The sequence below is a fragment of the Pectobacterium jejuense genome, assembly GCF_026800125.1.
Taxonomy (GTDB): Bacteria; Pseudomonadota; Gammaproteobacteria; order Enterobacterales; family Enterobacteriaceae; genus Pectobacterium; species Pectobacterium jejuense.
On sequence record NZ_JAPQKX010000002.1, the window covers coordinates 1 to 57,671 of the forward strand.

Sequence of the window (57,671 nt, forward strand, 5' to 3'; positions counted from 1 at the left end):
ACTCTGACAATCCGGCCATTCAGGGGCAACTGGCGATGGCCTACCGCAGCATGGGTATAACCTACGGAGAACTGAATAAACCGAAAGAGGAAATCACGATCTACCGGAAACTGATTGAGCGGTTTGGTGACTCTGACAATCCGGCCATTCAGGGGCAACTGGCGATGGCCTACCGCAGCATGGGTATAACCTACGGAGAACTGAATCAGCCGGAGGACGAAGTTGCGACCTACCGGAAACTGATTGAGCGGTTTGGTAACTCCGACAATCCGGCCATTCAGGGGCAACTGGCGATGGCCTACCGCAGCATGGGTATAACCTATGGACAATTGAATCAGCCGGAGGACGAAGTTGCGACCTACCGGAAACTGATTGAGCGGTTTGGTGACTCCGACAATCCGATCATTCAGGAAGAGCTGGCGATGGCCTACCGCAACATGGGTATAACCTACGGAGAACTGAATAAACCGAAAGAAAAAATCACGGCCTACCGGAAACTGATTGAGCGGTTTGGTGATTCAGAATTCGAAGCCGTACAGGCTCAGGTAGCGATGGCCATGCGGGGCACGGGGGTCACCTATGGACAGTTGAATCAGCCGGAAGAAAAAATCGCGACCTACCGGAAACTGATTGAGCGGTTTGGTGATTCAGAATTCGAGGCCGTACAGGCTCAGGTAGCGATGGCTATGCGGGGCACAGGGGTCACCTACGGAGAACTGAATAAACCGAAAGAGGAAATCACGGCCTACGAGAAACTGATTGAGCGGTTTGGTGACTCCGACAATCCGGCCATTCAGGGGCAACTGGCGATGGCCTACCGCAGCATGGGTATAGCCTATGGAAAGCTGAATCAGCCGGAGGACGAAGTTGCGGCCTACCGGAAACTGATTGAGCGGTTTGGTGACTCCGACAATCCGACCATTCAGGAAGAGCTGGCAATGGCCTACCGCAATATGGGTATAACCTATGGACAATTGAACCAGCCGGAGGAAGAAGTTGCGGCCTACCGGAACCTGATTGACCGTTTTGGTGTTTCGGGACTACCGACAGTACAAGTCCAGATCGCTATGGCCTATCGTAATATTGGTATAGTTTATTGGAAGTTGAAAAAATTTGACCAATGTATCTCAGCCTACCGAAACCTGATTGGGCAATTTAGTGATTCTGATAACTCTTCCGTACAGGAACAAGTTGCTTTGGCTTACCACAGCATAGGGAATGTATACGCTCAACAGAATAAATTTGATACCGCAATTGAAAAATATCAAGATTTCATTAAAAAATTCAAAAACCATAATTCAACCGTAGTTCAACGACAGGTGGCTAAAGCTTATTATAATATGGCGATAGTTTATGGGAAATGGGATAAATCTGAGGAGCAGTTCGCAGCGTATCAAATGATTGTTGAACGATTTAAAACTTCTAAAGACTCGGAAATTAAGGCTGAGCTAGCGAAGGCGTACTATAGCATAGGAAATTTTTATGAAAATGCAGGCAGAAAAAATGAAGCGATGAATGCATATGAAACTGTGATTGAAAAATTTGAGGAAATAGATGATCAGGAAACTCAGTCCATCGTATTTAATGCGGCTTTATCATTAGGTGGTTTACTTTACGATTCGGGAAATAATTTAGGAATGGTAGAATTATTCCTAAAATTTACAAATAAAAACCAATATGAATCTAGTGATAAGATAAGGTCGACTATTATCAAAATGAAGGCAAGAATGGAATTATTGAATAACAAGTAACTTACAGTGAGGGCTAATCCGATCTCAATGCATTTTCTCGTATGCTGACGAAGCTGATCTCCTCCCAATATCGGTGCCCGGTTAAAGCAGAGATCCGGACCTTTTTCAGACTTCGAGCAAATTCCGCCGGAGTCTGGTTATTTAATGGGGAATGCGGTCTTAAGCGTGAGCTCGTCAGTTATCTGACCGCACAGTTTGCGATGAGTATCCGCCAGGCATACAGGACGTTATCGTTGAGCAGGGCGGTCTATTTTTATCAGCCTGACACCCGGCGTGATGAACCGGTCATTCAGGCTCTGACTGAAATGGCGGAACGTTATCCGCGATACGGCTTCAAGAAGTTGTTCCAGAAGCTACGCAGGCAGGGGTATGCATGGAACCATAAACGTGTTCATCGTATTTACTGCCTGTTAAAACTGAATTTTCGTCGTAAAGGAAAGCAACGTTTGCCGATGAGTTATCCAGCTCCACTGGCGACGCCGGAACACCTGAATCAGAGCTGGTCAGTGGATTTTATGCATGATGCACTGTTGTGTGGCAGGCGTTTTCGCACGTTCAACGTGGTGGATGATTTTAATCGAGAAGTGCTGGCGATAGAAATTGACCTGAATATCCCGGCTCAACGCGTTGTTCGTGTGTTGGACAGGATAGTGGCAAACCGAGGGTATCCGCTAAAGATGCGGATGGATAACGGTCCAGAGCTGGTGTCGCTGATGCTGGCACAATGGGCGGAAGAGCATGGTGTAGCTCTGGAATTTATTAAACCGGGCAAGCCAACACAGAATGCCTTTATGGAGCGTTTTAACCGGGCGTATAGAACAGAAGTACTGGGTTTTTACCTGTTCAGAACACCGAATGAGGTCAGGGGAAATTACGGAGCACTGGCTGCATGAATATAACAGCGAGCGTCCTCATGAATCGCTGAATAATCTGACGCCGGAGGAATATCGGCTGATGGCTGAAAAACCGAAAATCTCAAAAAGTGTGTGGAACTAAAAAGGGTGCGCTTACAATATGAAGTTGTGAACCACTAAAGGTCATTTAACATAATATACATTATGCGAACCAATAGATAAACAGGCAGGAACTGGTCGTTCCGTTGAGCAAATCCCCGCATCCAAAAAACACTTCCAGCATGCCTCTCATATCATCAATCGTTAGCTGTTGCTTCAGAACTTGCTGTTGGTGTTCCCTGATGAAACCGCATTTTCCAATCATCGGGATTTGGGCTGTCAACATTTCTAACCCATAGCGATGTCCGCCATGTTTTACTGACGATGTTATTCTCGCCAGCCTTGTAACTCAGGTATGTCAGCAGCACACTTTTTTCATCTACCACTGATAACTCGAAGTTATCGGCCTGAATCTGTTGTTCGGCCGTTTCAGAAATCAATGCATCGATAACCTGCTGTTTGTCGTACCGCATTCCAGAACGACCAATTTCAAAAAAGTCGCGGTGCAGCAGATTATCAATGACGTCTTTCTGGCAGCGCGTTACTTGGCAATGAAGTTGTCTTTCATAATGCACAATCAGCGACTGTAACTTTTGTGTCTCTGAAATCATTAGTTCCGCGCTCGTGAATTATTGACTACGAAAAGAAAAACCAAGCTGTATTATGCTGAAAAGCTCACTCTCCAACATATCTATCTGTTCTGCGTGTCGAAGTAACGCTTGCCCCGTCAGCGTTGCTCGACAGGGATTGCCCCTTACGATCAGTACCTGACCAAGTTGATCTTCTAACTGCTTGATACGCTGACTGATGGCAGACGGCGTGACGTGGAGTTTACGAGCCGCAATTTCAAAGCTGCCGCTGCGGACAATCTCCATGAACGCTCTCAGACAGGGGTAATTCAAGTGCATGGTTATTTTTTCTTAGGAATATCGGGATGATTTAATTTGCCTTAATTAAAGGCTCGGGACAACTGTCACGAAGTAGTGAATACCATATGCGATATTGAAGAAAATTCAGGGGGGCGTGGAGCAAAAATCAAGGAAGGATTAAAGATATCACCCGGCAACCGTTAAGCAGCCGGGTGACAGCGTCACTTTTTACTTTAAGAGCGCACGAGGTGACACGTGCTGCTGTTCCAAGCGAAAATGCTCTATCGCCTGCGCTAACGACATGGACTGATCTTCCAGCGAACTGGCTGCAGCAGACATCTGCTGTACCAGTGCGGAGTTTTGCTGCGTGACGCCATCCATTTCATTGACGGCAATCGTGACCTGGCTAATGCCTTTCGCCTGTTCATCCGATGCCGTGACAATCTCACCGATGATACTTTGCACCGAGCTGACGGCGTGTGTCATATCCTGCATGGTTTTACCAGCATCGTTCACCAGTTTAACGCCGCTTTCAACGCGCTGGCTGGATTCCTCAATCAGTGCGGCAATCTCTTTCACCGCGCTGGCACTGCGCTGTGCCAGGCTGCGAACTTCCGATGCCACAACGGCGAATCCTCTTCCCTGCTCGCCAGCTCGTGCCGCTTCTACTGCGGCATTCAGCGCCAGAATGTTGGTCTGAAAAGCAATGCTGTTAATCATGGCGGTAATATCGCCAATCTTCTTCGCACTCTCATCAATCTGCGACATCGTCTGAACCACCTGACTGACCAGCGATTCGCCGCGCTGAGCAATCTTCGTGGCATTCTCTGTCAGCGTCGTGGCCTGATGAGCATTGTTGGCATTGTGTTTCACCGTTGCGGTGATCTCTTCCATACTCGCCGCGGTTTGTTCCAGCGCAGCAGCCTGCTGCTCCGTACGCGATGCAAGGTTGAGGTTACCACTGGCAATTTCCGCCGCGCCTTGCCGCACGGAATCACTGGCGTCTTTGATCTGTCCAACCACCTGACGCAGCTGTGACTGCATCGTATTCAGCGCGAAGAACAGACTGTTACGATCATTGGGTTGTACGTCAATCACATTACTCAGTCGACCTTCCGCAACAGCCAGCGCAATGGTGGCCGCTTCGCGTGGTTCGCCACCCAGTGGTTTAAGCACTTTACGGCTGAATACCCAGCCCAGCAGCGCGCTCACCAGCAGGATACTGATCACCATCATGATGACGGCATTCATTAACTGGCGTTCAGAAGCGGCCATCACCTGACTCACCGGGACAACAATGGCCAAATGCCATTTATCTGTGCTGTTGCCGATAGTAATGGGTTGCCAGGTAATCAGTGCTTCTTCGCCAAGAATGGCATCGTCGTGCTGTACCACTGAGGACGTGAAGTTGTCCGTCGGCCCTTGCCAGGCTTTGCTCGTCTGGGATTTATCAGGATAAGAGATGACTTTACTCTCACTGGATAGCAGCATCGCGTAGCCGCCGCCTTCCCAAGGCTTAATCTGGTTAACTTTTTGCTGTAATGATGCAAGGGAGATGTCTGAAGTCACGACGCCCCACAGTTTGCCCTGGCTAACTATCGGTGCGGCGACTGACGTCAGCAGCGTAGGAACGCCGTTGTAAGCATAGGAATAGGGTTCGATGAGCGTATCTTTCTGGCTCTTTTGCGGCAACAGGTAGTAATCGCCCTGACCAGGAGTCAGGTAGGAAAGCAGAGGATGCATCTTGTAATTGCCAGCCTGATCGCGGTCGACAAACCAGGCGTAGCGGCCTTTAGGTGCCTGACCCGGCTGATCGGCAAACTCAGCGTCGCGACCGTCAAACACATTCTCTTCAAAAATGACTGAAACCGAGAGGTATTCTGGGTTATCCCGCAGAGCATATTCCGCCATTTTATCGACCACTGCGCGGTCTTTAATGCCTGCGGCAGGCAACGCAGCCAGCCCTTGTCCGAGGTTATGTGCCACATCCCGGGCGTAGTTGAGTTCCTGTTGAATTCTTAATGCTTCGCTTTGGGCTATCTGCTGCAAATAGCGTTCGGCCAGAGATTTTTGTTCCTTACTAGACTGCCAGCTGAGCACCCCAATGGTGACAGCGAAACCGAGTGCGATAGTTAATGCGCCAGTTAGCAGCACTTGAGCGCGGGTACTCATTGATTTTTTTTGTATTAATTGTTTGGCCATTATGGCTCCCCTAGAGTTGATACTTATCGTAATCAACATTCCGTTGCAATGAGCTCCTACTATTTGTTTATCGGCGTCTTTTTTTTGAACTTTAGTTACACAGATGTGAACAAAATAGTGGCATTGGGGGGCCAGTGGTCGTTGAGGTGTACTTGCTCTATTTCATCGGGTTAATGGCGGTCTGATGGAGGGTTCTGCTCCAGATTTTTGTGCATGTTAAAACCGGTGATTTGGAAGCCATTCTTCTCATATAACGCCTTGGCAACTGGATTATGTGCGGCTACTCTCAGTCCGATTTCGCCAATACCTAATACCGTGAGCGCTACGTCCATCGCAGCAAGTGAGGCTTTACCGAAACCACGGCCCCGCCACGCGGGCAGAAGGCAAAAATCAGAGACCCAGGCTGCGTTTTCTTTCAGAACTACCCACAAGTAACCAATAAGGACGCCTGCATTATCTGAGGAATGAATGCACCATAACTTATTGGCTCTCGTGTGAACGCCCTGCGGTAGCGCAATATCGATCGATTGCGTGGCGATCGCCCTCGCCTTTTCCGCGTCATATCCCCGGGATTCTTGTAGATCCTGAGCATATTCAAGAATAAAAAACTGGCGATATTCGGGGTAATCCCCTTCAGCCATATCCGTTAAATTTACCATTGTGTTCACTTTCCCCGTTCGGAGTAACAGCCAGTCTCGCAACCGTGACTTATCACATCATTGATGATCAACGGAATCAATAGCGTGGAACAGATTGCGCGGTTCCGGTAACACGAAACGGAACCACGCAGAAACGTCAGGATGGGGTGTCAGATACCGTTCTGGTCGCACGTTCACGGGCGGAAGACGAACAGATAAAGGCCAAAATCACCATGACAAGTACCGGTAGCATGGCAATGCGTAACCCCGCAACCTCGCCAAGGAAGCCCAGTGCAGGCGGACCGACGAGGAAAGCAAAGTAACCCAATGTTGCGGCAATCGTGACGCGAACGGCGCTGTTTTCTCCGCTTCCTGCGGCAGAAATGGTGAGCGGGAAGCCCAGCGATGCGCCGATACCCCAGAAAATAACGGCAGCAGCGGCCAGCAGTGGTGCATTAGAGAAAATGACCAGTGTCAGCCCAAGCGCGGCGGAAGCGGCGCTGAAACGGAGCACATTGACCTTACCAAAGCGATCGACAAAATATCCTCCGGCAAAGCGGCCCAGCGTCATACCGGCAGTGAATCCGACATAAACCAGCGTCCCTGACGTGTGACCAAAGTTGTGACCATCGATCATTAATAGTGGCAACCAGTCGTTGGCAGAACCTTCGGCAAGCGCCATCGCAAGAATCACCACACCGAGAATCAGCAAACGACTGTCTTTAAGCTCATTGAAAACTTGCGTCTTGTAGTCGCCCTTTTCCTCTTGCTCAGAACGGGCCAAATCGCTCAGCCACGGCATTTGGCGCATCAGCACAATCGCGGTGAGTATCGACAGTGCTACGGCCACCACAAAATGCAGGGTAGTATTGATGCCGAACGCCGTCATCGCCATCCCTGTCAGCGCGCCGACCAGCGTTCCCAGGCTAAAAAAACCGTGCAGCGTGGTCATCAGGCTTTTATTCAGATGCTGTTCAAACGCCGCCCCTTCAATGTTGATGGCGATATCAACCAGGCCGACACCTGCGCCGAAAATCAACAATCCCATAAAGGCGCTGGGCGTGCTTTGAATCGAAAGCGATGCAGCAAGTATAAGTAGCCCAAGAAGCAGCAGCAGAAATCCTCCGGCCATAGTTTTACGGATGCCGAGGACATTAATGACTTTACCTGCCCCCAATACGCCGAGCATGGAACCACATGAAAAACCAAACAGAATCATGCCCATCGTTTCCGTTGAGGCATTCAGAACGTCACGCATAACGGGGGTTCGGGTCACCCAGGTTGCCCACGTAAAACCGGGAATGAACATCAGCCCGAACAGTGCAAATTTATTAATCGCAGGTTTTGTGGTCATAGCTCTCGTCGTCTTTATTTAAACCAATTCGTACATACGTACGAACAACTATCGCACGAATATACACCGTTTTGCACCTGTTTCATTAGGTTCTTTTTTAATGGAAAAATGCCTGACAGGATCGAGCCAGGCAGAATCAGGAGGTCAGTTTGATTACCGTATTGAGGATGTCTTCACGGCTGACGGCTTCATTATTGAGATAGTTATGGATCGTATATCCTTCAATCATCGCATCCAGTGAACATGCGGTTGCAATGCTAAAATGGAGGTGAAGCGATTTTCTGCTGCGCGTCATCCACTCCTGCAATATCAGCCGATACTCTTCTTTCCGCGATGCCAGCGCGTACAGTTCAAAACTTAACGTCAGGTGACGCGGCGTTGCCCAGATGTCGCCACAGATCAGGTCAACTACGGCTTCACGCGCGCTGTCGATATCCTTTGCCTGCTTGAGGCGGACACGGAATGCCTGTGAGATACCATCGACCATATAGATGAACGCGCTGCTCAATAGCAAGTCAATACTGCTGTAGCGGTAGGTTAATGTCCCCGGTGACAACCCGGCCTGCTGCGCGATTTTTCGGTAAGTTGCCCCTCTCACGCCGTGATCCAGTATGACTTCCAACGCGGCTTCAAGAATTCTGCTTTGTGTATCTTTGCCATCATGCGTTGCATCGTGTGATGGTGACGTCATCCCGTTTCCCCTTAGCTGGCAATCCTGACTGTCGTAACGTTTATAATAAAAAAAACCGCCAGTGAGTGCGATCCCACTGGCGGCTTTATGGTAAACGAAAAGCGGCTTAGCCTCTCAATTTACTGTGGTATTCGCCTTTCAACGCGTTGATTTCAGCTAACACCGCTTTGGCTTCGTTCAGTTTACCGGAATCCGCCAGAGCCTGTGCGCTGTCCACTTTTTGCAAAATCTTATCCAGACCTTCCACATAGGCTTTTCTGTCTGGGCCATCGGCAGGCTGTTTGGCAAAATCAGGCGGAACCTGTGTTTTCGCGTGCTCGACGTGCTCACGGAATTCGCTCAGCGCGGTTTTCAGCGCGGCAGCATCGTCCGCTTTCGTCGCGGCGGTATAGCTTTTCTGCATACCGCGCATGTCTTCCGACGTGCTAGCGTTTGCCAAAACAGGGGTCAGCAAACTACCGGCCAACAGCACAGAAAAACAGATCTTGGTCATTTTATTCATCTTGAACTCTCGCTTGTGTTCCACAGCACGACATACTCAGAGAATCTGGCCACCACAAACCGGCCAGCCCAATATTGCTCTTGTTATATTGCGTCCTACGCCATAGCCCGTATCACGCAGCGATGACAATGCTAATTTTATGGTTATTATCGTAAAGATGTTAAATTATTTTTAATCGTTTCGTTGCTTTTAATTGTATAAATGTAAAAAAACTTACCGGTACGATACCGGTAAGCCTTTTTATCAGCACAATTTTATCGGAACAGCCTGGATCAGCAGCGTGTTCTCAGTTCAACTGCCCGCACTTAATTCAACTGATAGGCCAGCGTAATCTCGGCCTTGAGCACTTTGGACACCGGGCAGCCCGCTTTCGCTTTTTGGATGATGCTATCAAACGTAGCTTCATCAATACCCGGCAGTTTCACCGTACTGTGCAGCGCGATTTTGGTGATGGCGAACCCGCCATCGACTTTATCCAGCGACACATCCGCAGTGGTATCGATCGACTCAGGTTTATGCCCTTCTTCGCCTAACATCAGCGAGAGCGCCATAGAGAAACAGGCCGCGTGCGCCGCGCCAATCAGTTCTTCCGGGTTCGTGCCGGGTTTGCCCTCAAAACGGGTATTGAAGCCGTAAGGTTGCTGTTGCAGTGCACCGCTTTCCGTTGAGACAGTGCCTTTTCCCTGCTTGATATCCCCTTCCCAATGCGCTTGCCCTTTCTTATGAATGGTCATGTTGTTTCCTCTTCATCGTTCTAGATTAGCTATTGGTCGTTATCCGCGCTGGCGCGAAATAATATTGTCGTCCTACCTTTTAAACCGTAGAACACATTCCGAATAAATCCAAATCGATTATTTACCCACATAATCATTTCACTCTATAGAAATAAACCCAGTGATATATTCACTGCTTTACTCTTTTAAGATAAAACCGATTTACCTTTTTATACAAAAGACCGACTATTCAGACGCCAAAAAATGGATTTCCGTTTTGGTGTTTTTATTTTTACCACTCACCTATGTTATTAATCTTGAATCATATTGGATGTGAAACATGAATAAAATAACCTCATTAGCTTTGTCTGCATTATGCGTTATTCCCCTCATTAATACCGCCCACGCCCAGTGGGAACTGGACGACATCTGTTACGGCTACGCCACCGCAACAGGCTCTGGCTATCAGGGCGGTGCCCTTTTGCTGGATCCGATCCCACAAAACATGGAGATCACGGCGTTAAACCGGAACCAGTTGGATTATCGTGGCGTGAAGGCGTCGCTGGCTGGAGCCTACCTGAAAGTAAATGGTCCAAAAGGCAGTACGGTGGTTTATGTCACCGACCTCTATCCTGAAGGCGGCGATTGTGCACTGGATTTATCGTTTAACGCTTTTGAGAAAATAGGCGATCTGCGAGATGGGAAAATTAATATCGACTGGACGCTGATCGAAGCACCAGTAAATGGCAACGTTATTTATCGTATAAAGGAAGGTTCAAATCCTTATTGGGCAGCGGTGCAATTCAGGAACGTAAAATATCCCGTTATTGAAATGAAATATATGCGCAATAACCAATGGATTGCTGCACAGAAAACCGATTATAACCACTTTATTGTTGAGCACGTTGGAATGAACGACCTTCCAATTGAATTTACCGACGTAAAAGGTAATGTCCTCAGCGATACGTTGCCGCCGATGTCACAAAGCACCTCATCCGCTTACCTGATCACGGGTAACGTCCAGCTTTAATTCTCACGGCCTTGAGGGAGGCTGACGTCGCGCAGCGTCCCTCGTTTCCACAAATCACAACTGAAAGAGAATGCATCGTTTTTATCAGCGTTTTCATCATATTATCTGGACGTCGTCGGCTGCACGTGCGTACACTTCCCGTTTCCCACTTTTTCTATTGCTCAAATATTTGTTAGTTTTATCACTTCTTTAAGCGTTTGATTCGCCATCATTCGCACTACAGTATACCCTGTCGCAGATTACACTTTATTTTCTGCTTTAGGCATCATTACAAAAGGTCTCTTTTGCGTGGCAAAATTATTTTTACGTAGTGGAAGTTTGGATGATTTTCTGGCGCTGGGCGAGAACGGGCAGCCAGTTTACGCATCAGCACTTCAATTGCGGGAAACGTTACGTCTCAGAAAACAGCAGCAGATTGCCGATTGCCTGGCGATTCCCCAACCCAACGAGCATGGCGACCGAATTGACTGGTATTCGCCGGTTGACGGTAAAGTCACTTCCTGGATTGCCGCGAGCGAAGAAGAACGAGAAAAGGCGCTGGCGTTACTGGAAACCTATCAAGCTGCGGTTGCCGACATCAGCCAGCGTGCGCAAAATGCCGAAAAAGCTGGGCAGAAACTTTTCGGTGTCCTGCTGGCAAAAGCGATACAGTTCCCTGGAGCGAACCACGTCTATCTGGTTGATGGCAAACCCGTTTTAACGTTCTGGGGCTTCGTCAATCTCGATAAAAAATCTCGTCTTGATGCGTTAGACTGCCTGCGACCTGTCATCAAAGAAGCGGAACCGCTTTTTGTTGCACCCGCTCCCGCAGCAAGCGCACCAACACCGCCGCTGGTCGAACCCGTTTCCGAGCCTGAACCTGAGCCACAGCCAGTCAGCCCACCGGAAGCCGTCGAGCCAACGCCAGCGCCTGCTACCGCCACAGCAGTACCCGCACGCCCGCCGTTCTTCCGCCTGTGGTGGCTGTTACCTGCCGCTGCACTGTTAGCGATTTTGTCATTGCAGATACGTGGCTGCGTATCAGGACAAGACGACAAGCCGACATCCGATGTCGCCGCGACGGTCAAGCCAGAAAAACGCGCCCTGCCTTCTTCTACTCCGGCTGAACCTGCGCCACAGCAAGAAAGCACGCCTGTTCCACCTGTCGCAGAAAAAGAGGTCGTAAAAGCCGCTGAGCCACCAGTTGCTACAGCACCGGTTGCTGCTGCGCCTGTAGCAGAAGCGGTCAAACCGGAAGCGCCTGCGGTCACGGAACCCAAAGAGCCTGTTGCCCCGCCAGCTGAACCCGCTGTTGAGCTAGTCCCCGCGATACCTGCAGGCAAAGACGATCTCGTCATGCCAGCCGACGCGGTGAAAATCGGCTCCATCAAATTCCTGAACGGCAACTGGCGTGTCATTGTTGATGGCAAAGCGCCGATTACCGGCAGGCCGCCTAGCCTGCGCTACCAGATTCAAAATGGAAAAGGCACGGCACGTATCACTCATGGTGACGGTGTCACGTGTCGCGCTAACGTTGAGGCAGGATTAATGAGCTCAGGCAATCTGATCATCAACAGCCGTTCCGGTGCCCGCTGTTCCGATAATTCTCGTTTCCAAATGCCAGAACTGGTCTGTAAACAAGGCGCTTCCGGCGCTGCTGCGGAGTGTATCGGCCGTTACGACGCAGACACCGTTTTCCCGATGACGATAAAGCGCGAGAGTAAATAATCATGCTGGCGACGATTACCGATTATAAACAACGCATTACGTTGATTCAGGACAGCGGAATTCAATTTTTGGATTTTGCCTTGAAGCCGCAGTTTTCGGCTGAGCAGCCTAACCGCTATGTGCGTAAAAGTGCCAACGGCCCTCTGCTGCACCTGCTGTACGATGAACACTCGGACAAATTCCTGCTGCCTTCTGCCACCGGAATGCCGCCAGAAGTGGTGAAGCCTGAGCTGAGTATTTCGCTTGAGCAATCGCTGAAACTGCTGGAGAACATCTGGCTGCCGTTGCCCTTTTTCCGCTTTAATCCGCCGCGCACCTTCATGGGCGGGCCGGATAACTGGGCGCGGATGCAGATTCTTGCGTTGGATAAGCCCGATCAGGACGGCAATACGCACCGCATTTGTCTGGCGTTCGATACCAAAACCTATCCGGAAGGCCACGAGTACGAATCGCTGGCACCGAATGCCAATGACATCAAAACCGGCGGGAGTTTCGCGCTGGCTTATCACAGCGACGAACTGGGTGAATTCCTTGATGAAACCTGGGTCGACGGCTGGCTGCGTGAAGTCTTTACTCAGCGAGTTAAAGCGCTGGAAAACCGCGACAGTCACGATGTAAAAGTGGCGCTCAGAGGGTTTGAATATCAGGCACATTACCTGAATGTGTTGGATATGCTGGGCAACCAGCTCGAAATACCGGAAATCCGCATCAATACCAGTACGCTGCAGGAACCCGCAGTCAACGTTGACCTGATTTTGGACGTCGGTAACTCACACACCTGCGGCATTCTGGTTGAGGACCATGCAGACGAAAGCAACGGTCTGAAACAGACCTACGAACTGCAGTTACGCGATCTGAGTGAGCCACATTATCTGTACAACGAACTGTTTGAGAGCCGCGTTGAGTTCTCTCAGGCGAAATTCGGTAAAGAAAACTTCTCCGTGGAAAGCGGTCGTGATGACGCCTTTATCTGGCCGTCAATCACCCGCGTCGGACGCGAAGCCAGCCACATGGCGCTGCTGCGTCAGGGAACGGAAGGATCGAGCGGTATTTCCAGCCCGCGTCGCTACCTGTGGGATGAAGAAAGCTATGCACCAGGCTGGCGTTTCAGCCAGACGGACGCACATTCGCAGACCGAACCGTTAGCAACAGCCATGCCGCTGACCATCATGCTGAATGATGAAGGTCAGCCGCTCTACAACCAGCCGCTGGAAGAGCGCTTACCGGTGTTTTCACCGCACTACAGTCGCAGTTCGATCATGACATTCATGCTCTCCGAGCTGCTGGCACAGGCGCTGATGCAGATGAACAGCGCCGCTCAGCGCTTGAAGATGATCCACAGCAGCGCGCCGCGCCAGTTGCGAAATATCATTCTGACGCTGCCTTCCGCGATGCCGAAACCCGAACGTGAAATTTTCCGCCGCCGGATGCATGAAGCGATCGCGCTGGTCTGGAAAGCGATGGACTGGCATCCGATGGATGAGGATTTCACCACGCCAGCCGACAAGCAGCAGAGCCGGGTTCCCGTGCCTGACGTGCAAATCGAATGGGATGAAGCTACATGCGGACAGATGGTTTACCTGTATAACGAAGCACAGGTGAACTTTGGCGGCCGTGCGGAAGATTTCTTCGCCAGCATGGCGCGCCCCGATAAAGAGCTCGACGAAGGTGAACCCGCGGGCAAAACGCTGCGGATTGCCTCAATCGACATCGGTGGCGGCACCACCGACCTCGCCATTACGCAATATCTGCTCGATGACGGCGTCGGCAACAACGTTAAAATCATTCCCCGTCTGCTGTTCCGTGAAGGCTTTAAGGTCGCTGGCGACGATATTCTGCTGGATGTGATTCAGCTCTATATCCTCCCTGCGCTACAGGCCGCGCTGAAAACCGCCGGAATGGCTAGCCCAGATGCGCTGATGGCGAAGCTGTTCGGCAATGAAGGCCGTATGGACGCACAGCTCACGCTACGCCAGCAGGTAACGTTGCAGGTCTTCATCCCGATCGGCCGGGCGATTCTTGAAGCCTATGAGCGCTTTGATCCGCTGGATACCAGCGCCGAGATCGAATCCACCTTCGGCGAGTTGCTGGAACAGGCACCGACGGAAAAAGTACTGGAATACATCAATACAGAAGTACAGCGTGAGCTGCCAGTCAGCGACAAAGTCTTCGATATTTTGCAGGTGCCGCTGATTCTCAAACTGAGCAAGCTGCACGGCGAATTTCTGTCTAACAAAATGAACATCACGCAGAATCTGCGCCTGATGTCTGAAGTGGTGTCACTGTATTCGTGCGATGTGCTGCTGCTGACCGGTCGTCCTTCGCGCTTCCCAGGAATTCAGGCGCTGTTCCGCCACCTGCAGCCGCTGCCGATTAACCGGATGCTGTCGCTGGATGGCTATCACACCAACGACTGGTATCCGTTTAACAAACGTGGACGCATCGATAATCCGAAATCCACTGCCGCCGTCGGCGCGATGCTGTGCCTGCTAGCGCTCGATCTGCGCCTGCCGGGCTTTTACTTTAAGGTCGGTGATTTCCAGCCTTATTCTACGGTGCGCTACCTCGGCATGATGGACAGCAGCAACGCGCTGACGCTGGATAACGTTTACTACAGCGATATCGATCTGGATGCGCCGGATTTCGAGCTTGACCCGAAACTCAGTTTCCAGGTGCGTGGCTCACTCTGCCTCGGCTTCCGCCAGTTGGACAACGAGCGCTGGCCAGCGTCCTCGCTCTACATGCTCTCGATTGTCGATCAGGATTTAGCGCGTAAGGTCGTCGGCGACAGTAAGCTGCGCGTCCGACTGGCCGTAACGAAAAGCGACGATCAAGACAGCCCCGAACGCTTTGAGATTGCCGATGCGGTGCTGGAAGACGGCACCCGCGTTCCACCACAGCATTTACGACTCAAATTGAACACATTATCCGCTAACGGCTCAGGTGCGACCCATTATTGGATCGATAGTGGGAGTGTATTTAAAAAATGAAACGACTAACGCCCAAACAGCTTTCTACCCGCCTTCACGGCCAGCTACAGGCCGTCGCGCAAGGTGTTGAACAGGCGATCGACTGGGTTGAAAGCACACGCCAGAACGCTCCGCGTCTGGATATCGAAGCTGACCGTCTGATCGTCAAACTGCGCCGTAATCACAATAAAGCACAGCACCTGTCCGACGTGGCGCAGAAAGAGATCGCCATCGGCTTTTTTGGCCTGTCTCAGGCAGGGAAATCCTACCTGATCGCGTCGCTGGCCGGGGGCGAAAACGGCAAGCTGGAAACCGCTTTTGAAGGGCAGCAGCTGGATTTTATCGATCACATTAATCCGTCCGACCGGGCCACCGCGCTCGTTACGCGCTTTAGCCGACAGTCGGGTGTGAAGAACAAATCGTTCCCCGTTCAGCTGCAACTGCTCAGCGAACTGGATATCGGCAAGATCATGGCCAACGCATTCTTAAACGATCTCAATCAAGAGACCACGTTTGAAGAGCTGGATGAGCGCCATATTGCCGAACACATTAAAACGCTGTTGATGCACCGTCAGCCAGAATCTGTTGAAGGGATGAGCCGCGATGAAGTCGTCGAACTCTGGGACTATCTCGCACGTCACGATGTCAAACGGCAAAAACAGCTGGAAGCCCACTTCTGGCCGGTGGCGATTGAATTAGCGCCTTATCTCACCGTTGACGATCGCGCCCAGCTCTTCTCAGTCCTGTGGGGCGAGTTGAATTCACTGACCACCGCATATCGTCATTTTAGCCACACGCTGCAACACCTGTCCGGTACGCGCAAGCTGTTAGCACCGCTGCGGATACTGGTGGATGATGAGTTAAATCCGGCAGACGGTCTGATCGACGGTTCGGCGCTGGAACGCTTGCACAGTGCCGACGATCCCGGCGTACTGGTGCGGCCGGTTCAGAATGGCCGTGCAGGGAAAACGACAGAGCTTTCGCTGGCTGAGTTAACGATGCTGACGGCGGAGCTGCTTATCCCACTGCATTTGCCGCCTAAAGAAGCGCTGTTCGAGCAGGTTGATGTGCTGGACTTCCCCGGCTTTGGTGAGATCCGCGAGACGCGGAACGAGCCACCAGCAAGACAGCAAAGCACACAGCATCCACTGGCGCACACGCTATTGCGGGCGAAACGCGCCTATCTGCTGGAGCGCTATACCGACAATCAGGAAATGAACGTCCTGATGGTATGCAGCGCCGCAGGCAACCGCGCCGACGTTAAAGTCGTCGGCAAGGCGCTGGATCACTGGGTTAAACAGACGCAAGGCGAAAACGCACAGGTTCGTAGCCACCGTAAACCGGGGCTGATTTGGGCGGTCACTCGCCACGATCGCCGTATTACGCACGGGCAAAACTATGATGCCGCGGTACAACGTTATGTCGGTAATCCGGGCGACGCCTGGGGAACGATGCTGGCGATGGATAAACGCGGCGTAGCGCGGATGGCAACGTGGCTAGGCGCGGAAGTCCACCGGGATGTAAAACTGGGGCGTATCAGCGAACAGCTTAACGAACTCCAACGTGAACTCAGCGATAACCTGCTGGGTAACTGGTATCTGCCCGTTGATGTTGACGATCCGGCGGAAAAACAGCGCATCGCAGAAACCTTGCTCAAATCGCTCCAGACTCGCACCGGCGTGCACGGTGAACTGCTGGAACGGTTGTTGCCTTCGCGTGATGAGCTGCGCCGTCTGTATCTGCAACAAAAAGGGGCAAGCTATGGCGGTTTCCACACGGATGCCGAAGACCTTTCCGCCCCGTCAGCTCATAGCGATCCGTTTGGTGTCGGGATCGAAATCGATCTGTTTGCTGATGAGCCGATCGCTATCGATCAGCCTGCACCGCCGATTTTGACGATCGACCACGGCTATGAGGCAGACTACGCGCACAGCGTTTATCGTTACTGGATTAACTATCTGCGCGGCCTGCCGGAAAATGCCCCGCTTCTCGATTTGCTGAACGTGCCGAAAGCGACGATCGAAATGCTGGTTGAAGAATTGATTACCGGCAGCACCCGTTTGCGGATCGAAGAGGCACTGGTCGATATGCTGGTCGACGGCGAGCAACTGGGCATCAACCGCGAGAATAAGGCCGACCGTCAGGTTTCACGCGTGCTGACCATTCTCGGTGACTTCGTTGCCTGGCTCGGCTTCCAGCAGCTTGATGAATCTCTGCGCCCTGCCAGCCGTATTAATCGCGGTCATAAAATTTTCGCTAAACCCGAAAAACAGGCTGTCAGTTTTGGAGCTTCACAGCGCTTAACCAAGCTGTCGTTGACGCCGACCAACAATACCGCGTTTTATATCTATGACTGGCTTGTGGGTCTGAATGAGATGATCATCCAGAATGCGGGCTATTCCGCTGCGCGCGAAGTCAGCGATGAACAGCGTGAGCAGTTGGGCACGATTCTGACGTTGATTAAACCTGCTGAGAAATAACATTCGGCTTATTGCTGTCGACCGAGGAAACATGGCGTGACGTTGTCACTCGATTTTGCGTCATGTTTTCTTTTTTCTGCCATATCTTCCCTCCATCAGTGTTTATCCCCCCCTTATCGTTCTGAAAAATCTTATTGACGAACGGTGGATTCAATCTATACCTAAGTTGATATCTTTCAATTAATAAGCGTTGATGTTCCTCTATCTGTTAGCCATTTCCACCGCGTGGGAATGGGTGACCTTAACAGGAGTGGTTATGACGATAGAAAAAGCGCGCGAGGAAGACGGCATCTCGGTAGAAAATGGTGAGTATGAACCTATTCTGCTGAAAATAAGGGCATTTTATCGAGAACTGACAGCCGAGAGATTAACGGAGCTAGGTGATATCTATCATCAAGATATTCATTTTATCGACCCTGTTTCCAGCCATCATGGGTTGAATGCTTTGCATCGCTACTTTTCTCATTCACTCGACAATCTGAGTTACTGTCAGTTCGAGATCGCTGATGTCCATACCTTCCGCGGCGGTGCGACGATGTTCTGGACGATGCACTATGCACATCCGTCGTTAAAGCGTAACGCGCCGCTGACGTTAGCAGGCTGTAGCCACCTGCTCTTCGCCGACAACAAAGTGATCTATCACCGTGATTATTACGACATGGGCGCAATGCTTTATCAGCATGTTCCCCTGCTTGGCTCGCTCATCAGCCACCTGAAGTCGAGACTTCAGACATGAAACGCGTGTTGATTACTGGGGCGAGTTCTGGAATCGGTCAGCAATTAGCACTGGATTATGCCAGAGACGGCTGGGACGTCCTCGCCTGCGGGCGCGATGAACAACGACTTAATGCATTAACTGCCGCCTTCCCAACCATTCGCACGATAGCCTTTGATATGACGAATCGGGCGGATACGCAGCAGGCGTTGGACGGCGTCACGGCCGATCTGGTGATCCTCAGTGCGGGAACCTGTGAGTATCTGGATAACGGCGTCGTTGAAGCGGAAAAAGTCAGTCGGGTGCTGACAACCAACGTGATCGGCCCGGTGAATTGCCTGTCGGTGTTATTGCCACAGCTTGCCAACGGTAGCCATCTGGCGCTGGTGGGTTCAACCGCCAGCCTCGTTGCGCTGCCGAGAGCGGAAGCCTATGGCGCGTCAAAGGCCGCGCTGGCCTACTTCGCCCGCAGCCTGTCGCTGGATTTGCAGGCTCGCAATATTACCGTGTCGCTGATCCTGCCCGGTTTTGTCGAAACCCCGCTGACCGCACGTAATGATTTCCCGATGCCGATGCTGATTTCCGTATCACAAGCCTCGGAGGTTATTCGACGTGGTCTGGCAAAGAAAAAACGCGAAATCGCCTTCCCTCTGCGCTTTGCGCTGTTGCTCAAAGCGGTTTCTGTTCTCCCGCAGTCATGGCAACGTCTGCTCGCCAGCCGGTTAGTAAGGTAAAAATATGAAGATTGCCATTATTGGTAGCGGCATTTCTGGTTTAACCTGCGCACTCAGGTTATCCGATCGCTTTCAGGTGACGGTATTTGAGGCGAACGATTATCTGGGGGGCCACACGGCAACGGTCGATGTGGTTCAGGATGGCACGACCTACGCCATCGATACGGGATTTATTGTCTACAACGAGCGGACCTATCCCCATTTTATTGCGCTGCTGGATGAGCTGGGATTAACCGGTCAGCCGACAGAAATGAGCTTTTCGGTCAGTAATCCGGTTTCGGGTCTGGAATATAACGGCCATACGTTAAACACGCTGTTCGCCCAACGCGGCAATCTGCTCCGCCCCAGTTTCCATCGTTTCGTTGCGGAAATTGTGCGCTTTAACCGCGTCTGCAAGCGGTATCTTGCCAACGGCGATTATCAGGGGCTGACGCTGAGCCATTTATTGCAGCAGGAAAAATTCTCGCCGTTCTTTGCCCAACACTATCTTTTGCCGATGGGCGCGGCGATCTGGTCGTCTTCGCTTGAGGATATGCGGCATTTTCCTCTGTCGCTTTTCCTAACCTTCTTCAACCATCACGGGTTACTAGATTTGGTCAATCGCCCGCAGTGGATGGTCGTGCCCGGTGGCTCACGGGAGTATGTGCAGCGACTCGCAGAACGTATCCGCGATCGAGCAACGATCCACCTCCAGACCCCCGTCAGTCAGGTAATACGCGATGATGCGGGTGTGACGGTGCATACCGCCGATCAGACATATCGGTTCGATCAGGTGATTTTCGCCTGCCATTCCGATCAGGCGCTGGCGCTGCTGGCAACGAGTACGCCCGACGAGCAGCGAATTCTCGGCGGCATGCACTATCAGCCGAACCATGTGATCCTGCATACCGACACCCGGCTTCTGCCCCATAATCGGCGAGCGTGGGCAAGTTGGAATTACCGTCTGCCGGTCGATCAGGCATTGAGCCGCGCGCGAGCCTCTGTGACCTATAACATGAACATCCTGCAAGGTATTCGTTCATCCACCACTTTTTGTGTCTCGCTGAATCCCCAGCAGGATATCGACCCGAATAAAATACTGCACCATGCGATTTATCATCACCCGGTGTTTACTCAACAGACGACAGAGTACCAGCAGCAGCGCGAACGTATTAATGGGCACAACCGTAGCTGGTTTTGTGGCGCCTATTGGTACAACGGTTTTCATGAAGATGGCGTAAGAAGCGCGCTGGATGTCGTCAACCTCCTCCATCAGAGTGTGCAAGATGAATAGCGCCTTATATGTTGGCAAGGTTCGCCATCGACGCTTCACGCCCGTCACGCATCGTTTCGACTATGCGTTATTCATGACGTTAATTGATTTAGATGATATTCCCGCTTTGCCGCATGTCGGCATTGCGCTGGAGCGCTTTTCCCCTGCGTCATTTTGTCGCGGCGATTATCTCGGCGGTGGCGATATCAAATCCAAAGCGCAGGATCGGATTGCAGAACTGACCGGAGAACGCCTCACGGGGAAAGTGCTACTGCTGTGCCAGCTGCGCTATCTGGGCTGCTATTTCAACCCGGTCAATTTCTATTATTTGTACGATGAGCATAACGAACTACGCTGGTTATTGGCAGAAGTGCGTAATACCCCCTGGAACGAACGTCATACTTATGCCGTCGTCCCCGATGGTTCTACGCCGATTTCCAAAGCGTTTCATGTGTCGCCTTTTAACCCGATGGACATGGTGTATCACTGGCGTCTCACGCCGCCCGACGCGCGTCTAAGGATCCACATCGAGAACCACCGGCAAGGACGCGAGTTTGACGCGACGCTGGTGCTGCATCGTCAGCCGCTCACTCGTGCCGCCCTGCGCGCTCAGCTTTGGTCTCTGCCGTTAATGACGATGAAAACCGCCTGCACCATATATTGGCAGGCTTTGAAACTGTGGATTAAACGTTCGCCCGTTTATCCTCATCCGCAGTCTGAAAAGAAGGACAACTCATGAGTTCAACGGAAACACAGCTGGTACGTCACCCGAGCAATACCGCTCGCTATACGCGGGCCAGAAAAGTGGTATTTCTTCTGCTTAGTCGAATAGAAGGCGGAGGGTTGCGGCTTCGCGAACCAGAAGGCAACGAAACGTTATTCGGGGATCGGCACGCGGCTCTGCAAGGCGACATCACGATACATAACCCCCGAGTTTATCGCCGCGTCTTGTTGGGTGGCAGCATCGCTGCCGGTGAAAGCTATATCGATGGCGACTGGAGCTCAAGCAATCTCACGCTCGTCCTCCAGCTTTTGGCACAGAATCAGGCGCTAGTCGATACGCTTGAAACGCGCTTTGGCTGGCTGACGGGGCCATTTCATCGTTTCATCCACTGGTGCCGTCGGAATCGCCCGCAGCAGGCACAGAAAAATATCGCCGCCCATTACGATCTGGGCAACCATTTTTACCGCAGCTTTCTCGATAGCGAAATGCTCTACTCCAGCGCCTGGTATCAGCAACCCGAAATGACGCTGGAAGACGCTCAGCGCGCCAAGCTGCGTCGCCTCTGCGAACAGCTAGCACTCTGTGAAACGGATCATTTACTGGAAATTGGCACCGGCTGGGGAGGATTAGCCGAGCTGGCCGCACGTGAATATGGCTGTCACGTCACCACTACCACGCTGTCGCAACAGCAGTATGACTATGCGGTGGAGCGCATTCAGCACGCGGGGCTGAGCCATAAAGTCACGGTGCTGCTACAAGATTACCGCGCGTTGACCGGTCAGTATGACAAACTGGTGTCGGTCGAAATGATTGAGGCGGTCGGAAAAGCGTATTTGCCCACCTTCTTCAAGCGCTGTCAGCAACTGCTGCGTCCACAAGGCCGCATGGTGCTTCAGGCGATCACGATTGCCGACCAGCGCTACAGCCACTACAGCCGCAATGTCGATTTTATCCAACGCTATATTTTTCCCGGCGGTTTTCTGCCTTCGATTACCGCGATGACCACCACCATGACGCGTCATACCGACTTTATCACCCGCGACCTGTTCGATATCGGTCAGGACTATGCCCGTACTCTCAGCGAATGGCGGCAACGCTTTTATCAGCAGTGGCATATGCTGAGTGCTCAGGGCTTTGATGAACCGTTCCAACGTCTGTGGGTGTTTTACCTTTGCTATTGTGAGGCGGGCTTCCGCGCACGCACCATTAGCACGGTACAGCTCACCGCAGAAAGACCATGAGCACAAAGCATCGCGACTGATTTTTTACACTCAACCCCTAAGAGGCAAAAGACAATGAAACTGAAGGCACTTATCCTGACAGGCGTGTTCTTTTCCTGTTCCACCTTCGCGGCAGATACCACGGTGACGCTGAATGAAGCGCTGCCAACAGGCACGGGTGGAAGTATCGGTGAGGTATCCATTACGGAAACGCCGTACGGCCTGCTTTTCACGCCGAACCTGAAAGGACTGAAAGCGGGGATTCATGGGTTCCACGTGCATGAGAATGCCAGTTGTGAACCTGCCGAGCAAGACGGCAAACCGCTTCCCGCTCTGGCGGCGGGAGGCCATCTCGATCCGAAAAAAACCGGCAAACACCTTGGCCCTTATAACGATCAGGGACATTTGGGCGACCTGCCCGGCCTAGTCGTGAATGCAGATGGCACATCAACCTATCCGATTCTGGCTCCTCGGATAAAATCGCTGTCTGAGGTGAAGAACCACGCACTGATGGTTCACGTCGGTGGGGATAACTACGCTGACACGCCAGAAAAACTGGGCGGTGGCGGAGCCAGAATGGCGTGTGGTGTGATTAAGTAAGGCGTAACGTTCGAGACGTGCGATGCCATCTCGTTTCGACATGGCATCGCACATTAACAGCGGTGGTTAGCGGATAGCACGTTTTAAGATACGGTTAGCGCTGTTCAGGAAATCATCGGCAACCTTATTCACCTCTCCGTTACCGTAATCCAGTTTTTGCAGACTACTCGTCCACAGCTGAACCAGCTCCTGATTTTCCATAAACGGTGACACGGGCACCTTAGACGCCGGTTGCTCCGCTGCCGCCCGATAGGCATTCGCTAACAGATTACCGGGGTTGATCACGCCGATATCTTCCAGCAGTTTTTGCGCTTTCGGGTTAGCAGGCATCCCATTTTGCAAGCCTAATGCCTTCACGCCTTCCGGGTTACTCAGCATGAAACTCATCAGCATCGCCGCTTCTTTCGGATGCTTGCTGTTCTTACTGATGGCGAACAGCGAAGACGGTTTGGTGATCAGCCCCGAATCTTTGGCATTGGGCATGGTGAGGAACGGCCCCGTTTCCAGCACAGCATCCTTCGGCATATTGCTGGAATAGGTATAGATGGCCGAGTCCCATAAATACATCCCGGCTAATTCACCGTTAATCCAGGGGCGAATCTCATAGACGTTGGTGCGGCCGAACGAGGAAAAATAGCGCTGATCGGGTATCACATGGGAATCAACCAGCTTTTTATAAAAGCCGAAGAGTTCCCGTACCTGATCGCGACTATAGGCTATGCTCTGCTTTTTCTCATCGATCATATCAATGCCGTATTTCTGTGCCATGTAGCTACGGCCGAGCGTCAGAATATCCAGCAGATCGCTTGAACCTTGAGCAACGCCAAGCGGGTAATAATTGTCGCCCAGTTTTTGTTTAAACACCGGGCCAGCGGCAAACAGCTCATCCCAGGTTTGTGGATAGGCGATGCCTGCTTTATCCCAGGTGGTTTTGTTGTAAATCATACTGCGGGACGTCATCGAAATCGGGAGACCTTGCAGCTTCCCTTTTACGTCCGCCGTTTTCAGAGCGTTAGGCGAAAAATCTCCCAGCCCCAGAATATCTTTTTGCTTATTCAAATCATAAAAGCCGTCGCCATTGCGGGAAAACTGCGGCAGCCAGTTCCAGTCGATACGAATCACATCAGGCTCTTGCCCCCCGGCCATCTGGGTTGACAGGCGAGAAAGGTAGCCGTCCCAGCCAGCATATTCGGCTTTGACGGTAATCGTCGGATTGGTTTTTTGAAACGCGTTAATCGCCGCGAGTGTTGCCTCATGCCGCTGATTGCCCCCCCACCAGGAGATACGGATCTCAGCAGCGTCAGCAGATTGAGAGAATGCCGCGCCCACGGGCAGCGCAGTACAGAGCAGGAGTAGGTGAGATAATTTGTTCCGTGTTTTCGCCATAATAAAACCCTTATAATAGTATTCGGAGGTTTCCACCTGTCTGCCGGTATGCGGACAGACAGGTACTACGGATGCGGAAGCATTTGCTGCCTGAAATGGCAGGTACTCTGATTAATTCCCTCTTTTCAGGTTAACGGCCAGTTCGCTTATTTTCACTGGCAGTTCGGTGCGTAATGATCGATTGGCAGCGATGCCAGTTAAAATAGACATTGCCCCATCACGATAATCTGCTGCGCGATGTAATGGATCGGGTTCCGGTGTACCAAACAGATCGTTCAACATGACCTGATCGCCGCCGCCGTGTCCGCCCGCTTTAAATTCAACCGGTACGATATAAGGCTCGTCAAACATCGGATAGATCTTTATTTCACAGTCATTCAGCGCACCTTCATCCTCTTTTTGTCCGCCTCCGTTTACATAAGATTTTTCTACCAGTTTCATTTCTAACCGGCCCTTGCTGCCATTAAACACCACGTTCAGCCCTTCCCAGGGTAAATAGGCGTTTAATGAGTACGTCATGATAGCTTTGCTCTTATAGCGCACCATCACACCCAGTACATCTTCAATATTAATACCGTCATCGAACACGCTTTTATCGCGGTAATAGCCATCTTCATGTTCGGCGTCTAAATATAATGCGGTCAGCTGTTCGCTTTTATTCATGTGCAGCGCAAACGGGTCGTTTTCTGCCACTGCACTATTATGTGACCGGGAATAAAATTCTGTGACGCCGCGCGCTTCGGCATTCGCTTTACCGTAAAAACGTAAATCACCCTGCGCATAGACCGTTTCCGGTTCGCTATTCAGCCAGAAATTCACCAGATCAAAATGGTGCGTGGATTTGTGTACCAACAGCCCGCCGCTATTGCGTTTGTCACGGTGCCAGCGACGAAAATAATCCGCCCCGTGCTCGGTATTCAGCAGCCACTCAAAGTGAACGGAATAGACTTCGCCAATCACCCCGGCAGCAATTAATTCACGGACTTTACTGTGATGCGGGGCGTAGCGGTAATTAAAGGTCACGCGCAATTTACGGCCAGTACGGTTAATCGCATCGATAATCGCCTGGCATTTCTCTTCATCAATCGTCATCGGTTTTTCACTGATGACATCACAGCCTAATTCCATTGCCCGGATAATATAGTGATGATGCGTCCGATCCAGAGACGTCACAATAACCACATCCGGCTTGGTTTCCGCGATCATCTGCTCAAACTGTTCGGCCCGGTATGTCGGCACATTATCGTGCCCATACTTATGGACAATCTGGTTGGCGTAATTCATTCGCGTCTGGTTGGTATCGCAAAAAGCAACAAACTGTCCCTGATCCTGATAATCCCTGGCGATCGATTCCAGATAAAGGCCCGCGCGGCCTCCCGTTCCCACAACGGCATATTTTTTTTTCATTCTGCGCATTTCCTCCAAATAACGTAGGACACATGGCCTTTGCCATAAAAAAATAGAGCATCCCAACCTCGTTCACCTTCATATTATTGCCATGCGACGATGTTATCTGGCAGTAGGATGAAGATTGGCATGTTCCATCTCTCATAAATACAAATTGAGCATTTCCTATATTAGCGATTGATTTTATTGGTAATGTTGGCAGTACACCCTCGCATACTCCACGCTGGATGTGCATTGCCTCTCTTAAGTGTTCGCGCATCAACGGGATCTGCTCTCACGTGGCGCTACCCAACACGGTGGATACGATCGTGACGGTTTTCTCTTTTTTCACCTTACCGCGTGACATATCTCGCATTTTATTTTCAATCCGTCGGAGGATGCCGGATAATCGGCACGTCACTCACGAGAGAAGCAAGAAAGCGATAAGCGCGTAAGGAATCACTATGCAGATTTTTTTTCAGGACACGATGGCAACTCCGCTTGGGGAGTTATTGATTATTGCGGATGAAAATAATCATTTGCGTGCCGTCGAGTGGCGCGAGTATGAAGACGATTTATTTCGCCTGCTCAATCGCAGTTATCGAAATGATCCCTTTTCGTTACAGCCGCGTCATAATCCCGGTGGCCTGACAGAGAGCCTGCAACGCTATTTTGATGGCGAATTAGCGATTATTGATACGCTGCCCGTAGCTTCCGTAGGAACCGAATTTCAACAGCAGGTCTGGCAGGAATTACGTAAAATCCCCTGTGGAGAAATTACCACGTACGGCGAGCTTGCGACGTTACTGGGACGCACCGGCGCAGCACGTGCGGTCGGCATGGCAAACGGCTCCAACCCTGTCAGCATCGTGGTTCCGTGCCATCGCGTCATCGGTACGGGTGGTGCGCTGACAGGCTATGCGGGCGGCATTCACCGTAAACAGTGGCTGCTCGCTCACGAAGGTTATTTACCTCGACAACTATTTACCTAGACTGAATAATTTGCCGTTATAATTTACGCTTCGCGACACGCGAACATGCCCGCCGAATTGCTTATCACCGTAAGCAATTCGGATTAATCAATGTGTTAACCGTACTGTAACGTAATAGACAAAAATATGACCTCTGCACGGATCTTATATATCGGAATATTTCCCAGAAAAATCGAAAAATTATAGTTAGTTCACTATTTATTGGTCTATTCCGGTGATTACCGGTCTTATCAGAGCCGATAAAAGCTGTTAAAATTGACCAATATCAATTATTGCCTGAGCAAAGCCTATGATCCCGGAAAAGCGAATTATCCGACGCATCCAGTCTGGCGGTTGTGCAATCCACTGTCAGGATTGCAGTATCAGTCAGCTATGCATCCCTTTCACCCTGAATGAACACGAGCTCGATCAGCTCGACAATATCATCGAAAGGAAGAAGCCTATCCAGAAGGGGCAAGCGCTGTTTAAGGCTGGCGATGAGCTGAGATCGCTGTACGCGATCCGCTCCGGTACGATAAAAAGCTATACCATCACGGAGCAAGGCGACGAGCAAATCACCGGTTTTCATCTGGCGGGCGATTTGGTGGGCTTTGATGCTATTGGTACGGCTCAACACCCGAGTTTTGCTCAGGCGCTGGAAACGTCAATGGTCTGCGAAATTCCTTTCGAGACGCTGGACGATCTCTCAGGGAAAATGCCTAACCTGCGTCAGCAGATGATGCGCCTGATGAGCGGCGAAATCCGTGGCGATCAGGACATGATTCTGCTGCTGTCGAAGAAGAATGCTGAAGAGCGTCTGGCGGCGTTTGTCTACAACCTCTCCCGCCGTTTTGCCCAGCGTGGTTTCTCGCCTCGCGAATTCCGTCTGACCATGACGCGCGGTGATATCGGCAACTATCTGGGGCTGACCGTTGAAACCATCAGCCGTCTGCTGGGTCGTTTCCAGAAAAGCGGAACGCTGGCGGTAAAAGGAAAATACATCACGATCGAGAATCTTGATGCGCTTTCCGAATTAGCCGGTTCCTCGCGCAAATAATCTTTCCAGCCTAACTATTTGACGTTGCCGCTTTTTTTACTGTGGCAACGTCAATTTTATTCCCTCTTTTCCGCTCCATCCGTGATATTTCCTATTTTGTTATTCTGCGGCTTATCTCTGTTGTCCAAAACGATTCCATTGCGGTACTCTTGAATGACAGGCTGTGGAGTAACAGCTGTTTGGAGGAGCTATGGCAAAGTATCAGAACTTACTGGTAGCTATTGACCCAAATCAGGATGACCAACCAGCGCTGCGTCGGGCGGTTTACCTGGTTCAGCGACTTGGCGGCCGTATCAAGGCATTTCTGCCGATTTATGATTTCTCTTATGAAATGACCACCCTGCTTTCTCCCGATGAACGGGTGGAAATGCGTCAGGGCGTTATTCAGCAGCGGACCGAGTGGATTGCGGAACAGTGCAAATACTACCTTGAAGCGGGCGTTTCGATAGAAATCAAAGTGGTGTGGCACAACAAGCCCTTTGAAGCCATTATTCGGGAAGTGATTTCCGGTCAGCATGACTTGTTGTTGAAGATGGCGCATCAGCACGATCGGCTGGAAGCCGTTATCTTTACACCAACCGACTGGCAGCTACTGCGCAAGTGCCCTTGCCCCGTGTGGATGGTAAAAGATCAGCCCTGGCCAGTCGAAGGTCGTGCGCTGGTTGCCGTCAATCTGGCTAGCGAAGATCCGTATCACGATCCGCTCAATATCAAATTGGTATCGGAAACGCTGGAGCTGGCGCAGCATGTTGACCAGACTGAGGTTCATCTGGTCGGTGCCTACCCTGTTACCCCTATCAATATCGCCATTGAACTGCCTGATTTCGATCCCAGCGTCTACAACGATGCCATTCGAGGGCAGCACCTTATCGCCATGAAGTCGCTACGGCAGAAATTTGGCCTGGATGAACGCGTAACGCACGTGGAAAAAGGGTTGCCGGAAGAAGTGATTCCCGATCTGGCTGAGCATTTGCAGGCGGGCGTCGTGGTGTTGGGATCGCTGGGTAGAACCGGCCTTTCCGCTGCCTTTATCGGCAACACCGTCGAGCATGTTATCGATCACTTGAAGTGCGACTTACTTGCCATCAAACCCGATGATTTCGTGTCACCGATTACGCTCGAAGACGGTGATAATAGCTGATTACTCGTGTCATCACGTTCAGCACCAAATAATGCCAGCCTCAGTGCTGGCATTATTTTTGGCGATGCCACATATCACTATATTTGAGATGTAAAAAAGGGGCGATTTCGCCCCTTTCGTTTTCTACTTCCCGTCACACCTACAGCGCTTTCAGAATCGCCTCAACGCTGTCTTTGGCATCGCCAAACAGCATCTGCGTGTTCTCTTTAAAGAACAGCGGGTTCTGTACGCCAGCGTAACCGGTATTCATGGAACGCTTGAATACGATAACATTCTGCGCTTTCCACACTTCCAGCACTGGCATGCCAGCGATTGGGCTGTGTGGATCTTCTTGCGCCGCCGGGTTAACGGTGTCATTCGCGCCAATGACCAGTACGGTGTCGGTATCGGTGAAATCATCATTAATTTCATCCATTTCCAACACGATGTCGTAAGGGACTTTTGCTTCGGCCAACAGCACGTTCATATGACCAGGCAGACGCCCTGCAACCGGGTGAATACCAAAGCGAACGTTAATGCCACGTGCGCGCAATTTTGCGGTGATGTCATGCACAGGATACTGCGCCTGCGCGACGGCCATACCGTATCCCGGCGTGATGATGACTGACGTTGAGTTCTTGAGTAAATCAGCCACGTCTTCTGCTGAAGCTTCACGGTATTCACCGACTTCTTCACTCTCACCAGAGGACACGCCATCCGTACCAAAACCACCGGCAATCACGCTGATAAAGGAACGGTTCATCGCTTTACACATGATATAAGACAGAATCGCACCAGAAGAACCCACCAGAGCACCGGTCACGATCAGCAGGTCATTGCTCAGCATGAAGCCCGCTGCCGCTGCTGCCCAACCGGAGTAGGAGTTCAGCATAGAAACGACGACCGGCATGTCCGCACCGCCAATCGATGCCACCAGATGCCAGCCAAATACCAGTGCAATCGCCGTCATCAGGATCAGCGCCAGTACCTGCAACGCTACGCTGCCCGTATTGACGAAAACCAGCAGCAGCAGGAAGGACACAACCAGCGCCGCCAGATTCATTTTATGGCGATGAGGCAGCATCAATGGCTTGGAGGAGATATTGCCACGTAGTTTGCCGAACGCGATCACTGAGCCCGTGAAGGTCACAGCACCGATGAAGATACCCAGGAAGACTTCCGTCAAATGGATATTGACCATCACCGGATCGGTGATTTCACCGTGATCGAGGAAGCTGTTAAAGCCAACCAGTACCGCGGCCAAGCCCACAAAGCTGTGAAGAATCGCGACCAGTTCTGGCATTTCGGTCATTTCAACCTTACGCGCCAGATAAATACCGATTGATCCACCGATCGCCATCGCGACGATGATCCAACCCACGTTGCCAGAATCCGGCCCCAGAATCGTCGCGATCAGCGCAAGCGCCATGCCGCTGATACCAAAGATGTTCCCTTGTTGCGACGTTTCGTGCTTGGACAACCCAGCCAAACTGAAAATAAAGAGAATTGCGGCAACAATGTATGCAGCAGTTACTAATCCACCAGACATGTGTTACCCCTTAGTTTTTACGGAACATTTTCAGCATGCGCTGAGTCACGGTGAAACCACCGAAAATATTGATGCTGGCGATCAATACGGCAATGAATGAGAAGAACGACACCCATCCGCCGTGGCCGATCTGCAACAATGCTCCGACAACGATAATGCCTGATATTGCGTTAGTGACTGACATCAATGGCGTGTGCAATGCGTGGCTGACATTCCAGACAACGTAATAGCCCACCACGCAGGACAGCGCAAAAACGGTAAAGTGAGACAAGAACTCTTTAGGCGCAACATCGGCCAGCCAGCCAAACAGCAGGATGGCGATCACGAGGAACGCATATTTCTTCCACGGCGACGTCGGCTTGGCTTCTTCCTTCACCACTGCAGCGGCAGGTTTTGCCTGCTGTGGCTGTGCTGAAACCTGAATGGGCGGTGCCGGCCAGGTGATCTCACCTTCTTTAATGACGGTCACGCCGCGAATCACGGTATCGTCAAAATCGACGTCGATCTCGCCGTCTTTCTCTTTGCAGAGTAATTTCAGCAGGTTAACCAGGTTCGTACCGTAAAGCTGTGAGGATTGCGTCGGCAGACGGCTAGGCAAATCGGTGTAACCGATAATTTTGACGCCGTTCTCCGTCACGGTGACGCGATCGGCTACGGTCAATTCGCAGTTTCCGCCCGTTTGTGCCGCTAAATCGACAATCACGCTGCCGGGCTTCATGCTCAGCACCATTTCTTTGGTGATCAGACGCGGTGCCGGTTTTCCAGGGATCAATGCGGTAGTGACGATAATGTCGACTTCTTTTGCCTGAGCGGCAAACAGTTCCATTTCGGCTTTAATAAAGGCTTCAGACATGACTTTGGCATAGCCGTCGCCGCTGCCTGCTTCTTCTTCAAAGTCGAGTTCGAGGAACTCAGCCCCCATGCTTTTAACCTGCTCTTTTACTTCAGGGCGAGTATCAAAAGCACGAACGATAGCACCTAAGCTACCTGCGGCACCGATCGCAGCCAAACCAGCCACGCCAGCCCCGATAATCATAACCTTAGCAGGCGGAACTTTACCTGCGGCGGTAATCTGTCCGGTAAAGAAGCGGCCAAACTCGTGAGCAGCTTCAACGATGGCACGATAGCCCGCGATGTTAGCCATCGAGCTGAGCGCATCCAGTGACTGCGCGCGCGAAATACGCGGCACGGAATCCATCGCCATCACCGTCACCTGACGGGCAGCCAGCTTCGCCAGCAGTTCTGGGTTCTGGGCTGGCCAGATAAAGCTGACAACCGTACTGCCCGCTCGGGTCAGTTCGATTTCATCATCCTGCGGCGCATTCACCTTCAGGACGATATCGGCTTGCCAGACTTCCGAACTGTCAACAATCGACGCACCGGCTTCTTCGTATGCCGCATCGTCAAAACTTGCCAGTTTTCCCGCTTCACGTTCTATCGAGACCGTAAAGCCCAGTTTCAGCAGCTGTTCAACCGTTTTCGGCGTCGCTGCTACACGGGCTTCATTGGCCAACCGCTCTCTTGGTACACCAATACGCATGCTGATACCCTTTTCGCTTATTTTAACGAAGGTTATTATTCTCACCCTATTCTGTTATACGAATTCGCCGAGGCCTACTGCACCCTATATCCCCGCATTCACGTGGTAGGAAGAGGGTCTTATCATCTTCTTACCACACGTTTTTTGAGGCGTCTCACTGTAGGCGAACTCATTTATAACGTACTGAAAATGTGATCGATGATCCATAAATAAAATGAATTTCACAGAAAAGCCGAGTTATCACAGGTTCTGTCAGCCTTTCTTGGTCGAAAATCATGCTCTTCTCTGCCTTTTGTAGCATTATTACAGAAGTATTTTTCTGGGCTGTTTCACAAAAACGATGTGTTACAAGGTTGTTAATGCGATAAATTGTATAAATATCCCTTATGATGTCAAAACAATCATTAACCGTTATTATTAGCACTTTTCTTGTTGCGAGCCGAAGCATCATGGCTTTTCAGCCCGCTGAAAATGCTAAAGCACAAGAATTTATTCCGTGCGATAATCAGCCCTATTCCGTTACAGGTTGATTGCTATACCTTAAATAATTCGAGTGGCAGGAAGGCGAAAGGATTTTTTATGAAGCTGAAGACTACTGTTATTGCATCTACATTGTTGTTATCACTCTCGGCATTTTCAGCGCAGGCTGCACAGGAACTTACGCCTGAGCAAGCAGAATCCCTGCAACCCTTTGAACGAATTACGTTTAAAGGACGTTTTAACGCGATCAATGAAGCGGTAGCCGCAGCCTCAAAACGCGCCGACAAGCTGGGCGCAGAGTCGTTTTATGTACAAGCGATGGATGACGCTAATTCGAGTGGCAACTGGAATGTCACGGTCGACCTGTATCGCAAAGATGCGCCAAAGGCGAATCAGGATGTCCAATTTCGCACCTTCTACGGTGTGAAAGAGCTGCCGAAAGATGTGGCGTACGGATTAGAACCTTATGACACCGTCACCGTTGGCGGATTCTTCCGCAGCCAACCGGACGTGAACGACGCCATTGCGAAAGCAGCAAAAGAGAAGAATGCCGATTCGTTCTACATCGTTCGTCAGGTTGATGTGAACTCGAATAGCGGCAACCAAAAAATTACTGCCTACATTTATAAAGCCGACGCACCGAAGCGCCAGACCCAGAGCACCGACGTCATCCCAGCGGATTCTGATGCAGGCCGTGCGGCGCTGGCTACCGGTGGTGCGGAAGCTGCCAAGGTGGAAATTCCTGGTGTTGCCAGCTCCGGCAGCCCTAGCCGTAACGTAGGTAATTTCTTCGAAACGCAGTCGTCAAAAGGTGGACGTTACACGGTAACGCTATCTGATGGCACACAAATCCAAGAACTGAACAATGCCACGGCAGCGCAGATGGTGCCTTTCGATTCGATTAAATTCCGCGGCAACTACACCAACATGACGCAGGTGTCTGAAGCCGTTGCTAAACGTGCGGGCGAGAAAGGTGCTAAGTACTACCACATCACCAGACAGTGGGAAGGTAAAGGCAACAACCTGACGATCAGCGCAGATCTCTATAAATAACAGCCATCGCGCTGTGTCGTAGAAAACGACGAACGTTATAAACACAAAAACCCGCAATATCGCGGGTTTTTTTATGGCGAACGTCCTGCCCGCTACTCTGCGGGCCGTCGCAAGCGACGTTGAAAAACGTTCCCTACGTTTTTTTATGTCAGTAATCAATCTACAGTGAGAAGAAGATTACTTGCTGGTGTCCAGTTCTGGGAAGCTTTTCACCAGATCGTCAATCGCTTTGATTTGTTGCAGGAACGGCTCCAGTTTATCCAGCGGCAGCGCAGACGGACCATCACACTTCGCATTCGCAGGATCCGGGTGAGCTTCAATAAATAGCCCTGCCAGACCGACGGCCATACCGGCACGCGCCAGTTCAGTCACCTGACCACGACGGCCACCGGACGCCGCACCAAACGGGTCGCGGCACTGTAGCGCATGCGTAACGTCAAAAATCACCGGCGCACCGTTGGAAGCATGCTTCATGACATTGAAGCCCAGCATATCGACAACCAGATTGTCGTAACCGAAGTTGCTGCCGCGATCGCACAAAATCACCTGATCATTGCCACCTTCGATAAACTTATCGACGATGTTCCCCATTTGACCCGGGCTGACGAACTGCGGCTTTTTCACGTTGATTACCGCACCGGTTTTCGCCATCGCTTCCACCAGATCGGTTTGGCGCGCCAAAAACGCAGGAAGTTGGATCACGTCAACCACATCGGCAACGGGCTGAGCCTGATGCGATTCATGCACGTCGGTGATGATTTTTACGCCAAAGGTCTGTTTCAGTTCCTGGAAGATTTTCATCCCTTCTTCCAGACCGGGACCACGGTAAGAGTGAATCGAGGAGCGGTTAGCCTTATCGAATGACGCCTTGAACACGTAAGGAATGCCCAACTTCTGCGTGACCGTGACGTAATGCTCACAAATGCGCATCGCCAGATCGCGTGATTCAAGAACATTCATGCCACCAAACAGCACAAAAGGCAGATCGTTGGCGACGGGGATATCCCCTATCTTGACCACTTTATTCGTCATACTTTTACCTTCATGTCGGGAAATAAATTAACGTAGCATTACTGCAAAACGGTTTCTTAATGTAAGACTGTTTTTTTAATGCAAGACAATCTGTTTCTGCTCTATCGAGTGAATCTGCACTTTTATCATTTCACTCACCGGGTCTTCCGGACACTGTTCAACAAAATAGTTGAGATCGGACAGCGCAATGTGGTCGCAATCCAGTTGAGCATAAATCAGGCCGCGGTCGCGGATTTCATAGGGGTCGTCCGGATCAAACTGCAGCACCGCTTCGCTGGCTCTCAAAGCCAGCTCCATCTGTTTTTCTTCCATCAGAGCGACTTTCAGCGTGTCGAGCATTTTACGCACGATCAGGACGTTCTCAGCTTCATCCAGATCTTCATCGAGCAGGCGGGTTGACGGGCCGATATTACCTTTCAGCCACACTTCCAGCACATGCTCGCTCAGCGTATCGCCATTTAGCGGATTGATCAGCCACATCTCTTCGTCGAGCCAGTCGGCGCGCAGAATCAACTGCGTCGGGAAAATCACCGGCATCAGCGGCAGCCCAAGCTCATTGGCGATATGCAAAAAGATGACGCCAAGCGATACGGGCATGCCCTGACGAGATTCAAGCACCTGATCCAGCCACAGCGCATCAGACAGACGATAAACACCGCCCGCACCGCCGAATCCCCAGGTGTGATAAAACAGCTCAATCAGCTTTTCAAGCTGAAGATCTTGCTCAAGGTCGTCAGGAATAGCGGCTCGAGCGTTCTCAACCAGCTGTTGCAGATTTTGCCGCACATCCTGAGCGGGAAAGTCGCGGCGAATCGCCTGTGAAACCAACACGACACCATCACTTAGCAGTGACTGGTTGAATTCAAAATCAGCAATAGCACTCATAATTATTCCATCAGCAACGGTGACTGTGTCAGTGCCAGCAGCACGACCACACCAAAGCATATTAATGCAGATACAAACGCCAACCAGCGAACGTTCTGGCTACGGGGGCGTTTCCCCAAGGCGATAGCGCCAAGAAGGATATAAATGATAACGCCAAACAGTTTTTCCGTCAGCCAGCTTTGCTCGGGAGTAAACGGATACGTATGGCTAAGCGTGATTAAACCAATACCGCTGATTAATAACAAGGTGTCGTTAATATGTGGCAGGATTTTCACCCAGCGCTGTTGCAGCATAGCGGATTGTCGGCACAGCCAAAAAAAACGAATCACAAACAGGGAAATACTAATGCCAACCGTTGCCAGATGCAGATATATCGTGGCTGGGTAAAGTGTTATCACGTCCATTGCTCCTAATAAATTGGGGCATCCGACCAGCGTCCTAACGACACGCGGTCATTGCCACCATAGTCCTGACAGGTTTCTATTTGTGTAAATCCTCGGGCCTGCAAGAGCTGACGCACCGCATCAGCCTGCTGCCAGCCGTGTTCCAGCAGCAGCCAGCCACCGGAATCTAAATAATGCGGAGCGGATTCAATAATGGTACGTAGATCCGCCAATCCTTTATCGGCGGCAATCAGCGCGCTGGCAGGCTCAAAACGGACATCGCCCTGCGACAGGTGCACATCATCCTCATCGATATACGGTGGGTTACTGGCGATAAGCGCAAATCGCGTGTGATCAAGCGGTGAATACCAGCTTCCGGATAAGAAATGGGCATTGTCGAGCCCCAATTGCTGGGCGTTTTTTGTCGCTAACGCAACGGCATCGGGTTGAACATCAACGCCAGTCACCCGGCAATCACGCCGTTCACTCGCCAGCGCCAGTGCAATCGCACCGGTTCCCGTGCCCAGATCCAGAATGGCACACGGCGTTTGAGGCAGGCGTAGTAAGGCTTGTTCGACCAGACATTCGGTATCGGGCCGAGGAATCAGCGTGGCGGGCGACACAGCCAGCGGCAGTGACCAGAACTCGCGCATGCCGATCAAATAGGCGATAGGTTCTCCCTGTTCACGGCGCGCCAGCAGTTCAGTTAACTGCTGCTGTTCAGCCGCGTTCAGCTCAGTTTCACCAAACGCCAGCAGGAACGTACGGGGCTTGCCGGTTACAAAGCCCAGCAAAATTTCCGCATCTCGCTTCGGGCTTTCTCCTGCCGCGAGCTGCGCCGCGGCAGAGATTAACCAATCCTGATACGTCATTATTCCTGCTCGGACAACGCAGCAAGCTGATCGGCCTGGTATTCCTGCACGACTGGCTGAATCAGCGTGTCCAGCTTCCCTTCCATAACTTCATCCAGCCGGTAAAGCGTCAGGTTAATGCGGTGATCGGTCACCCTTCCCTGTGGGAAGTTGTAGGTACGGATACGGTCGGAACGATCGCCGCTACCGAGCAGGTTACGACGCGTTGACGCTTCTTCCTGCTGACGTTTCTGCACTTCTGCGGCACGAATACGCGCGCCCAACACCGACAGCGCTTTGGCTTTGTTTTTGTGCTGTGAACGCTCGTCCTGACACTCCACGACAATACCGGTTGGTAAGTGGGTAATACGGATAGCGGAATCGGTGGTGTTAACGTGCTGACCGCCCGCGCCAGAAGAGCGGAAGGTATCGATACGTAAATCCGCCGGGTTGATGTCCGGCATCTCCGCTTCCGGCACTTCCGCCATCACCGCGACCGTACAAGCTGAGGTATGAATGCGCCCTTGCGATTCCGTCGCGGGAACGCGCTGAACGCGATGACCGCCGGATTCAAATTTGAGCTGGCCGTACACGCCGTCACCGGAGATTTTGGCGATAACTTCTTTATAGCCGCCATGTTCGCCATCGCTGGCGCTTACCACCTCAACGCGCCAGCGGCGTGATTCAGCATAACGACTGTACATACGGAACAGGTCGCCGGCAAAGATCGCGGCTTCGTCACCGCCCGTTCCGGCGCGCACTTCCAGAAAACAGCCGCGCTCATCGTCGGGATCTTTCGGCAACAACAGTACCTGAAGCTGTTGCTCCAGTGCGTCAATCGTCGCCTTCCCTTCTTTCAATTCTTCCTGCGCCATATCGCGCATTTCAGGATCGTCCAGCATCATTTCTGCGGTTTGCTGATCCTCTTGCGCCTGCTGCCATTGCTGGAAACAGCGGGTAATATCAGTGAGCTGCGCATATTCTCGCGACAGCGCGCGAAAGCGATCCATATCAGCGATGACGCTGGGCTCACCGAGTAACGCCTGGACTTCTTCATGGCGTTCTTGTAACGCTTCCAGTTTAGCAACAATAGAAGGCTTCATGCGGGCGGTTAAATCCTGTAATAGAGATGAATGCTAGTCCAGCCCAAGGCTGTCACGTAAAATTTGTAACCGGTGTTGGTCGCCGTCACGAGCGGCTTGCTGAAGGGATTTGGTCGGCGCGTGAATCAGACGGTTGGTCAAACGGTGTGTCAGTTCCTGAATCACCGCTTCAACGTCATTGCCTTGTTGGATGGCAGCCAGCGCCTTGGCCGTCATTTCCGCACGCAATTCATCGGCCTGAGCGCGATAATCGCGAATGGTCTCCACCGCGGACTGCGCACGCAGCCACGCCATGAAGTCGGAGCTTTCCTGCTGAACAATAGATTCAGCCTGCACCGCCGCTGCTTTGCGCTGAGCGAGGTTATGCTGAATGATCGCGTGCAGATCGTCCACACTGTAGAGATAAACGTTCGGCAATTTGCCGACTTCCGGCTCAATATCACGCGGAACCGCAATATCCACCATCAGCATTGGCTGATTCCGTCTCGCCTTCAGCGTCCGTTCCATCATCCCTTTTCCGATAATCGGCAGCGTACTTGCCGTTGAACTGATCACGATATCAGCCTGAACGAGCTGTTCGTCCAGCTCTGCCAGCGTGATGACTTCTGCGCCCACTTCCGTTGCCAGCGCCTGCGCGCGTTCACGGGTGCGGTTTGCGATCACCATTTTCTGCACTTTGTGCTCACGAAGATAGCGAGCGACCAGTTCAATGGTTTCTCCGGCACCGACCAGCAGCACCGTGACATCCGACAGTGATTCAAAAATCTGCCGCGCCAGCGTACAGGCGGCAAATGCCACCGACACCGCACTAGCACCGATATCCGTTTCCGTACGAACCCGTTTGGCAACGGTAAAGGATTTCTGGAACAGCCGCTCCAGTTCGCTGGACAAGGAATGACCACGCTGTGATTCGGCAAACGCCTTCTTCACCTGCCCCAAAATCTGCGGTTCGCCTAACACCAGAGAATCCAGACCGCTGGCAACACGCATCAAATGGCTAACGGCGGCATTATCCTGATGCCAGTACAGACTGCCGTTGACGTCTTCTGGGCGCAATTGATGATATTCACACAGCCAGCGAATCAGCTGCTCACGCTGGTTTTCCTGTTCGTCAACGCTAAGATAGAGTTCCGTACGATTGCAGGTAGACAGCACAACGCCGCCCTGCACCAGCGGTTGCTGTAGCAGACTGTCGAGGGCCACGCCGAGTTTATCTGGTGAGAACACAACACGTTCACGCAGAGAAACCGGTGCGGTTTTGTGATTAATACCAAGCGCAAGCAGGGTCATTAGGCTGTTTCTGAGTAATACCGGTCTTAGTATGGATTTCGTCTGAACCGCATTCTACTTGATGCGGGAGTGCAAGAAAAGCGACAGCACGCGATACACCTCGTCTGAGGTAGTCACTTTTTGACAAAAAACAATAAACGGCATTAACGAATAACAATCATTGACGCTGAGCGGTAAGCCCGTTAGCGTGACGTATTTCACGGACTTCGTTCATTTACAGGATACGACCAACATGCCAACCAAAACCGTCCGATGCCTGCGTTTACTGCCTTTAGCCAGCGTATTGCTTGCCGCCTGTAGCATTAATCAACCGACCCAAACGGGTAAAAGTACCACCTCGCCAGAGTGGCAGCAGCATCAGCAAAAGGTCCAGCAGCTCAGCCAATACCAGACGCGCGGCGCTTTTGCCTATATCTCCGATAGCAAAAGAGTATCAGCCAATTTCTTCTGGCAGGACACACCGCCACAGCGTTATCGACTGCTGCTGACCAACCCGCTCGGCAGCACCGAATTAGAACTGCGTGCCCAGCCTGACGGCGTGCAAATCACCGACAATCAGGGCAAGCGTTACGTGGGTAAAGATGCCGAATACATGATTCAGCAACTGACCGGTATGGCGATCCCACTGAACAATCTGCGCCAGTGGATTCTCGGCATCCCAGGTGACGCCACCGAATTCACGCTGGATGAACGCTATCTGCTGAAAACCATCACCTACCGTCAAGGCAACCAAAACTGGAATGTCAGCTATCAGAGCTACAACACCGAGTTGACGCCTCCGCTGCCAACCAGCCTGGAGCTGGTTCAGGGTGAACAGCGTATTAAGCTGAAGATGAATAACTGGATGGTTAAATAAGCGATGCAACCGACGGTTATCGAGACATGGCCTGCCCCCGCCAAACTGAACCTGTTTCTTTATATTACCGGTCAGAGAGAGGACGGGTATCACCTGCTGCAAACGCTATTCCAGTTTCTGGATTACGGTGACACCCTGACGATTCGGCCGCGTGATGACGACCAGATTAACCTGCTTACTCCTGTCGACGGTGTAGCGAACGAGCAAAACCTGATCGTCCGCGCCGCTCGCTTATTACAGCAGCACTGCGAACGCTACAATATTCGCCCTGCCCAGTTCGGCGCAGACATCAGCATTGAGAAATGCCTGCCGATGGGCGGCGGGTTGGGCGGCGGTTCATCCAATGCCGCGACCGTTTTGATTGCCCTCAACCATTTGTGGCAAAGCGGGCTGAGTGTGGATACGTTGGCCGAACTGGGGCTGCAATTGGGTGCCGATGTTCCCGTCTTTGTTCGTGGGCATTCTGCCTTTGCCGAAGGCATTGGCGAGCAGTTAACCCCCGCGAATCCGCCAGAAAAATGGTATCTGGTCGCTCACCCTGGCGTGAGTATTGCCACACCGTTGATTTTCAGCGATCCTGAGTTGACGCGGAATTCGCCAATTCGTGATTTAGAAACTTTATTAAACCAGACCTTCGTCAATGATTGTGAAGCTATCGCAAGAAAACGTTTTCGTGAGGTTGAACAGCTACTTTCATGGCTGCTAGAATATGCCCCGGCGCGCCTGACTGGAACGGGGGCTTGTGTGTTTGCAGAGTTTGACACCGAGTTCGCAGCCCGTCAGGTGCTTGACCAGGCCCCGGAATGGTTAAACGGTTTCGTCGCGAAAGGTGTTAATATCTCTCCGCTGCACCGTACGCTTTCTGGGCAACGTTAGGTTTTGCCACACACCGGCTGCCATGCGGCCAGTCTGTAGCAAACTTAATTCATACACCCGTATGCATGTTGTACCTGTTGTTCTTCCTTGCTTGGCAGGTGCAATATTTCTCTGGACGCAAGCCTGAGGTTCTTCTCGTGCCTGATATGAAGCTTTTTGCTGGTAACGCCATCCCGGAACTAGCACAACGTATTGCCAACCGTTTGTACACTAGCCTTGGCGACGCCGCTGTCGGTCGTTTTAGCGATGGCGAAGTCAGCGTGCAAATCAATGAAAATGTACGCGGTGGTGATATTTTCATCATCCAGTCCACCTGTGCACCCACCAATGACAACCTGATGGAACTGGTTGTGATGGTCGATGCTCTGCGTCGCGCTTCCGCGGGACGTATTACCGCCGTTATCCCCTACTTCGGCTATGCCCGTCAGGATCGTCGCGTGCGTTCCGCACGTGTGCCAATCACCGCGAAAGTCGTTGCTGACTTCCTGTCCAGCGTGGGTGTTGACCGTGTTCTGACTGTGGATCTGCACGCTGAGCAGATTCAGGGTTTCTTCGATGTGCCAGTAGATAACGTATTCGGTAGCCCGATCCTGCTGGAAGACATGTTGCAACAGAATCTGGAAAACCCGATCGTGGTTTCTCCAGATATCGGTGGCGTTGTGCGTGCCCGCGCAATCGCTAAACTGCTGAATGATACCGACATGGCGATCATCGACAAGCGCCGTCCACGTGCCAATGTTTCTCAGGTGATGCACATCATCGGTGACGTCGCTGGCCGTGACTGTGTGCTGGTTGACGATATGATCGACACCGGCGGCACGCTGTGCAAAGCGGCGGAAGCGCTGAAGGAACGTGGGGCTAAACGTGTATTCGCTTATGCCACACACCCGATCTTCTCAGGCAATGCTTACGAGAACATCAAGAACTCTGTAATTGATGAAGTGATTGTCTGTGATACCATTCCGCTGGCGGAAAACATTCGTTCACTGCCGAATGTTCGTACGCTGACGCTGTCCGGTATGTTGGCCGAAGCGATTCGTCGTATCAGCAACGAAGAATCCATTTCTGCAATGTTTGAACATTAATCGCCGCTGATCGGATAATCGATCAAAAACGATAATGAGGGAGCCACCTGTAACAAGGTGGCTTTCTTATTTTTATCGCCACCAATTGCCTATCACTATAAAAAAACAAAAAACCGCCATAGCGAGGCTACAGCGGCTCTATTGTTCATTTTCATTAATGCTTATAGCGTATTAATACTTATGGGCAATTAACGGTTATTGATGGCGCTGGCGGCGACAACGCTTATCAAAGTGCTTAACCCACCAGTAACGATCCGCGACTTCTTCACGCCCGCTAATACGCGCCCCCGCCAACCAAAATATTGCGCCAGAAAAAATACTGACCAGATCAATGTAAGTCATATATTCAGGAACATTCAGTTTCGGGAACTGGCTGGCAATAGAAAAACCGATACCGCCAATCATCATGATCATCCCGATACCCATCAATATATTACCTAGTACTGTCACGTTCTTGCGTTTCATCTGCCACCTCCAGATTAATTCTGTGGATGAATCGGAGTGCCATTACTGTTTACTGTCGTATTATTGATGTAATTATAGACAATAATGTACTTAGATGATTGCGGGAGGGATCACAGATAAGGGGAATGATTAATATTTTTTTACGTTTAAACAAATAAATAGACAAAAATCCGAATAATCACACCACTAAACAAATAACAATGTTTTTACATTCCAACACCGATATACCCTAAATAATTCGAGTTGCAAGAAGGCGGCAACGCAGTGAATCCCCAGGAGCTTACAGAGCAGTAAGTGACTGGGGTGAGCGAGTATTGCCAACGCACGTGCAGCTTGAAGTATGACGGGTATATTTGGCTATCCCTCATGCGGTGTGTAAACTAACGCTTTCGTTATCACACTACCCTGCGTCAGTTTAAGCACGTAATCTGGAATATACCGTGAGCAGCATTAAATTAATTGTCGGCCTGGCGAATCCCGGCGCTGAATACGCCGCCACCCGCCATAATGCGGGCGCCTGGTTTGTCGATCGTCTGGCGGACGCTTACCGTCAGCCGCTGAAAGAAGAAAGCAAATTTTTTGGTTACACCTCCCGCCTGAATCTGGCTGGGCAAGATGTACGTCTGCTGGTTCCCACCACGTTCATGAACCTGAGCGGCAAGGCCGTCGCGGCAATGGCCACCTTCTACCGCATTCAGCCTGATGAAATTCTGGTTGCGCACGATGAACTGGATTTATTACCGGGAATTGCCAAACTTAAGCTGGGCGGCGGACACGGCGGCCATAATGGTCTGAAAGACATCATCAGTAAATTGGGTAACAACCCGAACTTCCATCGTTTACGCATCGGTATCGGCCATCCGGGCGATAAAAGCAAAGTGACCGGTTTTGTGCTGGGCAAACCGCCGACGAGCGAGCAGACGCTGATCGACGATGCCATTGACGAAGCCGTACGCTGCACAGAAATCCTGATGAAAGAAGACATGATCAAAGCGATGAACCGCTTGCATGCCTTCAAAGCGGCATAATCTGGTCAGAATGCGGATGGCAGATCGAGATAAATCGCCATTCCGTGTATAATCGGCCGAAATATTTCCATTCTGACAGGCAAGAGATAGTAATTGCCTGATTAATAAGTTATTTAAGGTGATATAAACATGGGATTCAAATGCGGTATCGTTGGGCTGCCTAACGTCGGTAAATCCACTCTGTTCAATGCGTTGACCAAAGCCGGCATCGAAGCGGCCAACTTCCCGTTTTGTACCATCGAGCCGAACACTGGCGTAGTGCCAATGCCCGATCCACGTCTGGACAAGCTGGCTGAGATCGTTAAGCCACAGCGTATCCTCCCTACCACCATGGAATTTGTTGATATCGCGGGTCTGGTAAAAGGCGCGTCCAAAGGTGAAGGTTTGGGTAACCAGTTCCTGACCAACATTCGTGAAACGGAAGCCATCGGCCACGTTGTACGCTGCTTCGAAAACGACAACATCATCCACGTAAACAACAAAGTTGATCCAGCTGATGATATCGAAGTCATCAACACTGAATTAGCCCTGTCTGACCTCGACACCTGTGAACGCGCCATTCATCGCGTGCAGAAGAGAGCCAAAGGCGGCGATAAAGATGCTAAAGCTGAGCTGGCCGCGCTGGAGAAATGTTTACCGCAGTTGGAAAACGCGGGCATGCTGCGCTCGCTGGATTTAAGCGATGAAGATAAAGCAGCTATCCGCTACCTGAGCTTCCTGACGCTGAAACCAACGATGTACATCGCTAACGTCAATGAAGACGGTTTCGAAAACAATCCATACCTCGATAAAGTGCGCGAAATCGCCGCCGCTGAAGGTTCTGTCGTTGTGGCCGTCTGCGCCGCTGTTGAATCGGATATTGCCGAGCTGGACGATGCTGACCGTGAAGAATTCATGGCTGAGCTAGGGTTAGAAGAGCCGGGCCTGAACCGCGTAATCCGTGCGGGCTATGAACTGCTGGATCTGCAAACTTACTTCACCGCTGGCGTGAAAGAAGTTCGTGCATGGACCATCCCTGTCGGTGCAACCGCCCCGCAGGCCGCCGGTAAGATTCACACCGACTTCGAAAAAGGCTTCATCCGCGCCCAGACTATCGCCTTTGAAGATTTCATCACCTACAAAGGTGAACAAGGCGCGAAAGAAGCCGGAAAAATGCGTTCAGAAGGCAAGGAATACATCGTTAAAGATGGCGATGTGATGAACTTCCTGTTCAACGTCTAAATAAAATTTTTTGTCTCATGGGATCTCGATGTATCTCGTGAAGACTGAAAAACCTAATAAAATCCACGCTGTTGCGTGGATTTTCTTTTCATGGTGTTTCAGGTGAGATGGAAGCGCAGTCAAAAATACGCATAGGGATGTGTACAAGTGGATCAGCAACTACGACTTTACTCTGCGCATCGTCGCCACTCTCAATATCTATCTATCTGGCTGTAGCTGGCAGCATAGTGTCTATTGATGCTGCGGATGTTCAAATATCGTCCGTTGTATGGTCGACGATAATTTCCAACGTCTTACGAATAACATCTCCCTCAACCACATCATTCGTAGATTCAAGTAATTCCATCAGTCGCAGAATAATCGTTTTATTGCTCAGTGTCTCGCCGTTAGCGAGGATACTACGGATAACCGCACCAAGCATCGCGGACTCATCTGCCAGCATATCGCCCGCATTACGAAAATATTCAGACAATACCGTATCAGGAAGATCTGCATAATTTTCTGGCTTTTTAAGTGTAGTCTGACTCATGTATTCACACCGTTATTCATTTATTTGTCATTAGATACTGTCAGTGTTTTTTATCGGAACTACCTTGTTGACGGCCACCAAACAATGGATAGACATTATCTATTTCATCTTCATCCCATTCACCGACCTCGTTCGTTGGGCTGAGATACATAGACGTGCCATTATTGTGAGTAATTTCAGCAATAATTCGTACTATTGTCTCTCGTCGCCCTTCGTTCGGTTCATGAGACTCCATTGCTTGCAGCTTCACGATAAGTGCTTGAAGGCTGATGGGACAATGTTCCCTGAGGAGAGACAGTACAGCCTCTCCGATTAACTCATCTATCAGTTGATTAATTTTACTACTTTTCATAACTGCGTCTCTGGTGCCGCAATATTCGGAACGTAAAGCGGCATTAGTCAGGTGCTCTGATGGAGGTGTCAGGCAGAAAGGTTAGCCCCCCTTGCGAAACTTTCACCACCCCTTGCCAGAATTGACTTTAATAACATGAGCTTAAGGTATTTATTACGGTCAGCGAACGCGTTTAACGGTCAAAAAGCAGACCGATTAACGTATAATAGTGTCTTTCCTCTTCTTCATCGCAAGCCTGTTCAACTCGACGAAACAGTTTATTGCAAATGGCTTTACGGCTCAGGCTTTTCCCTTCACTTAAAATTTCAACCACAATGTGTCCTAATGTTTCCTGCTGACTAGGTAGCGTGGCTTTATTGAAATACCGGGTAATGGCATTAGCAGTATCTGGAATGTAACCATTCTGATGCATATGTCACTCCTCTAATCTTTAGTAATCAATGAAATTATCATTAAACTTATACAAAAAAAGAAGATCCGTACATTAAAATTGTACAAATAAATCAATAAAAATGGCGATTGCATATAAAAATCTTTAAATTCAATTAATTACAAAAAACAAACAGTTGGAAAAACCTGAAAATTTGTACGTGCTCTCTAAAGGGACTAGAAGGACTAAGATAGAATGTCAATTCGTCAGAAAAGCGTTGTGATGTCAAGGTATTACACATCGCATCTCTTTGGCCAAGCTGCATTCCTCACAAGACGTGTAGATAAGCATCTGTTACTGTATTGGTTCATTTATTTTTTGCCTCGGGACTATCATGCTCACGACCATCATTTACCGTAGCCATATCTGTGACAACATCCCGATTAACACACTAGAAGACATGGTCGCTGCTGCAAATGAAAAAAATAGCCGCGTTGATGTAACGGGCATTTTGCTTTTCAATGGCACCCATTTCTTCCAATTACTTGAAGGTCCTGAAGAAAGTGTTATCCCTATCTACCGCCACATCTGCAAAGACAATCGCCACTATAACGTGGTAGAGCTTTTGTATGACTACGCGCCATCACGGCGATTTGGTAAGACTGGGATGGAGCTCTTTGATTTAAGAAAATATGACAGGAATGAAGTGCTTCAGAATGTACTGGACAAAGGCACGTCCAAATATCAGTTAACCTATGATGACCGTGCTCTTCAATTCTTCAGAACGTTTGTTGAAGACAGGGAAAAAGAGAACTACTTTGAAATCCCCCCTGCTGACTCATGGGATTTCATTCTTGATGAGAATACCGCTCAGCCAAAAACTATTTTCACCGATAAATCATCAGACTGTAGTTTCGCTTTTCAGCCAATCATCGACCCGCTTTCCCGACAGATTGTGTCGCTGGAAGCACTAATCCGTACACCATCCGGCGACCAAGCCCGCTCTTATTTCGAGGGGCTGACAGAGGATGAAATCTACGAGGCTGATCTCAGAAGTAAAAAAATAGCATTTGCTATGGCCTCTGAGCTACAGCTTGGGGAACAGAGTCTATCGGTTAATCTTAGACCGATGACATTGGTTAAGATCCCCCAGGCAGTTAACTTTCTCTTGCAGGAAATTCAGACAAACGGGCTTGTACCGGAACAAATCATTATAGAATTTACCGAAAGTGAGGTTATCTCGCGCTTTGACGAATTTACTGACGCCGTCAGGCTTTTGAAAGCGGCAGGCATTCGTGTAGCCATTGACCACTTTGGTGCGGGTTTTGCTGGGCTGTTATTACTTGCCCAGTTTCAACCTGACAGGATCAAAATCAACCGAGATCTGATCAAAGACGTACATAAAAGTGGCTCTCGGCAGGCCATCATTCAAGCCATTATCAAATGTTGCACCTCGCTTGAAATCTCGGTTTCCGCCGTAGGCATAGAGAAACCTGAAGAGTGGATGTGGCTGGAGTCTGCCGGAATCTCTCTTTTTCAAGGATATTTGTTCGCCAAACCAGAGATTGGCACAATCCCAGCGATTGCCTGGCCAGAAAAAAAGTCAGTTTTTTAGAATAAGCACGATATTGAGATAATCGTCAGGTTCCCATACTTGTACAGTAAAAAAAATTTGTACAACTTGTCATGATTAGTTAGTTTTAGCAGTGAGCAGATCGGCTTTTAGCATGAGGGAGTCAATGACTTTTTATAGTATTGGTGATGTAGCCGAACGATGTGGAATTAATCCCGTAACACTGCGAGCCTGGCAACGGCGCTATGGATTGCTGAAACCGCAGCGCAGCGAAGGCGGGCATCGCCAGTTTGATGAAAGTGATATTCAGAGAATCGAAGAAATTAAGCGTTGGGTAGAAAGTGGCGTTCCTGTTGGTAAGGTTAAAGCACTGCTAGAAAAAAAGAGCGTTTCCATCAATGATGGCTGGTCAGCACTTCAGGAAGAAATGATGACCATATTGCGCCATGTTCGCCCCGCCAAACTGCGAGCCATGATCGTGGCAATAAGTCGAGAGCATTCTGCCGACTCACTCATCGATCATATTTTTATCCCAGTGCGTCAACGCCTTAGCCTTGATCAAAATACGTCACAGATTATGTCTAGCCTGCTAGATGGCATTCTTATTGAGTATGCTGTCCTATGCCTTGCTGAGACGCGTAAAAAACAAGGGAAAGAGGCTTTACTTATTGCATGGGATAACAATGACCGCACGCGTTTGTGGCTAGAAGCGTGGCGTCTTTCACAACAGGGCTGGAGCATTGAAGTATTAGCGGAACCACTTAGCTCCCTTCGCCCAGAACTCTTTCCTGGCCAACACATTTTAGTGTGGACAGGCAAAGCGTTGTCTCGTAGCCAGAGTGAACAACTCTCTCACTGGCAGCAACAAGGGTTTTCCATCGATTTTCACAAAGCTTAATCGCGATAGTTTATCGATATTAAAGCGTTTACCCGCAAATTTGTACGAATGGAAACCATTATGCCTATCACTCAACACGGGTCATTTCATTAATACAACCGAGTGATGAAACCCATATTACGTCCGCTGGCTGGTACTCGCACCCGCTGGCCGCTCACGCAGCAAAACGAATACCGAGCAGGCCGTCAGTGCAGCGATTCCTGCCAATACGTACATGACAGTGATGAACGACTCCGCATAGTGTTGTAATAACAGATCCTCATGGTCGGGCAGGATCGACGCGGCGGTATGCAGTTCTCCTAATGCGGTGCGGCTGGCCGCTTCCAGAAGTGCAACCTGTGAGACCGATTCCCCTATCTCCAGCGCCATGCCATTTTGGATCAACGTGGCGAGCAAGGCGCTAATCATGGCGATAGCGACACCGTCTGCGGATACCCGCACGGTATTGAAAATCCCCGTCGCCATACCAACCCGTTCCGGCGTCACTACGCTGACAGCCAGCGCGTCCATGAGTCCCCACGGCAGGCCGATACCGATGCCAATCAGCAACAGCGGCAACGGTAACGACTCACCGCCCTGAGCAAAACCATGCGCTAACCCGATCAGTCCGCCCGCCACAAGAAACAGTCCGACGCAGCACAGCAAGCCGGGAGTGAACCAGCGCGTCAGCAATGCCGCCAAAAATGGCACCACAAGCAGCGGAGCGGCCAGCCACACCATCATCTGCCCTGCCTGCAATGCGCTGTGGCCATCAATGCCGATGAAGCGCCCTGGCAGCATCACAATCAGCACGATGAAGAGAAAGGCGGGTGAGGCGGCCAGCACCTGTACACCAATAAATCCGGGAGAACGGAAGAATCCCAAATCCAGCATCGGCTGTGCTGCCCGCCGTTCGATAACCACAAAACCAGCAAACACGGCGACTGACGCGAGCAACATGGCGATAACCATCGGATTGCGCCATCCCTGTTCAGGTACCAGCAGCATGCCGTAGGTGAAGAGCCCCAAAGCCAGCGTGAAGCTGATCATGCCCGGCCAGTCCATCGTGCCAGAGTTCGTCTCATGCGCCTGTCGAGTGCTTATCGCGACCAGCCCCAAGCCAAGCAGGCCCACAATGCCCGTAGCGTAGAAGACGCCCTGCCAACTGCTGGCCTCAACTATCCATCCTGATATCAGCGGGCCGAAAGCCAGCCCGAGGCCAAAGGTAGTGCCCAGTAAGCTGAAAGCACGCGCACGGGCTCGTCCAGCGAAAAGCGGAGCCAGTGATGACATCGCCGCGGCAAAAGCAGCCGCGCCGCCTAGCCCCTGTAGCAACCGCAGCAGATCGATCCACAGTACGCTGGGGGAAAACGGAATCGCAAAGGTAAAAACACAAAACCAAGCCAGCCCGATCAGCCAAATACGCCTGCGCCCGTAGATGTCGGTCAGGCTGCCCGATACCATCATCGCGCCGCCATAGCTGAGGATGTAAGCGTTCATAGTCCAGCTAAGTTGCGCTGGGCTGCCGCCCAACTCCTGACTGATCGCCGGTAGCACGACCGCCGGGCCAGTGAAGCACAGCGGAATCAATAAGCCGGTGAGGCAAGCGGCCAACAGTTGAAGCCAGATTCGGGCGGAGGGAAAAGAAAGTGAAGTCATCGTTCTCGTCTGCAATAACGTGATGCCCAAAGACACCAACAGAGGTCACCGGGCGTTTCCTGCAGCTTAAGCCAAAGCCATAACGAGAAAAATAGGATAAGGTTATCAATACTTCGGACAAAAATGTCTTAAATGGGTCGGCGTGATGATGGATAAACTGGGCAGTATTGGCATTTTTGTGCGCGTGGCGGAACGGCTTGGGTTCTCCGTCGTATCGCGCGAATTGGGGGTTTCCCCCTCCTCTGTCGGCAAAGCGGTTGCACGGTTGGAAACACGCTTGGGTGTACGCCTCTTTCATCGCAGCACACGAACGCTGGCATTGACCGCCGAAGGTGAAAAGTTCCTTGAGCGCTGCCGCCGCATTCTGAGCGAGGTCGAAGCCGCTGAACTGGAAATGACGCAGGCCAGCGAGACGCCACACGGTAAACTGCGCGTCAGCCTGCCCAGACACAGCAGCCTGTTCGAGCCTGTCATCGCAGATTTTATGCAGCGCTATCCGGCAGTAGAACTGGATCTGGATTTCTCCGATCGTTTAGTGGATGTCATTGGTGATGGTTTTGATGCCGCGATACGCACCGGAATGCTGGCAGATTCAGGGCTCAAGCGCCGTCAGTTGGGCACGTTCCGCCGCGTTCTGGTCGGTGCGCCGGAATATTTTAAGGAATACGGACTGCCGCAACGTCCGGTGGATCTGCAGACACATGTCTGTCTGCATTACCGCTTTCCCAGCTCGGGCCGCCTCGAACCGTGGCCGCTCCCGTCAACAACAGAGGAAAACGCCTACGACCTTCCGCTCTCGCTGGTCTGCAACAGCATAGAAATGCGCATCCATCTGGCCCGACAGGCCCAAGGCATTGCCTGCCTGCCAGATTTCAGCGTCGCGAAATACCTGCGCGATGGCCGATTACAGACCATCCTTGATGACTTCACTCAAAATAGCAGCCCAATGTGGATTCTTTGGCCCGCCAGTCGCGATCTGTCTCCCAAACTCCGGGCATTTATTGACTGTCTGAGTGAGAAAACATTTGGCTGATGGTGTGCCGCTCATCCCTTCAACAACGTGAGGAACGTTGAAGGGATGAGCTTAACTCTCGTTCCGCCCTGCTACCACCACTGACTAAACGTCTGCTGCGGGTTATCAACCTGAACGCGTTCACCAATGCGGGGCGTCATCAGTCGCCAGTCTTGATTTTCACTCGCCTGCGAAATGCGCTCCAGCGGATCGTTCCAGCGGTGGTGCGCCAGCTTAAATTTGCTGTTATGGCTCGGTAATACCGCTTTAGCCTGCAAATCGCTGGCCGCCTGCGCGCTCTCTTCCGGCGTCATATGAACATGGGGCCAATCCCGATCGTATTGTCCGCATTCCAGTATCGCGATATCGAATCCGCCCAGACGCTCGGCGATCACTTTGTAATGGGCGCCATAGCCGCTGTCCCCGCCGAGATACAGACGATGTTGTTGCGTGATCAGCGCAAACGAGCCCCACAGCGTTTGATTATGCTTGAGGAGTCGGCCGGAAAAATGCTGTGTCGGAAGTACATGGATTTCGACTCCGTTCTCTTTCAGACAACTGAACCAGCCGCCTTCCGTAATGTCTTTCTGCGGGAAGCCCCATTTTACAAAATAGGAACCTACGCCCGTTGGCGTGACGATGCGGCGGATTTTCCCGCGTAGCGCGTTCAGCGTGGGGTAATCCAGATGATCCCAGTGATCGTGGGTGATCAGCAGATAATCAATGGTGGGAACATCGTCCGGTGAATACACATTGCTGCCCTTGAAGGCGACATTGGTGCGCGGCACCGGCGAAGCGTTGTCGCTAAATACCGGATCCAGCAGGAACGTTTTCCCTTCCAGTTGAATGAAATAGCTGGAGTGTCCCATCCAGATGATGACGTTATCCGTTTTACTCAACTGGTGTAGATCGGTCTTTTCCGACGGCAAACGGGTATCTGGCAACGCGCCAGCGTCTTTTTCGAAAAGAAAGCGGTACAGCAGCGCGAATCGGTTCTGGCTATCGACCGTCGGGCGAGCCACTGGGTTATGAAACACGCCATCGCGAAAGAGTGGGTTTTCCGGCTGGGGCTTGACCTCTGGTGATACATACTGCGGCTGTTTTAACCAGCCGTAAACGGCGACTACAATCACAGCCAAAACGAGTAACAAAAGCATAGCGTTTATCCGGTGTCGTTTCGTCATGCCTGATTTCAGGCATCGGCCCTTTGGCACCGGCAGTTATGCACGAACGCTGAGAATCTGGCAAGGGAGAACCGGGGGATTTTTGGTGCAAAAAAAGCGAAGGTGCTCGCCTTCGCTCAAGAATATTGATGAGAAACCGCGGCGATCTGTCACCGCTGACGTTTACCTGCTGCGTCAGTACGGATTACTTTTTGAGCGCCAGCAGCGTTTTTCCCATTCCGATAACAAACTCATTCTGTTGCCCGATGACCTTATTCAGCCCGGCTTCATCCTGAATGTTATCGACCGTGTTGATCGCCTGCACTTCCAGCACGCGTCCTTTAATCAGCGTCGAGCACAGCGAATGCAGGACCTTATTATTCAGAATCGTTTGTAAGCAGCGAAAAGGCGTCGCACCGTCAATGTTTCCCGCACGTTGGTCGGGCTTAATGCGCTGGCGCAGCATCTCTTTCTCGGTACTGGCAATCACCGCATCCAGATCGCTGGGCTTGGAGGCAATAGGTACATTGCCATCTCTATCTGGCGGCAGCATGAACAATGAAACCAGCGCCTTATTGCCTGTCGTAGGGTCAACATACTCGGTCTGCACCATGTGGTTTGCCGCATCGACCACTTTGTCTCGCTGAATCATGTTCAACAGCTGCGCAGGTAATGCATCGGTAAGATCCTGCGTGGTATAGCCGACGAACAAATCTGGATCTTTTGTCTCTGCAACACCGTACAACGGCAGTACCAGTAAAAGACCCGCAATCCCTTTCTTTATCACACTGATTTTCATTATATTCCTCGACTCTTCATTGTGTGCATCCCCTATCCGACCACTCGCTATTCTTATCACGCTGACGTCGATAGCCTCTGGCCTTTTTACCACGTTTACACGCGACAACGCATTCTACAACTACAGGAAAGAATAGCATTTTTTATACAAAAACTTGTTGTCGGAGAGTTCCTTCGCTAGAATCGCGCCGTTTACTCACCCCCATGTGTCATTTGGAGCCATAAAGTGCCCTGTACGTCAGCCCCCCACTAACCGCCGACGACTGCATTAAGCAGCCTCGATTCGGCGCAGTCTGCGCCAGCGTTGGCTGCGGTACGAGTTCCCTGTTTTCCCCGCTATTGTGCGGAGCAGAAAACGAACCTCCCGCTTCCTCCCCCGCGACTCTGACCTCTGGAATGCCAGCGGCCAGCTATTGACTCGCGCCAGAACACGTTCGTCGGCCCTCTTTTTTACCGTAGATGGGCCTGGCTGCGCCAATAACGCAGCAGGCGAAAAACATGTATTTACATTCAATACCGTTATTAAAGTATCCGCGTACCCCGCATCTGGAAGGTTCGCGTTTACAGTCTGGCGACGATGCGTCGGACCAAATCGCACTGAAAGCGCTGGCAGGCCGTTACGTCGTGATCGAAGAAAAGATCGACGGCGCAAACAGCGGCGTGTCCTTCAATGAAACGGCGGAACTCCTGCTTCAGTCGCGCGGCCACTATCTGGCTGGCGGCTCACGGGAACGGCAGTTCAACCAGTTCAAGCTCTGGGCTACCGCGCACGAAATGCGTTTTCTTGAGCTGCTGGAAGACCGTTTCGTGATGTACGGCGAATGGGCGTACAGCAAGCATTCCGTGTTTTACGACCGGTTGCCGCACTACTTTCACGAATTTGATATTTACGATCGTCGTGACGGCATTTTTTTATCGACGGCGCGCCGACACACGATGCTGGCCGGTTCGCCCGTGTTATCCGTTCCGGTACTTTACGCCGGGGAAATGCCAACGAATCCGGCATTGCTGTGGAAGCTGGTGTTCCGTTCGCTGGCGAAAAGCCAGAACTGGAAGACCGCGTTTGAATCCACCGTGCAGCGTGAAGGTTTGCCGCTCGCGCTGTGCTGGCAGCAAACCGATAAATCGGACCGTTCGGAAGGCCTTTATTTGAAGGTTGAAGATGATGAACAGGTACTGGCACGTTACAAGCTGGTACGCCATGACTTCATCCAGACCATTTTGGACAGCGGCTCGCATCATTCCCGACGCCCGATTTTGCCGAACCAGCTGGCTGACGGCGTTGATCTGTACGCGCCCTGTCCAACCGTATCCTGGGAAATGCTGGGGCTGAATACGCTGCGTTCTTTGGACGCGCTCGCCGCCTCGATGCCCGATAAGCAAGGAGTATGATTATCATGGATTGGAATACCATTAGGGGATTGGTCCCCGCCTCTGGCGCGCAGCCAGATTTTGCTGCTTGTCTGGACGCGTTCCCAGTGCTTCAACGCGCCAAAGAGACGCCGCAGGAGCCGCGCTATCACGGCGAAGGCGATGTCTGGACACACACCATCATGGTGGTCGAGTCGCTATTGCAGCTTCCTGATTACCAGAACGCTACACGCGAGCAGCAGGAAATCTTGTTTTTTTCCGCGTTGCTGCATGACGTTGCAAAGTACCGCACGACGGTGATTGACCCGGTAACGGGTCAGATTGGTCAGCCAGGGCATTCTCGCAAAGGCGCCATCGACGCCCGGGTGCTGCTGTGGGATGCCGGCGTTCCGTTTGCGATTCGGGAAGCGATTTGCCGCTTAATTTCGGTGCATCAGGTGCCGTTCTACTGCCTTGAGGATGAGCGCCGTCGGATGTCGCCGATCTTTACGATTCGCGAATTATCCTGGCAGTTGAGCATTCCACTGCTGGCAACGCTGGCGGAAGCCGATATGCGCGGGCGCATCTGTCAGGATCAATCACGCGTGCTCGACAGTATTGAGCTGTTTCGCGAGCTGGCGCGGGAAGAAGGCTGTTACGGCCAGCCGAGAGCATTTGTCGATGCCCACACACGCCTGAGCTATTTTCGCGGTGCCGATGTTCATCCAGACTATCCGCTGTTTCAGGAACCGGGGTCGAAAGTCACCGTGATGTGCGGGTTGCCTGCTTCGGGAAAAGACACCTGGGTGCGGACGCATCGGCACGATTTACCCGTGGTGTCTTTCGACGATGCGCGAACAGAGCTGGGGCTGAAACACGGTGAGAATGAAGGAAAAGCGGTGCATTGGGCGACCGACAAAGCACGCTCACTGCTGCGAACGCATGAACCGTTCGTGTGGAACGCCACACACCTGAGCCAGCAAATGCGCACCCGCACGTTGGATCTGTGCTACGCCTACGGCGCAGAAGTGGAGATTGTCTATCTGGAGCGTCCGCGTCAGGAATTGCTGCGCCGCAACGGGAAACGAGACACCACATTGAGCAACAAAACGCTGCAAGGTATGCTGACGAAATGGGAGCTTCCCGCACCGACGGAAGCGCATGCGGTTAGCTATGAAAGCTAACGCAGTGGAAGTGCGATAAACGGGATCTCGAATTCCGTGATACCGTTTTTTCTGCACCAAGCTACTATTTTTTCATAGAAAAACTTATCGTCCTCAACACGCGCGGGGACGATAAATCTTCCACCCTCTGAGCAATCAGGCCTTTTCTAAATTACCCACACGTTATGACGCAAACCAAGGCTCTATCGGGTCCGGATAATCTAGCCACATCACCAGACCTTCTGTCATTTCTTTGTCCGTCAGCAGTGCAGCCTCCAGACGGGTCCGCAGCACGTATTCATCCATATCGATACCGATAAACACCAGTTCCTGCCGTGCATCACCCACGCCATCCACCCATATGGAACGAATGTAATCAAGCGATTCGCTATCTGTCGGCCACCTTTCTTTTGGTGCGCTGACCCACCATGAACCGGCCAGCCCCTGACGCGCCACGCCGCCTGCCTGAGACCACGATCCGGCATATTCCGGGCGGCTTGCCAACCAAAAATAGCCTTTAGATCTGACAACTCCGGTGAGCGAGTTTTCCATGACCTGCGCGAAACGGGCAGGATGAAACGGCCGACGCGCGCGGAAAACAAAACTGGTGATGCCATATTCCTCCGTTTCAGGCGTATGCTCGCCGCGTAGCTCTTTCAACCATCCAGGAGCCTGCGCCGCTTTGTCGAAATCAAACAATCCCGTGTCGAGCACCTCGTTCAACGGCACAGCACCAAATTGTGCATGAAGTATTCTTGCGCCCGGATTAAGTGAACGAATAATCGCAACCAGCTTTTGCTGTTGCGCCGCATCAATAAGGTCAGTTTTATTGAGGATAATGACATTGCAGAACTCGATCTGGTCAATCAGTAAATCCACAACACTGCGCTCGTCACCCTCTCCTAACGATTCTCCGCGTGAATGGATGCTGTCCACCGACGTGTAATCTTTTAAGAAATTATAGCCGTCGACAACGGTCACCATCGTATCCAGCCGAGCCACTTCAGAGAGGCTTTCCCCATCGTCACCCGCAAACGTGAAGGTCTCCGCGACCGGAAGCGGTTCCGCGATACCGGTTGATTCAATGACCAACTGATCAAAACGCCCCTCTTTCGCCAGCCGATTAACCTCGAGCAGGAGATCTTCACGCAGCGTGCAACAGATACAGCCGTTACTCATCTCAACCAGCTTCTCGTCAGTCCGTGAAAGCTCGGCACCGCCTTCCCTCACCAACGCAGCATCAATATTCACTTCTGACATGTCGTTGACGATCACCGCGACGCGGCGGCCAGCGCGATTATTCAGAATATGGTTAAGTAACGTGGTCTTTCCCGCGCCGAGAAAGCCGGATAGTACGGTCACAGGTAGTCTTGCATCTGCTTTCTGTCGAGCTACAACGTCAGCCATATTTCACACTCTCTAATGATTTGCATTTTTACTGTTCTGCTTTGGAATGATTCATCGACACGAATGTTTCGCTTTTAAACTCCCATCGCGATAATCTCCCCACGCATCATTTGTTATGTTATAACATAACAATTAAAACATTAAAATCATTGAGGGTTTGATTTTGTCTAATAATATTAAAGTCGGCGGAGTTACCCTGCCAGACACGTTGCAGACAGAAGACAACCCGCATCGCATTCCTGCGTGGAAGTTCGGTAGACGGGGGCTCGTTATTGCTGAACAAAGGGAAAAATCACGGAAGGATTTTTCATAGTTACCCTCATGTATCGGACTGATATCATGAAAATAATATATATCTGAGGGGCTTTTCATTTCGGAGTAGGTAAAACATGGAAACGTTGGTAAAAGCGTATATACAAATACTGCAGGGGCTTAACATCCGGTCATTCAACCTACAGGAGGATAAATACTCTGGCGTATTTTTACCCGTTCCCTCCGATGAATACTGGCGATCCACCGTAAAAGTTATGCTGGTTGGGCGTGAAACAGCGGGTTGGAATACCTTAAATGGGAAGAATACCATTTCCCGAGTCCTAGGACTTATACCTGATGTCACCACAGAGCTGGTAGTTGAAGAAGCTATAACTCGTTACAGGAAACATCTGACGGAGACGCTTAATCTCAAATCACGTAGTCG

The 57,671-nt window shown here is 51.2% G+C and carries 52 protein-coding genes and 1 pseudogene (1 of these 53 running past the window's edge); 27 read left to right on the plus strand and 26 right to left on the minus strand.

Going from position 1 to position 57,671, the window contains the following annotated elements; genetic code table 11:
- Together NXT09_RS03570 and NXT09_RS03575 are read left to right on the plus strand one after the other, a co-directional pair.
- The coding region (locus NXT09_RS03570; RefSeq protein ID WP_268578898.1) for a tetratricopeptide repeat protein at nt 1–1,751 on the plus strand (1,751 nt) is incomplete at its 5' end.
- Between the two features lie 158 nt (nt 1,752–1,909).
- Nucleotides 1,910–2,747, plus strand: a pseudogene (locus NXT09_RS03575) (IS3 family transposase); the annotation flags it as partial.
- 154 nt (nt 2,748–2,901) lie between these two features.
- On the opposite strand, the gene NXT09_RS03580 reads toward NXT09_RS03575, so the two are convergent.
- The 8 genes from NXT09_RS03580 to NXT09_RS03615 form a co-directional block, all read right to left on the minus strand.
- Nucleotides 2,902–3,315, minus strand: coding sequence for a nuclear transport factor 2 family protein (locus tag NXT09_RS03580; protein WP_174865584.1), 414 nt, complete (start codon nt 3,313–3,315; stop codon nt 2,902–2,904).
- An 18-nt stretch (nt 3,316–3,333) separates the two neighbouring features.
- On the minus strand, nt 3,334–3,612 hold the full coding sequence (locus tag NXT09_RS03585) for a LysR family transcriptional regulator (RefSeq protein ID WP_268578899.1): 279 nt from the start codon (nt 3,610–3,612) through the stop codon (nt 3,334–3,336).
- A 189-nt stretch (nt 3,613–3,801) separates the two neighbouring features.
- Entirely contained in the window at nt 3,802–5,775 is a 1,974-nt protein-coding gene (locus NXT09_RS03590) for a methyl-accepting chemotaxis protein (protein WP_268578900.1), read from the minus strand.
- 170 nt (nt 5,776–5,945) lie between these two features.
- Entirely contained in the window at nt 5,946–6,434 is a 489-nt protein-coding gene (locus tag NXT09_RS03595) for a GNAT family N-acetyltransferase (protein WP_268578901.1), read from the minus strand.
- Nucleotides 6,435–6,570: 136 nt separating this feature from the next.
- Nucleotides 6,571–7,767 (minus strand): MFS transporter, encoded by a 1,197-nt coding sequence (locus NXT09_RS03600; RefSeq protein WP_268578902.1) that lies wholly within the window; start codon nt 7,765–7,767, stop codon nt 6,571–6,573.
- Between the two features lie 136 nt (nt 7,768–7,903).
- Complete coding sequence (locus NXT09_RS03605) at nt 7,904–8,458, minus strand: TetR/AcrR family transcriptional regulator (RefSeq protein WP_268578903.1); 555 nt, start codon at nt 8,456–8,458, stop codon at nt 7,904–7,906.
- A 106-nt stretch (nt 8,459–8,564) separates the two neighbouring features.
- Entirely contained in the window at nt 8,565–8,960 is a 396-nt protein-coding gene (locus NXT09_RS03610) for a cytochrome b562 (RefSeq protein ID WP_205550399.1), read from the minus strand.
- 305 nt (nt 8,961–9,265) lie between these two features.
- A complete protein-coding gene (locus tag NXT09_RS03615; RefSeq protein ID WP_010275011.1) occupies nt 9,266–9,694 on the minus strand; it encodes an OsmC family protein in 429 nt (142 codons plus the stop codon).
- Between the two features lie 319 nt (nt 9,695–10,013).
- Between NXT09_RS03615 and NXT09_RS03620 the strand changes: the two genes are divergently transcribed.
- The 10 genes from NXT09_RS03620 to sodC all read left to right on the plus strand — a co-directional run bounded on the left by NXT09_RS03620 (nt 10,014) and on the right by sodC (nt 23,104).
- Nucleotides 10,014–10,703 carry an expansin EXLX1 family cellulose-binding protein gene (locus NXT09_RS03620; RefSeq protein ID WP_268578904.1) on the plus strand — a complete coding sequence of 230 codons (690 nt, stop codon included), beginning with the start codon at nt 10,014–10,016 and terminating at the stop codon, nt 10,701–10,703.
- A 288-nt stretch (nt 10,704–10,991) separates the two neighbouring features.
- Complete coding sequence (locus NXT09_RS03625) at nt 10,992–12,410, plus strand: SrfA family protein (protein ID WP_268578905.1); 1,419 nt, start codon at nt 10,992–10,994, stop codon at nt 12,408–12,410.
- A 2-nt stretch (nt 12,411–12,412) separates the two neighbouring features.
- Nucleotides 12,413–15,400, plus strand: a complete 2,988-nt coding sequence (locus NXT09_RS03630; RefSeq protein ID WP_268578906.1) for a virulence factor SrfB — start codon at nt 12,413–12,415, stop codon at nt 15,398–15,400.
- Nucleotides 15,397–17,859, plus strand: a complete 2,463-nt coding sequence (locus NXT09_RS03635; RefSeq protein WP_268578907.1) for a putative virulence factor — start codon at nt 15,397–15,399, stop codon at nt 17,857–17,859. Before NXT09_RS03630 ends, NXT09_RS03635 begins: the two co-directional genes overlap by 4 nt.
- Nucleotides 17,860–18,115: 256 nt before the next feature.
- On the plus strand, nt 18,116–18,595 hold the full coding sequence (locus NXT09_RS03640; RefSeq protein ID WP_268578908.1) for a nuclear transport factor 2 family protein: 480 nt from the start codon (nt 18,116–18,118) through the stop codon (nt 18,593–18,595).
- Nucleotides 18,592–19,308: an SDR family NAD(P)-dependent oxidoreductase gene (locus NXT09_RS03645; RefSeq protein WP_268578909.1), complete on the plus strand. Its 717-nt coding sequence runs from the start codon at nt 18,592–18,594 to the stop codon at nt 19,306–19,308. The genes NXT09_RS03640 and NXT09_RS03645 overlap by 4 nt, the downstream gene beginning before the upstream one ends.
- A gap of 4 nt (nt 19,309–19,312) precedes the next feature.
- A complete protein-coding gene (locus NXT09_RS03650) occupies nt 19,313–20,581 on the plus strand; it encodes an NAD(P)/FAD-dependent oxidoreductase (protein ID WP_268578910.1) in 1,269 nt (422 codons plus the stop codon).
- Nucleotides 20,574–21,299, plus strand: coding sequence for a DUF1365 domain-containing protein (locus tag NXT09_RS03655; RefSeq protein ID WP_268578911.1), 726 nt, complete (start codon nt 20,574–20,576; stop codon nt 21,297–21,299). Before NXT09_RS03650 ends, NXT09_RS03655 begins: the two co-directional genes overlap by 8 nt.
- A complete protein-coding gene (locus NXT09_RS03660; protein WP_268578912.1) occupies nt 21,296–22,525 on the plus strand; it encodes an SAM-dependent methyltransferase in 1,230 nt (409 codons plus the stop codon). Before NXT09_RS03655 ends, NXT09_RS03660 begins: the two co-directional genes overlap by 4 nt.
- A gap of 54 nt (nt 22,526–22,579) precedes the next feature.
- The gene (gene sodC / locus NXT09_RS03665) at nt 22,580–23,104 is read left to right on the plus strand and encodes a superoxide dismutase [Cu-Zn] SodC (protein WP_268578913.1); all 525 of its coding nucleotides are present in this window, start codon (nt 22,580–22,582) and stop codon (nt 23,102–23,104) included.
- Nucleotides 23,105–23,170: 66 nt separating this feature from the next.
- On the opposite strand, the gene NXT09_RS03670 is transcribed toward sodC, so the two are convergent.
- Together NXT09_RS03670 and NXT09_RS03675 are read right to left on the minus strand one after the other, a co-directional pair.
- Nucleotides 23,171–24,490, minus strand: coding sequence for an ABC transporter substrate-binding protein (locus NXT09_RS03670; RefSeq protein WP_268578914.1), 1,320 nt, complete (start codon nt 24,488–24,490; stop codon nt 23,171–23,173).
- Nucleotides 24,491–24,601: 111 nt separating this feature from the next.
- Nucleotides 24,602–25,897 (minus strand): Gfo/Idh/MocA family oxidoreductase, encoded by a 1,296-nt coding sequence (locus tag NXT09_RS03675; protein WP_268578915.1) that lies wholly within the window; start codon nt 25,895–25,897, stop codon nt 24,602–24,604.
- A gap of 443 nt (nt 25,898–26,340) precedes the next feature.
- On the opposite strand from NXT09_RS03675, the gene ogt reads away from it, so the two are divergent.
- The 3 genes from ogt to uspE all read left to right on the plus strand — a co-directional run bounded on the left by ogt (nt 26,341) and on the right by uspE (nt 29,045).
- On the plus strand, nt 26,341–26,868 hold the full coding sequence (gene ogt / locus NXT09_RS03680) for a methylated-DNA--[protein]-cysteine S-methyltransferase (protein ID WP_268578916.1): 528 nt from the start codon (nt 26,341–26,343) through the stop codon (nt 26,866–26,868).
- A gap of 289 nt (nt 26,869–27,157) precedes the next feature.
- Entirely contained in the window at nt 27,158–27,904 is a 747-nt protein-coding gene (fnr, locus tag NXT09_RS03685) for a fumarate/nitrate reduction transcriptional regulator Fnr (protein WP_010274971.1), read from the plus strand.
- A 190-nt stretch (nt 27,905–28,094) separates the two neighbouring features.
- Nucleotides 28,095–29,045, plus strand: coding sequence for a universal stress protein UspE (gene uspE, locus NXT09_RS03690; RefSeq protein WP_039275048.1), 951 nt, complete (start codon nt 28,095–28,097; stop codon nt 29,043–29,045).
- A gap of 139 nt (nt 29,046–29,184) precedes the next feature.
- On the opposite strand, the gene pntB is transcribed toward uspE, so the two are convergent.
- On the minus strand, nt 29,185–30,573 hold the full coding sequence (gene pntB / locus NXT09_RS03695; RefSeq protein WP_010274967.1) for a Re/Si-specific NAD(P)(+) transhydrogenase subunit beta: 1,389 nt from the start codon (nt 30,571–30,573) through the stop codon (nt 29,185–29,187).
- A 10-nt stretch (nt 30,574–30,583) separates the two neighbouring features.
- Entirely contained in the window at nt 30,584–32,113 is a 1,530-nt protein-coding gene (pntA, locus tag NXT09_RS03700) for a Re/Si-specific NAD(P)(+) transhydrogenase subunit alpha (protein ID WP_010274963.1), read from the minus strand.
- 579 nt (nt 32,114–32,692) lie between these two features.
- Here pntA and ydgH point away from each other — a divergent pair.
- On the plus strand, nt 32,693–33,646 hold the full coding sequence (gene ydgH, locus NXT09_RS03705) for a DUF1471 family protein YdgH (protein ID WP_268578917.1): 954 nt from the start codon (nt 32,693–32,695) through the stop codon (nt 33,644–33,646).
- A 177-nt stretch (nt 33,647–33,823) separates the two neighbouring features.
- On the opposite strand, the gene kdsA is transcribed toward ydgH, so the two are convergent.
- The 6 genes from kdsA to hemA form a co-directional block, all read right to left on the minus strand.
- Complete coding sequence (gene kdsA, locus NXT09_RS03710; protein WP_010274945.1) at nt 33,824–34,678, minus strand: 3-deoxy-8-phosphooctulonate synthase; 855 nt, start codon at nt 34,676–34,678, stop codon at nt 33,824–33,826.
- 75 nt (nt 34,679–34,753) lie between these two features.
- Nucleotides 34,754–35,563 (minus strand): invasion regulator SirB1, encoded by an 810-nt coding sequence (sirB1, locus tag NXT09_RS03715; RefSeq protein WP_010274939.1) that lies wholly within the window; start codon nt 35,561–35,563, stop codon nt 34,754–34,756.
- Between the two features lie 2 nt (nt 35,564–35,565).
- Nucleotides 35,566–35,967: a SirB2 family protein gene (locus NXT09_RS03720; protein ID WP_010274936.1), complete on the minus strand. Its 402-nt coding sequence runs from the start codon at nt 35,965–35,967 to the stop codon at nt 35,566–35,568.
- A gap of 5 nt (nt 35,968–35,972) precedes the next feature.
- A complete protein-coding gene (prmC, locus tag NXT09_RS03725) occupies nt 35,973–36,818 on the minus strand; it encodes a peptide chain release factor N(5)-glutamine methyltransferase (RefSeq protein ID WP_268578918.1) in 846 nt (281 codons plus the stop codon).
- A complete protein-coding gene (gene prfA / locus NXT09_RS03730) occupies nt 36,818–37,900 on the minus strand; it encodes a peptide chain release factor 1 (protein WP_205550371.1) in 1,083 nt (360 codons plus the stop codon). The genes prmC and prfA overlap by 1 nt, the downstream gene beginning before the upstream one ends.
- A gap of 33 nt (nt 37,901–37,933) precedes the next feature.
- On the minus strand, nt 37,934–39,190 hold the full coding sequence (gene hemA / locus NXT09_RS03735; RefSeq protein ID WP_268578919.1) for a glutamyl-tRNA reductase: 1,257 nt from the start codon (nt 39,188–39,190) through the stop codon (nt 37,934–37,936).
- 232 nt (nt 39,191–39,422) lie between these two features.
- On the opposite strand from hemA, the gene lolB reads away from it, so the two are divergent.
- The 3 genes from lolB (at nt 39,423) to prs (ending at nt 42,007) form a co-directional block, all read left to right on the plus strand.
- On the plus strand, nt 39,423–40,046 hold the full coding sequence (gene lolB, locus NXT09_RS03740) for a lipoprotein insertase outer membrane protein LolB (RefSeq protein ID WP_240585386.1): 624 nt from the start codon (nt 39,423–39,425) through the stop codon (nt 40,044–40,046).
- A 3-nt stretch (nt 40,047–40,049) separates the two neighbouring features.
- A complete protein-coding gene (gene ispE, locus NXT09_RS03745) occupies nt 40,050–40,922 on the plus strand; it encodes a 4-(cytidine 5'-diphospho)-2-C-methyl-D-erythritol kinase (protein WP_268578920.1) in 873 nt (290 codons plus the stop codon).
- A gap of 137 nt (nt 40,923–41,059) precedes the next feature.
- Nucleotides 41,060–42,007, plus strand: coding sequence for a ribose-phosphate diphosphokinase (prs, locus tag NXT09_RS03750; RefSeq protein WP_010274915.1), 948 nt, complete (start codon nt 41,060–41,062; stop codon nt 42,005–42,007).
- Between the two features lie 195 nt (nt 42,008–42,202).
- On the opposite strand, the gene ychH is transcribed toward prs, so the two are convergent.
- Nucleotides 42,203–42,472 carry a stress-induced protein YchH gene (gene ychH / locus NXT09_RS03755; RefSeq protein ID WP_205550365.1) on the minus strand — a complete coding sequence of 90 codons (270 nt, stop codon included), beginning with the start codon at nt 42,470–42,472 and terminating at the stop codon, nt 42,203–42,205.
- Nucleotides 42,473–42,912: 440 nt separating this feature from the next.
- Here ychH and pth point away from each other — a divergent pair, with 440 nt between their 5' ends.
- Both pth and ychF read left to right on the plus strand, forming a co-directional pair.
- Nucleotides 42,913–43,500: an aminoacyl-tRNA hydrolase gene (gene pth, locus NXT09_RS03760; RefSeq protein ID WP_010274897.1), complete on the plus strand. Its 588-nt coding sequence runs from the start codon at nt 42,913–42,915 to the stop codon at nt 43,498–43,500.
- 129 nt (nt 43,501–43,629) lie between these two features.
- Complete coding sequence (gene ychF / locus NXT09_RS03765) at nt 43,630–44,721, plus strand: redox-regulated ATPase YchF (protein WP_039480662.1); 1,092 nt, start codon at nt 43,630–43,632, stop codon at nt 44,719–44,721.
- A 250-nt stretch (nt 44,722–44,971) separates the two neighbouring features.
- Here the strand turns inward: ychF and NXT09_RS03770 are convergent, their stop codons facing one another.
- From NXT09_RS03770 to ycgZ, 3 genes are all read right to left on the minus strand, one after another.
- On the minus strand, nt 44,972–45,250 hold the full coding sequence (locus NXT09_RS03770) for a biofilm development regulator YmgB/AriR family protein (protein WP_205550359.1): 279 nt from the start codon (nt 45,248–45,250) through the stop codon (nt 44,972–44,974).
- Between the two features lie 40 nt (nt 45,251–45,290).
- Nucleotides 45,291–45,602 carry a hypothetical protein gene (locus tag NXT09_RS03775; RefSeq protein WP_205550357.1) on the minus strand — a complete coding sequence of 104 codons (312 nt, stop codon included), beginning with the start codon at nt 45,600–45,602 and terminating at the stop codon, nt 45,291–45,293.
- Nucleotides 45,603–45,774: 172 nt separating this feature from the next.
- Nucleotides 45,775–46,014 (minus strand): regulatory protein YcgZ, encoded by a 240-nt coding sequence (gene ycgZ, locus NXT09_RS03780; RefSeq protein WP_240585388.1) that lies wholly within the window; start codon nt 46,012–46,014, stop codon nt 45,775–45,777.
- Nucleotides 46,015–46,366: 352 nt separating this feature from the next.
- On the opposite strand from ycgZ, the gene NXT09_RS03785 reads away from it, so the two are divergent.
- Together NXT09_RS03785 and NXT09_RS03790 are read left to right on the plus strand one after the other, a co-directional pair.
- A complete protein-coding gene (locus tag NXT09_RS03785; protein ID WP_268578921.1) occupies nt 46,367–47,587 on the plus strand; it encodes a diguanylate phosphodiesterase in 1,221 nt (406 codons plus the stop codon).
- Between the two features lie 124 nt (nt 47,588–47,711).
- Entirely contained in the window at nt 47,712–48,443 is a 732-nt protein-coding gene (locus NXT09_RS03790; RefSeq protein ID WP_268578922.1) for a MerR family transcriptional regulator, read from the plus strand.
- A 117-nt stretch (nt 48,444–48,560) separates the two neighbouring features.
- Here NXT09_RS03790 and NXT09_RS03795 read toward each other — a convergent pair whose 3' ends face one another.
- Nucleotides 48,561–50,081, minus strand: coding sequence for an MFS transporter (locus NXT09_RS03795; protein ID WP_268578923.1), 1,521 nt, complete (start codon nt 50,079–50,081; stop codon nt 48,561–48,563).
- A 145-nt stretch (nt 50,082–50,226) separates the two neighbouring features.
- Between NXT09_RS03795 and NXT09_RS03800 the strand changes: the two genes are divergently transcribed.
- Complete coding sequence (locus tag NXT09_RS03800; protein ID WP_268578924.1) at nt 50,227–51,114, plus strand: LysR family transcriptional regulator; 888 nt, start codon at nt 50,227–50,229, stop codon at nt 51,112–51,114.
- A 71-nt stretch (nt 51,115–51,185) separates the two neighbouring features.
- Here NXT09_RS03800 and NXT09_RS03805 read toward each other — a convergent pair whose 3' ends face one another.
- Together NXT09_RS03805 and NXT09_RS03810 are read right to left on the minus strand one after the other, a co-directional pair.
- On the minus strand, nt 51,186–52,250 hold the full coding sequence (locus tag NXT09_RS03805; protein ID WP_268578925.1) for an MBL fold metallo-hydrolase: 1,065 nt from the start codon (nt 52,248–52,250) through the stop codon (nt 51,186–51,188).
- 211 nt (nt 52,251–52,461) lie between these two features.
- Nucleotides 52,462–53,055 (minus strand): hypothetical protein, encoded by a 594-nt coding sequence (locus NXT09_RS03810; protein ID WP_205550343.1) that lies wholly within the window; start codon nt 53,053–53,055, stop codon nt 52,462–52,464.
- 497 nt (nt 53,056–53,552) lie between these two features.
- On the opposite strand from NXT09_RS03810, the gene NXT09_RS03815 reads away from it, so the two are divergent.
- On the plus strand, nt 53,553–54,446 hold the full coding sequence (locus tag NXT09_RS03815) for an RNA ligase family protein (protein ID WP_268578926.1): 894 nt from the start codon (nt 53,553–53,555) through the stop codon (nt 54,444–54,446).
- On the plus strand, nt 54,443–55,588 hold the full coding sequence (locus NXT09_RS03820) for an AAA family ATPase (protein ID WP_306417443.1): 1,146 nt from the start codon (nt 54,443–54,445) through the stop codon (nt 55,586–55,588). Before NXT09_RS03815 ends, NXT09_RS03820 begins: the two co-directional genes overlap by 4 nt.
- 162 nt (nt 55,589–55,750) lie before the next feature.
- Here the strand turns inward: NXT09_RS03820 and zigA are convergent, their stop codons facing one another.
- The gene (gene zigA, locus NXT09_RS03825) at nt 55,751–56,974 is read right to left on the minus strand and encodes a zinc metallochaperone GTPase ZigA (protein ID WP_268578928.1); all 1,224 of its coding nucleotides are present in this window, start codon (nt 56,972–56,974) and stop codon (nt 55,751–55,753) included.
- A gap of 389 nt (nt 56,975–57,363) precedes the next feature.
- Here zigA and NXT09_RS03830 point away from each other — a divergent pair, with 389 nt between their 5' ends.
- Nucleotides 57,364–57,671 carry the 5' end (the start) of a hypothetical protein gene (locus NXT09_RS03830; RefSeq protein ID WP_268578929.1) on the plus strand. It continues 421 nt past the right edge of the window, so 308 of the gene's 729 nt are visible here — the first part of the coding sequence; the start codon lies at nt 57,364–57,366; its stop codon lies beyond the right edge, outside the window.

What these genes read in the sequence shown, in the direction of transcription:
- NXT09_RS03645 (WP_268578909.1), top strand. Translation starts at nt 18,592, where the DNA reads ATGAAACGCGTGTTGATTACTGGGGCGAGTTCTGGAATCGGTCAGCAA.
- NXT09_RS03720 (WP_010274936.1), bottom strand. Translation starts at nt 35,967, where the DNA reads ATGGACGTGATAACACTTTACCCAGCCACGATATATCTGCATCTGGCA.
- NXT09_RS03600 (WP_268578902.1), bottom strand. Translation starts at nt 7,767, where the DNA reads ATGACCACAAAACCTGCGATTAATAAATTTGCACTGTTCGGGCTGATG.
- sirB1 (WP_010274939.1), bottom strand. Translation starts at nt 35,563, where the DNA reads ATGAGTGCTATTGCTGATTTTGAATTCAACCAGTCACTGCTAAGTGAT.
- fnr (WP_010274971.1), top strand. Translation starts at nt 27,158, where the DNA reads ATGATCCCGGAAAAGCGAATTATCCGACGCATCCAGTCTGGCGGTTGT.
- NXT09_RS03785 (WP_268578921.1), top strand. Translation starts at nt 46,367, where the DNA reads ATGCTCACGACCATCATTTACCGTAGCCATATCTGTGACAACATCCCG.
- NXT09_RS03815 (WP_268578926.1), top strand. Translation starts at nt 53,553, where the DNA reads ATGTATTTACATTCAATACCGTTATTAAAGTATCCGCGTACCCCGCAT.
- NXT09_RS03630 (WP_268578906.1), top strand. Translation starts at nt 12,413, where the DNA reads ATGCTGGCGACGATTACCGATTATAAACAACGCATTACGTTGATTCAG.
- NXT09_RS03635 (WP_268578907.1), top strand. Translation starts at nt 15,397, where the DNA reads ATGAAACGACTAACGCCCAAACAGCTTTCTACCCGCCTTCACGGCCAG.
- NXT09_RS03675 (WP_268578915.1), bottom strand. Translation starts at nt 25,897, where the DNA reads ATGAAAAAAAAATATGCCGTTGTGGGAACGGGAGGCCGCGCGGGCCTT.
- NXT09_RS03650 (WP_268578910.1), top strand. Translation starts at nt 19,313, where the DNA reads ATGAAGATTGCCATTATTGGTAGCGGCATTTCTGGTTTAACCTGCGCA.
- NXT09_RS03615 (WP_010275011.1), bottom strand. Translation starts at nt 9,694, where the DNA reads ATGACCATTCATAAGAAAGGGCAAGCGCATTGGGAAGGGGATATCAAG.
- kdsA (WP_010274945.1), bottom strand. Translation starts at nt 34,678, where the DNA reads ATGACGAATAAAGTGGTCAAGATAGGGGATATCCCCGTCGCCAACGAT.
- ispE (WP_268578920.1), top strand. Translation starts at nt 40,050, where the DNA reads ATGCAACCGACGGTTATCGAGACATGGCCTGCCCCCGCCAAACTGAAC.
- prmC (WP_268578918.1), bottom strand. Translation starts at nt 36,818, where the DNA reads ATGACGTATCAGGATTGGTTAATCTCTGCCGCGGCGCAGCTCGCGGCA.
- NXT09_RS03660 (WP_268578912.1), top strand. Translation starts at nt 21,296, where the DNA reads ATGAGTTCAACGGAAACACAGCTGGTACGTCACCCGAGCAATACCGCT.
- pntB (WP_010274967.1), bottom strand. Translation starts at nt 30,573, where the DNA reads ATGTCTGGTGGATTAGTAACTGCTGCATACATTGTTGCCGCAATTCTC.
- uspE (WP_039275048.1), top strand. Translation starts at nt 28,095, where the DNA reads ATGGCAAAGTATCAGAACTTACTGGTAGCTATTGACCCAAATCAGGAT.
- NXT09_RS03620 (WP_268578904.1), top strand. Translation starts at nt 10,014, where the DNA reads ATGAATAAAATAACCTCATTAGCTTTGTCTGCATTATGCGTTATTCCC.
- ychH (WP_205550365.1), bottom strand. Translation starts at nt 42,472, where the DNA reads ATGAAACGCAAGAACGTGACAGTACTAGGTAATATATTGATGGGTATC.
- pntA (WP_010274963.1), bottom strand. Translation starts at nt 32,113, where the DNA reads ATGCGTATTGGTGTACCAAGAGAGCGGTTGGCCAATGAAGCCCGTGTA.
- NXT09_RS03790 (WP_268578922.1), top strand. Translation starts at nt 47,712, where the DNA reads ATGACTTTTTATAGTATTGGTGATGTAGCCGAACGATGTGGAATTAAT.
- ychF (WP_039480662.1), top strand. Translation starts at nt 43,630, where the DNA reads ATGGGATTCAAATGCGGTATCGTTGGGCTGCCTAACGTCGGTAAATCC.
- NXT09_RS03585 (WP_268578899.1), bottom strand. Translation starts at nt 3,612, where the DNA reads ATGCACTTGAATTACCCCTGTCTGAGAGCGTTCATGGAGATTGTCCGC.
- sodC (WP_268578913.1), top strand. Translation starts at nt 22,580, where the DNA reads ATGAAACTGAAGGCACTTATCCTGACAGGCGTGTTCTTTTCCTGTTCC.
- ydgH (WP_268578917.1), top strand. Translation starts at nt 32,693, where the DNA reads ATGAAGCTGAAGACTACTGTTATTGCATCTACATTGTTGTTATCACTC.
- lolB (WP_240585386.1), top strand. Translation starts at nt 39,423, where the DNA reads ATGCCAACCAAAACCGTCCGATGCCTGCGTTTACTGCCTTTAGCCAGC.
- NXT09_RS03775 (WP_205550357.1), bottom strand. Translation starts at nt 45,602, where the DNA reads ATGAAAAGTAGTAAAATTAATCAACTGATAGATGAGTTAATCGGAGAG.
- NXT09_RS03800 (WP_268578924.1), top strand. Translation starts at nt 50,227, where the DNA reads ATGATGGATAAACTGGGCAGTATTGGCATTTTTGTGCGCGTGGCGGAA.
- prfA (WP_205550371.1), bottom strand. Translation starts at nt 37,900, where the DNA reads ATGAAGCCTTCTATTGTTGCTAAACTGGAAGCGTTACAAGAACGCCAT.
- zigA (WP_268578928.1), bottom strand. Translation starts at nt 56,974, where the DNA reads ATGGCTGACGTTGTAGCTCGACAGAAAGCAGATGCAAGACTACCTGTG.
- NXT09_RS03795 (WP_268578923.1), bottom strand. Translation starts at nt 50,081, where the DNA reads ATGACTTCACTTTCTTTTCCCTCCGCCCGAATCTGGCTTCAACTGTTG.
- ogt (WP_268578916.1), top strand. Translation starts at nt 26,341, where the DNA reads ATGCAGATTTTTTTTCAGGACACGATGGCAACTCCGCTTGGGGAGTTA.
- NXT09_RS03640 (WP_268578908.1), top strand. Translation starts at nt 18,116, where the DNA reads ATGACGATAGAAAAAGCGCGCGAGGAAGACGGCATCTCGGTAGAAAAT.
- NXT09_RS03605 (WP_268578903.1), bottom strand. Translation starts at nt 8,458, where the DNA reads ATGACGTCACCATCACACGATGCAACGCATGATGGCAAAGATACACAA.
- NXT09_RS03610 (WP_205550399.1), bottom strand. Translation starts at nt 8,960, where the DNA reads ATGAATAAAATGACCAAGATCTGTTTTTCTGTGCTGTTGGCCGGTAGT.
- NXT09_RS03670 (WP_268578914.1), bottom strand. Translation starts at nt 24,490, where the DNA reads ATGGCGAAAACACGGAACAAATTATCTCACCTACTCCTGCTCTGTACT.
- NXT09_RS03580 (WP_174865584.1), bottom strand. Translation starts at nt 3,315, where the DNA reads ATGATTTCAGAGACACAAAAGTTACAGTCGCTGATTGTGCATTATGAA.
- NXT09_RS03820 (WP_306417443.1), top strand. Translation starts at nt 54,443, where the DNA reads ATGATTATCATGGATTGGAATACCATTAGGGGATTGGTCCCCGCCTCT.
- NXT09_RS03595 (WP_268578901.1), bottom strand. Translation starts at nt 6,434, where the DNA reads ATGGTAAATTTAACGGATATGGCTGAAGGGGATTACCCCGAATATCGC.
- NXT09_RS03810 (WP_205550343.1), bottom strand. Translation starts at nt 53,055, where the DNA reads ATGAAAATCAGTGTGATAAAGAAAGGGATTGCGGGTCTTTTACTGGTA.
- NXT09_RS03590 (WP_268578900.1), bottom strand. Translation starts at nt 5,775, where the DNA reads ATGGCCAAACAATTAATACAAAAAAAATCAATGAGTACCCGCGCTCAA.
- NXT09_RS03770 (WP_205550359.1), bottom strand. Translation starts at nt 45,250, where the DNA reads ATGAGTCAGACTACACTTAAAAAGCCAGAAAATTATGCAGATCTTCCT.
- NXT09_RS03655 (WP_268578911.1), top strand. Translation starts at nt 20,574, where the DNA reads ATGAATAGCGCCTTATATGTTGGCAAGGTTCGCCATCGACGCTTCACG.
- NXT09_RS03805 (WP_268578925.1), bottom strand. Translation starts at nt 52,250, where the DNA reads ATGCTTTTGTTACTCGTTTTGGCTGTGATTGTAGTCGCCGTTTACGGC.
- ycgZ (WP_240585388.1), bottom strand. Translation starts at nt 46,014, where the DNA reads ATGCATCAGAATGGTTACATTCCAGATACTGCTAATGCCATTACCCGG.
- hemA (WP_268578919.1), bottom strand. Translation starts at nt 39,190, where the DNA reads ATGACCCTGCTTGCGCTTGGTATTAATCACAAAACCGCACCGGTTTCT.